This is a genomic window from Nonomuraea sp. NPDC050540 (genome assembly GCF_044457485.1).
Lineage (GTDB): Bacteria > Actinomycetota > Actinomycetes > Streptosporangiales > Streptosporangiaceae > Nonomuraea.
Genome location: NZ_JBITHA010000035.1, coordinates 1 through 45,043 on the forward strand (window position 1 = coordinate 1; position 45,043 = coordinate 45,043).

General features: G+C 65.6%; 36 protein-coding genes and 1 tRNA gene. 18 read left to right on the forward strand and 19 right to left on the reverse strand.

Annotated features, from left to right (window positions below; translation table 11 throughout):
* Positions 1–194: 194 nt before the first annotated feature.
* The 6 genes from ACIBI5_RS52865 (at position 195) to ACIBI5_RS52890 (ending at position 11,067) form a co-directional block, all read left to right on the forward strand.
* A complete protein-coding gene (locus ACIBI5_RS52865) occupies positions 195–2,183 on the forward strand; it encodes an ATP-dependent nuclease (RefSeq protein WP_397259205.1) in 1,989 nt (662 codons plus the stop codon).
* Positions 2,180–4,087, forward strand: coding sequence for a UvrD-helicase domain-containing protein (locus ACIBI5_RS52870; protein ID WP_397259207.1), 1,908 nt, complete (start codon positions 2,180–2,182; stop codon positions 4,085–4,087). Before ACIBI5_RS52865 ends, ACIBI5_RS52870 begins: the two co-directional genes overlap by 4 nt.
* An 870-nt stretch (positions 4,088–4,957) precedes the next feature.
* Positions 4,958–6,568, forward strand: coding sequence for a type I restriction-modification system subunit M (locus tag ACIBI5_RS52875; protein ID WP_397259209.1), 1,611 nt, complete (start codon positions 4,958–4,960; stop codon positions 6,566–6,568).
* On the forward strand, positions 6,555–7,367 hold the full coding sequence (locus tag ACIBI5_RS52880; protein ID WP_397259211.1) for a hypothetical protein: 813 nt from the start codon (positions 6,555–6,557) through the stop codon (positions 7,365–7,367). The genes ACIBI5_RS52875 and ACIBI5_RS52880 overlap by 14 nt, the downstream gene beginning before the upstream one ends.
* Positions 7,364–8,008, forward strand: a complete 645-nt coding sequence (locus tag ACIBI5_RS52885) for a restriction endonuclease subunit S (protein WP_397259213.1) — start codon at positions 7,364–7,366, stop codon at positions 8,006–8,008. Before ACIBI5_RS52880 ends, ACIBI5_RS52885 begins: the two co-directional genes overlap by 4 nt.
* Positions 8,005–11,067 carry a type I restriction endonuclease subunit R gene (locus ACIBI5_RS52890; protein ID WP_397259215.1) on the forward strand — a complete coding sequence of 1,021 codons (3,063 nt, stop codon included), beginning with the start codon at positions 8,005–8,007 and terminating at the stop codon, positions 11,065–11,067. Before ACIBI5_RS52885 ends, ACIBI5_RS52890 begins: the two co-directional genes overlap by 4 nt.
* Positions 11,068–11,224: 157 nt before the next feature.
* Here the strand turns inward: ACIBI5_RS52890 and ACIBI5_RS52895 are convergent, their stop codons facing one another.
* Positions 11,225–11,359 (reverse strand): hypothetical protein, encoded by a 135-nt coding sequence (locus tag ACIBI5_RS52895; protein ID WP_397259217.1) that lies wholly within the window; start codon positions 11,357–11,359, stop codon positions 11,225–11,227.
* Between the two features lie 732 nt (positions 11,360–12,091).
* Here ACIBI5_RS52895 and ACIBI5_RS52900 point away from each other — a divergent pair.
* Positions 12,092–15,325, forward strand: coding sequence for a type ISP restriction/modification enzyme (locus ACIBI5_RS52900; RefSeq protein WP_397259219.1), 3,234 nt, complete (start codon positions 12,092–12,094; stop codon positions 15,323–15,325).
* Between the two features lie 397 nt (positions 15,326–15,722).
* Here ACIBI5_RS52900 and ACIBI5_RS52905 read toward each other — a convergent pair whose 3' ends face one another.
* The 3 genes from ACIBI5_RS52905 to ACIBI5_RS52915 form a co-directional block, all read right to left on the reverse strand.
* Positions 15,723–16,877 carry a hypothetical protein gene (locus ACIBI5_RS52905; protein ID WP_397259222.1) on the reverse strand — a complete coding sequence of 385 codons (1,155 nt, stop codon included), beginning with the start codon at positions 16,875–16,877 and terminating at the stop codon, positions 15,723–15,725.
* Positions 16,874–21,490 (reverse strand): SNF2-related protein, encoded by a 4,617-nt coding sequence (locus ACIBI5_RS52910; RefSeq protein WP_397259224.1) that lies wholly within the window; start codon positions 21,488–21,490, stop codon positions 16,874–16,876. The genes ACIBI5_RS52905 and ACIBI5_RS52910 overlap by 4 nt, the downstream gene beginning before the upstream one ends.
* Before the next feature lie 1,579 nt (positions 21,491–23,069).
* Positions 23,070–23,969: a hypothetical protein gene (locus tag ACIBI5_RS52915; RefSeq protein WP_397259226.1), complete on the reverse strand. Its 900-nt coding sequence runs from the start codon at positions 23,967–23,969 to the stop codon at positions 23,070–23,072.
* A 479-nt stretch (positions 23,970–24,448) separates the two neighbouring features.
* Between ACIBI5_RS52915 and ACIBI5_RS52920 the strand changes: the two genes are divergently transcribed.
* Positions 24,449–25,468 carry a DUF6777 domain-containing protein gene (locus ACIBI5_RS52920; protein ID WP_397259228.1) on the forward strand — a complete coding sequence of 340 codons (1,020 nt, stop codon included), beginning with the start codon at positions 24,449–24,451 and terminating at the stop codon, positions 25,466–25,468.
* A gap of 376 nt (positions 25,469–25,844) precedes the next feature.
* On the opposite strand, the gene ACIBI5_RS52925 is transcribed toward ACIBI5_RS52920, so the two are convergent.
* The gene (locus ACIBI5_RS52925) at positions 25,845–26,696 is read right to left on the reverse strand and encodes an SDR family NAD(P)-dependent oxidoreductase (RefSeq protein WP_397259230.1); all 852 of its coding nucleotides are present in this window, start codon (positions 26,694–26,696) and stop codon (positions 25,845–25,847) included.
* A gap of 82 nt (positions 26,697–26,778) precedes the next feature.
* Between ACIBI5_RS52925 and ACIBI5_RS52930 the strand changes: the two genes are divergently transcribed.
* Positions 26,779–27,336 (forward strand): TetR/AcrR family transcriptional regulator, encoded by a 558-nt coding sequence (locus tag ACIBI5_RS52930; protein WP_397259232.1) that lies wholly within the window; start codon positions 26,779–26,781, stop codon positions 27,334–27,336.
* A 319-nt stretch (positions 27,337–27,655) separates the two neighbouring features.
* Here ACIBI5_RS52930 and ACIBI5_RS52935 read toward each other — a convergent pair whose 3' ends face one another.
* From ACIBI5_RS52935 to ACIBI5_RS52950, 4 genes are read right to left on the reverse strand one after another with little or no spacing between them, the layout of a single operon-like run.
* The gene (locus ACIBI5_RS52935; protein ID WP_397259234.1) at positions 27,656–28,150 is read right to left on the reverse strand and encodes an RICIN domain-containing protein; all 495 of its coding nucleotides are present in this window, start codon (positions 28,148–28,150) and stop codon (positions 27,656–27,658) included.
* Positions 28,151–28,207: 57 nt separating this feature from the next.
* Entirely contained in the window at positions 28,208–29,131 is a 924-nt protein-coding gene (locus ACIBI5_RS52940) for an SDR family NAD(P)-dependent oxidoreductase (RefSeq protein ID WP_397259236.1), read from the reverse strand.
* Position 29,132: 1 nt separating this feature from the next.
* On the reverse strand, positions 29,133–29,864 hold the full coding sequence (locus ACIBI5_RS52945; protein WP_397259238.1) for an SDR family oxidoreductase: 732 nt from the start codon (positions 29,862–29,864) through the stop codon (positions 29,133–29,135).
* Positions 29,865–29,921: 57 nt separating this feature from the next.
* Positions 29,922–30,131 carry a 4-oxalocrotonate tautomerase family protein gene (locus ACIBI5_RS52950; protein WP_397259240.1) on the reverse strand — a complete coding sequence of 70 codons (210 nt, stop codon included), beginning with the start codon at positions 30,129–30,131 and terminating at the stop codon, positions 29,922–29,924.
* A gap of 130 nt (positions 30,132–30,261) precedes the next feature.
* On the opposite strand from ACIBI5_RS52950, the gene ACIBI5_RS52955 reads away from it, so the two are divergent.
* Positions 30,262–31,305 (forward strand): Kelch repeat-containing protein, encoded by a 1,044-nt coding sequence (locus tag ACIBI5_RS52955; protein ID WP_397259242.1) that lies wholly within the window; start codon positions 30,262–30,264, stop codon positions 31,303–31,305.
* 75 nt (positions 31,306–31,380) lie between these two features.
* Positions 31,381–32,217, forward strand: coding sequence for a helix-turn-helix transcriptional regulator (locus tag ACIBI5_RS52960; RefSeq protein WP_397259244.1), 837 nt, complete (start codon positions 31,381–31,383; stop codon positions 32,215–32,217).
* Positions 32,218–32,393: 176 nt separating this feature from the next.
* Here ACIBI5_RS52960 and ACIBI5_RS52965 read toward each other — a convergent pair whose 3' ends face one another.
* Complete coding sequence (locus ACIBI5_RS52965) at positions 32,394–33,494, reverse strand: integrase core domain-containing protein (protein WP_397259246.1); 1,101 nt, start codon at positions 33,492–33,494, stop codon at positions 32,394–32,396.
* 120 nt (positions 33,495–33,614) lie between these two features.
* Between ACIBI5_RS52965 and ACIBI5_RS52970 the strand changes: the two genes are divergently transcribed.
* From ACIBI5_RS52970 to ACIBI5_RS52980, 3 genes are all read left to right on the forward strand, one after another.
* Positions 33,615–34,031 carry a GbsR/MarR family transcriptional regulator gene (locus tag ACIBI5_RS52970; RefSeq protein ID WP_397259247.1) on the forward strand — a complete coding sequence of 139 codons (417 nt, stop codon included), beginning with the start codon at positions 33,615–33,617 and terminating at the stop codon, positions 34,029–34,031.
* Between the two features lie 110 nt (positions 34,032–34,141).
* Complete coding sequence (locus ACIBI5_RS52975; RefSeq protein ID WP_397259249.1) at positions 34,142–34,411, forward strand: hypothetical protein; 270 nt, start codon at positions 34,142–34,144, stop codon at positions 34,409–34,411.
* Positions 34,412–34,877: 466 nt separating this feature from the next.
* Positions 34,878–35,210, forward strand: coding sequence for a hypothetical protein (locus tag ACIBI5_RS52980; RefSeq protein WP_397259251.1), 333 nt, complete (start codon positions 34,878–34,880; stop codon positions 35,208–35,210).
* A gap of 220 nt (positions 35,211–35,430) precedes the next feature.
* On the opposite strand, the gene ACIBI5_RS52985 is transcribed toward ACIBI5_RS52980, so the two are convergent.
* Entirely contained in the window at positions 35,431–35,817 is a 387-nt protein-coding gene (locus ACIBI5_RS52985; RefSeq protein ID WP_397259253.1) for an integrase core domain-containing protein, read from the reverse strand.
* On the opposite strand from ACIBI5_RS52985, the gene ACIBI5_RS52990 reads away from it, so the two are divergent.
* Positions 35,816–36,544 (forward strand): hypothetical protein, encoded by a 729-nt coding sequence (locus ACIBI5_RS52990; protein WP_397259255.1) that lies wholly within the window; start codon positions 35,816–35,818, stop codon positions 36,542–36,544. The genes ACIBI5_RS52985 and ACIBI5_RS52990 overlap by 2 nt on opposite strands.
* A gap of 12 nt (positions 36,545–36,556) precedes the next feature.
* Here ACIBI5_RS52990 and ACIBI5_RS52995 read toward each other — a convergent pair whose 3' ends face one another.
* A complete protein-coding gene (locus ACIBI5_RS52995) occupies positions 36,557–36,934 on the reverse strand; it encodes a transposase (RefSeq protein WP_397259257.1) in 378 nt (125 codons plus the stop codon).
* Between the two features lie 291 nt (positions 36,935–37,225).
* Between ACIBI5_RS52995 and ACIBI5_RS53000 the strand changes: the two genes are divergently transcribed.
* Positions 37,226–37,330: transfer RNA gene (locus ACIBI5_RS53000), tRNA-Lys, on the forward strand.
* Between the two features lie 895 nt (positions 37,331–38,225).
* Here ACIBI5_RS53000 and ACIBI5_RS53005 read toward each other — a convergent pair.
* The 6 genes from ACIBI5_RS53005 to ACIBI5_RS53030 all read right to left on the reverse strand — a co-directional run bounded on the left by ACIBI5_RS53005 (position 38,226) and on the right by ACIBI5_RS53030 (position 41,511).
* Entirely contained in the window at positions 38,226–38,987 is a 762-nt protein-coding gene (locus tag ACIBI5_RS53005; protein WP_397259259.1) for a hypothetical protein, read from the reverse strand.
* A gap of 33 nt (positions 38,988–39,020) precedes the next feature.
* Positions 39,021–39,200, reverse strand: coding sequence for a hypothetical protein (locus ACIBI5_RS53010; protein ID WP_397259260.1), 180 nt, complete (start codon positions 39,198–39,200; stop codon positions 39,021–39,023).
* A gap of 30 nt (positions 39,201–39,230) precedes the next feature.
* A complete protein-coding gene (locus ACIBI5_RS53015) occupies positions 39,231–39,422 on the reverse strand; it encodes a hypothetical protein (RefSeq protein ID WP_397259262.1) in 192 nt (63 codons plus the stop codon).
* Between the two features lie 219 nt (positions 39,423–39,641).
* Positions 39,642–40,424 (reverse strand): sensor histidine kinase, encoded by a 783-nt coding sequence (locus ACIBI5_RS53020; protein WP_397259264.1) that lies wholly within the window; start codon positions 40,422–40,424, stop codon positions 39,642–39,644.
* Positions 40,322–40,858: a HAMP domain-containing protein gene (locus tag ACIBI5_RS53025; protein ID WP_397259266.1), complete on the reverse strand. Its 537-nt coding sequence runs from the start codon at positions 40,856–40,858 to the stop codon at positions 40,322–40,324. Before ACIBI5_RS53025 ends, ACIBI5_RS53020 begins: the two co-directional genes overlap by 103 nt.
* Positions 40,849–41,511, reverse strand: a complete 663-nt coding sequence (locus tag ACIBI5_RS53030) for a response regulator transcription factor (protein WP_397259268.1) — start codon at positions 41,509–41,511, stop codon at positions 40,849–40,851. Before ACIBI5_RS53030 ends, ACIBI5_RS53025 begins: the two co-directional genes overlap by 10 nt.
* A 118-nt stretch (positions 41,512–41,629) precedes the next feature.
* On the opposite strand from ACIBI5_RS53030, the gene ACIBI5_RS53035 reads away from it, so the two are divergent.
* A complete protein-coding gene (locus ACIBI5_RS53035; protein WP_397259270.1) occupies positions 41,630–42,715 on the forward strand; it encodes a serine hydrolase domain-containing protein in 1,086 nt (361 codons plus the stop codon).
* A gap of 74 nt (positions 42,716–42,789) precedes the next feature.
* Complete coding sequence (locus ACIBI5_RS53040; protein WP_397259272.1) at positions 42,790–44,328, forward strand: alpha/beta fold hydrolase; 1,539 nt, start codon at positions 42,790–42,792, stop codon at positions 44,326–44,328.
* Positions 44,329–44,488: 160 nt separating this feature from the next.
* Here the strand turns inward: ACIBI5_RS53040 and ACIBI5_RS53045 are convergent.
* On the reverse strand, positions 44,489–45,043 hold a 555-nt coding region (locus ACIBI5_RS53045; protein ID WP_397259274.1), incomplete at its 5' end, for a tetratricopeptide repeat protein.

A 45,043-nucleotide genomic window follows, 5' to 3' on the forward strand; every position in this document is an offset into this window, starting at 1 on the left:
CGAAGCCGACAGATCCCGTTGAAGACCCGAAGTCAGTCAGTCGGTGGGTCAGACCTCGGCGGGAGGTGCTCACCTACATCATCTCTGTCAGTCGGGGACCGCAGCCCGCACGCCGCCACCTTCTGATCCCAAGCCATCACCGGACGCCACCTTTCTCCACATTGAGCCATTTCTTGCGAATGGTTTCTGCCACGATGGCGTGGAGCACCAGCGCATGCATCGACTTGGCGCTAAATGGTACAGAAAGGGTCATATTGCACATCGAGAGCATCACTTTGCAGAACTTTGAATGCTTCGGCACCGATCCAACGACTATCGCCATTGATGCCGGATTTACAGCTTTCATCGGTGCCAACGGAGCGGGCAAAACGGCCGCTTGCCAAGCTCTGCTTCGACTGTTCGGGATCACCGCTAGCGATCGGTCTATCCGTGCCGACGACTTCCACGTACCCGCGAGAGAAAGCTCTCCGCCTGACTGCCGGAACCTCACGATTGAAGCGGTCCTCGCCTTCCCCGAACTGGAGGAGGAGGGCGATCGGGGCAAGGCAACGGTTCCCGAGTTCTTTCACCGCATGGCCTCTACCGTTGATGGAACGTTCAAATGCCGCGTCGTCCTGAAGGCGCTCTGGGAAGCCGATGGCACCCTCGACGGTTCGGTGACCGAAACGTGCGAGGTCGTGCTTACCCTCGATAAGGAGTACGGCAGCGACACAACGTTCGTGCTGACGCCCGCCGAACGCTCACGTATCCAGGTGATCTACGTTCCGGCAGCGCGTGACGGCGCCCGCCAGCTGGCCGCGTTTCTACGTGGCAGGATCTGGCGGGCCGCACGCTGGTCCCCCGGCATCCGCGACCTGGTAGCCCAGACCACTACGACGATCGCCGACCACTTCCACGCCGAGCCGAGCACCAGCGTCATGGAGGCGGCACTGGCGAACCGCTGGCGGGAATTGCACGACGCCAACACGCACGCCGTCCCCCGGCTGCGCCCGTTGGAGGGTGATCTGGCACAACTGCTGCGTGACACAGAGCTCGTCTTCGAGCCGACCCACACGGGCACGCCTCGCTCGGCTGACATGCTGAGCGACGGGCAACGCTCATTGCTTCACCTGGCACTCACCGCAACCGCTCTGGACATCGAGGGCAGCCTGGCTGAGGGAGCGCATGCCGACAAGTTCGACCTGGGTGCTGTCCGGCTGCCCAGCCTGACGATCGTGATCGTGGAGGAACCGGAGAATAGTCTGGCGCCGTTCTACCTGTCGCGCATCGCCGACCAGCTACGGCAGTTGAGCGATAGCCCCCGTGCCCAAGCGATCATTGCAAGTCATTCCGCCGGGGCCCTGGCCCGTGTCGAGCCCGAGAGCATTCGCTACTTCCGGCTCAAGGCCGACACCGGCACCGCTTCGGTCCGGCCTATTACCCTTCCCGAGGACAGCAGCGAAGCCGGCAAATACGTCCGCGAAGCAGTCCGGGCGCATCCTGAGCTCTACTTCGCCCGGTTCGTCGTCCTGGGTGAGGGCGACTCGGAGCAGATCGTCATCCCCCGCATCGCCGAAGCACAGGGCGTCGCACTCGATCCATCCTTCGTCGCGATGGTCCCGCTCGGCGGTCGCCACACCAACCACTTCTGGAAGCTTCTCAACGACCTCGACATCCCCCATGCCACTCTCCTGGATCTCGATTACGGGCGTTCCGGAGGCGGCCCAGGGCGGCTGCGTGACGCATGCGCCCGGCTGTTGGACCAGGGCGTTGATGCGCTGGAGGGCCTGGACGGATATGCCAGTGTCGATGACATCACCGACTGCCTCGCCTATGAGCAAACCGAAGAGATCGCCGTACGCTTGCGTTCCTTCGGCATCTTCTACAGCAGTCCTCTCGACCTCGACCACAGCATGGTCCGGGCCTACCCGGACGCCTATAGGGTCCGGACCGGCAACGAACGCGGCCCGCAGCCGTCCGACGCACGCCAGAGCGTCTTGGGAGTCGACGGACCCGTCACGGCCTACTGGGACTCCGCGGATCACGATGACGACCTGCGCTGGTACAGATACCTGTTCTTGTCCCGATCCAAGCCCGGTACCCACCTGAGCGCCTTCACGAGACTGGACGATGCCAGGCTGAAGCATGGCCCGGAAGCTCTCAACGAGCTGGTCGCCTACATCCAGCGGAAGCTGTCGCTGTGACCGGCGTCCGGGCTCATGCAGCCGATTCGTGGCGTCCAAACGGCATCGATGATCTGGAGCCCGCAGCGTGGAAAGTTGTGCGGTCGACGGTATCGAGTTCGGTCACGGCCGGGCCCGGCGCGGGAAAGACAGAACTACTCGCACAACGAGCCGCCTATCTTCTCCAGACCGGTGTATGCCCACATCCCCAGCGCATTCTCGCGATCTCCTATAAACGCGATGCCGCGGCCAACCTTGGCAACCGTGTCCGTTCCCGGGTTCCCGAGCACGCGAGGCGTTTCGAGTCGATGACTTTCGACGCCTTCACTAAAGGTCTCCTCGACCGGTTCAGGCTCTCTTTGCCGACCACGTGGGCCATGCCCGGCGGTTACGTAGTTGAGCATGAACTCGCGAAGAATGTCAGGGCGTTTCTAGACGACCTGCGATCGCAGGCTCCTCCGGTCCTGCAGCGGGCAATCCGATCGTTCGACGCCAAGACCTTCCTTCCTCGCGTGGTAGGCAGATGGGATCTGCCCCTCGTGCAACCCGAGCACCTGCCGGTAGATCCCGAGGCCTTCACCGTCCTCGCTTGGTGGCGCCACTCCCTGACTCCGGCGCAGCCCCGGCTCGATTTCGTCATGATCAACAGACTGGCGGAACTCCTGGTCCGGGCCACGCCTCGACTGCGGCGGGCGCTACGCCTGACCTATCCGTTCGTCTTCGTCGATGAATTCCAAGACACCACACCCGCGCAGCTCTCCTTTCTGCGCTCCCTTTTCACTGCCTCTCCTGAAGTTGCCGACAGGCCGGCGATCACCATCGTGGGTGACCTCAAGCAGCGCATCATGGGCTTCGCTGGAGCGCTGCCCAACGCCTTCGGGTCCTTCGCTGCGGACTTCGCGCCCGAAGAACATGAGCTCACTTGGAACTTCCGATCATCAGACAGCCTGGTCGAGTTCCAGCACACTGTCGCCTGCCGCCTGGACGCATCCACGACACGCGCGATCTCCAAGGTCCAGGGCTCGTCCGCGAATGAACCGATCAGCCTATGGATCTTCGACAACCGTCGGAACGAGGCGCGGACCATAGCCAAGTGGATCGCCGACGACATCGCCACGTCGAATCGCATCGGCTCGGACTTCGCCCTCGTAGCGCGGCAGAGGGTAGGCGACCTCGATCCCCTCTTCAATGGTGAACTCGCTCGGTGCGGCATCCGCCTGCGCAACGATGACGCCACCGTCGGAGAAATGAAGTTGCAGAACCTCCTTAAGAACGAGATCGCCCAACTTATCGTTGGACTGCTGCGTCTGGCCGCCACGCCCACAGGTCTCCCGCAGATCTGGATGAACGTGACCGCCGCCATGGGGCATATCCGCGGAACCACAGGTGACGAGGTAGCGACCCGCACGCTCAGCGACGAGCTCACTCACATGGTCAAGGCACTACGCAGCTGGCTCGACGAACACCCTCCTGCCGAGGTGCTTCTCCGCCCTGCCTTGAAGCAAGCAGTTGAAGCGATCGGAGTCAGCGATCTCCGCCGCGTCAGCCGCGACCACGAGCTTCCGGACATCCTCAACAGCATCGATGTGCGGCTCCACCGGATCGCCGATCCAGCGCTCGGCTGGTCGGCCCTTCTTGAAGCCTACGAAGCCGCAGACGCCGTCAGCCTGCTGACCGTCCACCGCAGTAAAGGCCTGGAGTACCATACTGTTTTCTTCCTTGGCCTCGACGATGACCAGTGGTGGGCGCACGACAGGGACGTGCAAGGCTCGACATCGGCGTTCTTCGTCGGCCTGTCCCGTGCGGCCCAGCGCTTGATCTTCACCAGCACCTCCCCGACAGCCCGCACAGGCAAGATTGCTGACCTGTACGAACTGCTAGACCAGGCAGGCGTCAAGGGGCGAGTGGTCACGGCCAAGCCATAGAGGCTCTTGCCCGATTGACGCGATCCTGCATAGGTGGATGAATTCTCGGCACCCGCACAGTGCGCCTGCCGAAAACTACGTCCGTGCAGCTCAAGCGCCCTCACACCCGCCGAGGAGACTCGATCGGCCCGGTTACATCGGCCGCAAGCTCCACAACCTCAAGCACCAGCTCGGGGCGCACGTGGCCGACCGCCGCGTCACCCAATTCAGCGAGCGTATCTCCCAGCTTGCCGATTTTGCCTGATCACTTGAGAGGACGCAGCGTACAGACCGTGACAGAGGAGCAGGGCGAATCTTCCGCGAGGCGTGGATCGCCGGAGTGCGCAAGCACTTCCCAGCGGAGCCGAAGCCCGGCTATCTCACTCCGTGAGAAGACACCCCCGGCTGGGAACGGCAAGCCGCCGCCGCTGTCTACAGCCAGGTACGGAACTTCATCGAGATCAGCGGAGGGATGACTGCCAAACTCACCCACGCCCAGAAGGGCCGGTTCGTTGCCCTGTGCTGGATCACCCAGATCCACAAGCACATCGCCGACATCTTCGAACGTATCGAGCAGGAACGATAAGAAGCGCCGGTACGGAGCATCCCCCGCCGGCGCGGGGAGCACTCGCGGTCATCGGAGTCGAGGTGCACGTTGATGGGACCGTCCCCGCGTCCGGGCGGTCTGCTGGCCGCGCTGCGGCTCTCCGGCCGGTCGCGGCCAGCACCGCCCCCGCGCTAAGGAACGCCCAGGCCGACAGCCATATGCCGAATCAGTGCGTCACCGAGTACAGCGGGGTCTGTAACGACGAGCATTCACGTTGGCGCGGTCTTGGGGATCTTCTGCCATTGGTCGCGAGATGTCGGCGGGCTCTGGTAGGACTTCATCTTGTGACGATCGTGCCAGCCTGGACTATCAATGCTGAGGACCGTAAGAAGGAGCAGGAGCGAGCCGAGCTTCACCGGGTGATCTGGAAGATCGCCAACGATCTACGTGGAAGCGTGGATGGCTGGGACTTCAAGACGTATGTGCTGGGGTTGCTGTTCTACCGGTTCATCTCAGAGAACCTGACGGCCTACCTCAACGAGGCGGAGCGCAGTGCAGGCAACGAGGATTTCGATTATCGCTACCTGTCCAACGCGGATGCCGAGTTCGGGCGTGAGGAGACGGTCAAGGAGAAGGGCTTCTTCATCCTGCCCCAGGACCTCTTCGTGAGCGTGCGCGAGCGGGCAAGCAGGGATGAGAACCTCAACGAGACTCTGGCGCGGGTGTTTACCAACATTGAGGCCAGTGCGGTTGGTACCGCCTCTGAGGATGACATCAAGGGTCTCTTCGCCGACCTCGACGTCAACAGTGGCAAGCTCGGCCCGACCGTCGCGAGGCGCAACGAGAAGCTGGTCAGGCTCCTCGATGCAATCGGGTCGCTGAACTTCGGCAACGGGGAGTTCAACGAGAACACAATCGACCTGTTCGGTGACGCCTATGAGTACTTGATGCAGATGTACGCGTCCTCGGCTGGCAAGTCCGGCGGGGAGTACTACACACCACAGGAGGTCTCCGAGCTGCTCGCCAGGATCACCGTGGTCGGGAAGACCGAGGTGAACAAGGTCTACGACCCTGCCTGTGGCTCGGGTTCGTTGCTGCTGAAGTTCAAGAAGGTGCTGCCCAATGGGGTCCGGCAGGGCTACTTCGGTCAGGAGATCAACCTGACCACCTACAACCTGTGCCGGATCAATATGTTCCTGCACGACATCCCGTACGAGAAGTTCGACATTGCCCACGGCGACACGCTGATCGACCCGTACCACTGGGATGACGAGCCGTTCGAGGCGATCGTCTCCAATCCGCCGTACTCCACGCGCTGGGAGGGTGATTCGAACCCGCTGCTGATCAACGACGAGCGGTATTCCCCGGCCGGTGTGCTGGCGCCCAAATCGAAAGCTGACTTGGCGTTCACGATGCACATGCTGTCGTGGCTAGCGGTAAACGGCACCGCCGCGATCGTCGAGTTCCCCGGCGTGCTCTACCGCGGCGGCGCGGAGCAGAAGATCCGCAAGTACCTGATCGACAACAACTACGTCGACACCGTCATCCAGCTCCCGCCGGACCTCTTCTTCGGGGTGACGATTGCAACCTGCATCATCGTGCTGAAGAAGTCGAAGACCGACAGCGGGGTACTCTTCATTAACGCCTCAGCGGAGTTCACCAGGCAGGGCAACAAAAACAAACTCACCGGGGAGAACCAGGCCAAGATCCTGGAGACGTTTATCCGGCGCGAGGCCCTGACCCACTTCGCGACCCTGGTCGACTATGAGACCATCCGCGACAACAACTACAACATTGCGGTCAGTTCCTACGTCCAAGTCGAGGACACCCGGGAAGCGACCGATATCAAGGTATTGAACGCCGAGATCGCGCGTGTCGTTGCGCGGCAGGCCGAGCTGCGCACTCAGATCGACGCCATTGTTGCGGACCTGGAATCCAACGATGCGCCTCGGTGACCTGCTGTCTAAAGCCCCCGCCAGAGAAGAGGCTCAGGTCGAGGGCTTCCTCAACGGTCGCGGCTTGAGTTGGGGGCAACACAAGACGATTGACGCCGGTCAGGTATTTCTCACCTTCCTGTGCAAGACCTGCGGAGTTGTCCGGACTTTCGCGTCGGGTAAGAAGCTGTCCTGCCTAGGTGTCGGGGACCGTGTGGTGAGCATCGACGCGTGCCTCAAGTGCGCAGCATGCGGAGCGATCGTCGAAGCTTGGTTCCTGGTGGTCTCCAGGGATGAGCTGCACGGGCAAGCTCCGATAGTTCGTTTAGAGCGCTACGTGGACAACCGGCGCGACAGGGCCAGTCGAATCGGGGTAGGAGCCGGCGGCTTCGATGACTTGCTGGAGCGTGCGCAGCTTGCGTACGAAGAAAACCTGGGTGCAGGAGCCATGGTCTATCTTCGGAAGATCTTCGAAGCGATCACCAAGCAGGTCGCAGATATTGCAGGCATACCCACCACCGGAAACAACGGTGGTCGCAAGCCGTTCCGCAACCTCCTGCAAGAGGTTGATGAACAACATCATATTATTCCGACGGCTTTCTCCAGTGACGGATACAAGTTGTTCAGTGAGCTGAGTGAGATCGTACATGGAGATTCAACTGAAGAAATGGCACTTCAGAAGTATCGCCCCTGCCGAAGCTTGGTCATCGGAATCATCCGAAATGTCGCCAGCGATCAGGAGATGAAAAGGGCGATCAAGGATCTTGGCTGGAATGTGACGGGATTGAACATGCCCATAAGTGGGGAGGCGGCTTCATGAGCGAGGTCGACCGGCTGCTCGCTGAGCATTGCCCGAACGGGGTCCCTATCAGGCGACTCGGCGAGGTCGGCACCTTCGTACGGGGACGCCGATTCACCAAGTCCGACATGGTCGACGTTGGCATTCCGTGCATCCATTATGGGGAGATCTACACAGAATACGGCGTGTCCGCGCGCACTACTGTCTCGCATGTGAGGGAGGACCTGCGCAATCAGTTGCGCTACGCCCAGCCGGGGGATGTGATCATTGCTGGCGTCGGGGAGACCGTCGAGGATGTCGGCAAGGCCCTCGCTTGGCTCGGCGAAGGAGAAGTCGCCATCCACGATGACTCGTTTCTGTTCCGGAGCGAGCTCGATCCGACCTACGTCTCCTACTACTTCCAGACCAGCACCTTCCACATTCAGAAGGAGCAGCATGTCGCCCGCGCCAAGGTGAAGAGGCTCTCTAGTAGCGGTCTGAGCAGGATCACCATCCCGGTTCCTGCGCCTGAGGTTCAGAGCGAAATCGTGCGGATCCTCGATAAGACGACTGAGCTGCAAGCTGAGCTGCAAGCTGAGCTGCAAGCTGAGATGGAGGCACGCCGCAAGCAGTATGAGTACTACCGAGACAAGTTGCTGACGTTCGAGGAGCAGGTGGAGTGAGTCAGGGCGGTGCGGAGGCACCGGACTCGGTGCTGCGGTACGAGCCGATCGTGGTGAGCGACGAATCGACCGTCGTGGCGGCGTACGAGCCGGATGACGGCGGCGATCAGGGTTACCAGTCCGAAGCTCAGCTTGAGGCCGCGTTCATCGAGCTGCTGGAGCAGCAGGCGTACGAGTGGCTCCACATCACGTCGGCGGCCGACTTGGAGACGAACCTACGCCGTCAGTTGGAACTCCTGAACGACGTCGGTTTCAGCGACGCCGAGTGGAGATGGTTCTTCACCAAGAAGATCGCTTCGAGGAATGAAGGCATCGTCGAGAAGACGGCACGCATCCAAGAGGACCCGATCCAGGTCCTCGCGCGTGACGACGGCACGAGCAAGAACATCAAGCTGATCGACAAGTCAAACATCCATGCCAACCGACTCCAGGTGATCAACCAGTACGAGGCGGCCGGTGAGGGTGCCGGGGCGGCTCGCCAGCACCGCTATGACGTGACGATCCTGGTCAACGGGTTGCCGCTGGTGCATGTAGAGCTGAAGCGGCGCGGGGTGCCGTTGAAGGAGGCATTCAACCAGATTAATCGCTACCAGCGGGAGTCGTTCTGGGCCGATGCCGGACTGTTCGAGTACGTCCAACTCTTCGTGATCTCCAACGGCACGCACACCAAGTACTACGCGAACACGACTCGTGCCCGAAAGATAGCTGAGTCCGAGGGCGGCAAGCGTAGTCGGAAGCAGACGTCGAACTCGTTCGAGTTCACCTCATGGTGGACCGATGCGGAGAACCGGCGCATCGGCGACCTGACCGCATTCACGCGGACCTTCTTCACCAAGCACGCGCTGCTGAACGTGCTGACGAAATACTGTGTCTTCGACGTCGCTCGTACCCTGCTGGTGATGCGTCCCTACCAGATCGTTGCGGCTGAGCGGATCCTCCGGCGGCTGGTGTCCTCGGCCAACACGAAGGCGAGCGGGCCGCGAGCCGGCGGCTACATCTGGCACACCACCGGGTCGGGAAAGACGCTCACGTCGTTCAAGACCGCGCAGCTCGCGTCGAAAATTGAGGGTGTCGATAAGGTTCTCTTCGTGGTAGACCGCAAGGACCTCGACTACCAGACGATGCTGGAGTACAACCGCTTCGAGAGGGACTCGGTCAACGGGTCACGCTCGACCGCCGAGCTCAAGCAGCGACTCCAGGATCGCAACGCCTCGATCATCGTCACAACGATCCAGAAGCTGTCGCGGTTCATCGAGCAGAACAAGGGCCATGAGATCACCAAAGCTCACACGGTCTTAATCTTCGACGAGTGCCATCGGAGCCAGTTCGGTGACATGGGGACAGCGATACGCAAGGCGTTCCGCCGCTCCCACCTCTTCGGGTTCACTGGAACCCCGATCTTCCCGGAAAACGCTGGCGGGGCGACAAAGGACACTACCGACAAGATCTTCGGCGACCGACTACACAGCTACACGATCGTGGACGCTATCAACGATGGAAACGTGCTGCCCTTCCGCGTCTCCTACCAGAACACCGTGCGGGCAGCAGACGACGTCGAAGACAAGCAGGTCGCCGGGATCGACACCGAAGAAGTGCTGCGCCACCCCGAACGAATTCGGAAGATCGTGCAGTACATCCTCGACCACTTCGATACCAAGACCATGCGCACCCAGGGGTACAGCTTGGGTGCGAAGCGGGTGCGTGGCTTCAACTCGATGTTGGCGACCGTGTCAATCCCCGCGTTGAAGATCTACTACGACGAGTTCGCCCGGCAGCAGACCGAGCGCGCAGCCGTAGACCCGTCCTACCAGCCGCTGAAGATCGCCACAATCTTCAGCTACGCGGTCAATGAGGACGAGGAAGTCGGCGGGATCCTCGATGACGAGGCGATGGACGCGGACCAGCTCGACGCCTCCTCCCGCGACTTCCTCGAACGCGCGATCAGCGACTACAACGTCGTCTTCGGCACGATGTACGACATCTCGGCGGCGAAGTTCGAGAACTACTACAAGGACCTCGCGCGCCGCGTGAAGGATCGTGAGGTCGACCTGGTCATCGTGGTCAATATGTTTCTGACCGGGTTCGACGCAACCACACTGAATACGCTGTGGGTGGACAAGAACCTCAAGTCCCACGGGCTGATCCAAGCGTTCTCCCGCACCAACCGGATCCTCAACTCGGTCAAGGCCTACGGCAACATCGTCTGCTTCCGCAATCTGGAGAAGGCCGTCGACGACGCCCTGGTGCTATTCGGCAGCTCCGAGGCCCGCGGAGTGGTGCTGCTCAAACCGTACACCTACTACCACGCGGCGTTCGTCAGCTTGGTCCAGCAACTCCTGGAGCAGTGCCCACCCGGAACCGAGCCATTTGGGGAGGCCCAGGAGAAGGCGTTCGTCGTGCTCTTCGGTCAAATCCTCAAACTGCGCAACATCCTGACCTCCTTCGACGAGTTCGATCACGACGAGTCGCTGCCACCGAGGCAACTGCAGAACTACACGAGCGTCTACAACGGACTATGGGAGAGGCACCGCAAGCGCGACACCGGCAAGAAGGAGTCGATCCTCGACGATGTCGTCTTCGAGATCGAGCTCATCAAGCAGGTTGAGGTCAACATCGACTACATCCTGATGCTGGTGCAGAGGTGGCGTGACGAGGGCCAAGCCAAGATGGGCGAGGAAGGCAGGACGCCACCACGTGCCATCGAGGACGCCGTCGACGCCAGCCCATCACTGCGGAACAAGAAGGACCTGATCATGGAGTTCGTCGACTCCATATCGGTCACCGGCGAGGTCAGCGACGACTGGCGCATCTTCGTCACCCAACGACAAGAAGCCGAACTCGCCGAGATCATCGATGCCGAGCACCTCCGGCCCGAGCAGACGAAGGCGTTCATCGAAGCGGCCTTCCGCGACGGGGCGATCGCAATCAACGGAACGGCGATCACCCAGATCCTGCCACCGGTCTCCCGCTTCGCGAAGAATAGCAATCTCGGCGCCAAGAAGCAGCGCGTCATCACGAAGCTGAACGCATACTTCGAGCGTTTCTTCGGTCTAGGCTGAAAGACTCGGCTGGAATGGTGCTCAGTTCGGGCAGGGTGTCAATGGCCATTTAGTTCGCCCCGCTGTGCGGTCCGGGGAGATGCTTGACGCGATGATCCTGGGACTTGCTTGACGGTGTCTCGCGTGATGCTTGTCGGTCCCAGGTGTTGGTTGACGGTTAGCGGGAGTCGGCGACGTATCGGCTGACGTGGCCGCCGTTGCGGGCGTGGGTGGAGATCTCGACGTCTCCGTCGAGGACTCGGAAGCAGGTCTCCTCGATGACCACGGTGACGGTCTTGCCGGCGTGGGCCATGCCGGGACGGAGCTTCTGGCGGGCGATCTCGAAGGTGCCATCCGCGCCGATTCGGCGGATCGCCTGCCGTGGCTGGCGAAGCAGATCGAGACCAGCGGACGGGATGAGGGCTCAGCAGGGCGAGACTTGGTGATCTAGTAGCGCGATGTGCCATTTGGATAGAAGTCCGATAGGAATACATCGGTGTGCTCCGGACAGTAGCCATATGACGAGCCCTCTTTGCTCGGCTCGCCACAGCGCTCGACACCGCTTACTCCGAACTCGACGGGCCAGCAGCATTGCCCTCCGTCGTAGAGGGCCTTCTCTTCTTCCGTCCATTTCTCTGGATGAGTGTACGGTGTGATGTTTTGGTACAGATTGTCCATGGAATCCACTTTTGCTGCGCGACGGACCCCCGATGATCCGTCAGTTGCCGAACATATTACCGAGTCTCGGTCAGGGCGGCGCTGAAACCTGCCCGTTCAGCCCTCCTTGGAGATCATTCGTCGGGCATCTCACCGGCTGTCGCGGCAAGACGTTAGATCTGTTACCTGAACAGGTATCCACAGAGCGCTTAGTTCCGCATTAGCTGGGTGCAACGGATGAGGCGGTTGCACCGATATAGGTGATACCTCGGGGTGTGATCCGGCTCGACAGCTCACACGGATTGGTTGCTCTATGCCTGCAATGCACCTCCCTTCCTCGCTACTGGCTGCTTCCGCCAACGCCATCTCGCGGTTCGGAGAGGCAGCCATGCCCAAGCTGCGTGGAGGAGGCGGTGCCGAGGACCAGCTTCGGGCTCCGCTCGAGCGACTCTTCCATGACATGGCTAAGGCTCACGGCCTACCGGTCACCATGATCGGCGAGACGTCTCTCGCGACGCTTGGCGTTAGACCGGACTATGCCGTGGAAGTGGCGGGAGCCCGCATCGGGTACGTGGAGCTCAAAGCGCCTGGCCGGGGAGTTCCCAGCACATGGACGCCGAACAAGCACGAGAGAGAGCAGTGGGCCAAACTCCAGCTCCTACCTAACGTGCTCTATACCGATGGAGTCTTGTGGGCCCTCTATCGCAACGGCGAGCTCATCGGAGAAGTTGCCCGAATAGAGGGAGACCTCAGAACTGCAGGTGCCAGGCTCGCTCCCGCAGATGGCGAATTCGCCAACGTCGTTTCCGAATTTCTCCTATGGCAGCCCGATCCACCGCGCAATGTTCGGCAGCTTGTTCGAGCAGTGGCCGGCCTGTGTCGGCTTCTTCGCACCGAGGTCATCGAGACTGTCGGTCGCGAGCAACGCGGCGAGGAACGTACCAAAATCTTTAGCGATCTGACAGTTGATTGGCGCAAGCTGCTGTTCCCCGGCCTCACACACGACGAGTTCGCCGATGCCTACGCGCAAACAGTGACCTTTGCTCTTCTGCTCGCCCGTGTGGATGGCATTGATTTCGAAGGTCAAGCGCTCTCACAGATTGCCGCCAAGCTCGGCAAGAATCACTCTCTCATGGGCAAGGCGCTAGCAGTTCTCACTCATGAAGCGGTGGAAGGCCGCAGTATCGTCGTTGAAACCCTCAAACGTGTCGTGGGTGTCGTGGACTGGCAGAAGATCACCGATGGGTCTGCGGACTCCTATCTGCATCTCTACGAACGTTTCCTAGAGGTCTACGATGCAGATCTGCGCAGGCAAAGCGGCTCCTACTATACCCCTAATCAAGTGGTTTCGTTCATGGTCCGTTTCACTGAGACCATTTTGCGCACTCGGTTCGGGCGTGAGCATGGTTTCGCCTCCGATGACGTTGTGGTCGTCGACCCTGCTATGGGTACGGGCACTTACCTGCTCAACATAGTTGACACCGTTGCGCGTACAGTCGAAGAGGAAGAAGGCGTTGGTGCGGTGCCGGAGCGCTTGCGCAAGCTATTCGGTCGTCTTATTGGGATGGAGCGCCAGACCGGGCCTTTCGCCGTCGCTGAACTTCGGTTAAATCAAGCATTGAAAACTCAATACAAGGCCGAAATAGCTCAGGAGGACCAGAAGCTCTTCGTTACTGACACTCTCGATAATCCGTTCGACGATACCTATCTTGATTTCGGGAGAATATATGAACCCATTGCCAGATCTCGCCGCGAGGCCAACAAAGTTAAGCGTGAAGCGCGGGTCCAAGTAGTTATTGGCAATCCGCCCTATCGCGAGCGCGCCAAAGGTCTGGGTGGGTGGATTGAGAAGGGGGCCGAAAATTCTGGGCATGGAGTACCGATTCAGGACTTCAGAGCCACAGGGATGGGCAAGTACGAGTTTAACCTAGCCAACCTCTACGTGTATTTTTGGCGTTGGGCAACCTGGAAGGTTTTCGATGCCCATCCCGATCAGCCAGCGGGCATCGTTGCATTCATCACTACTTCTGGATATACACGCGGCCCAGGTTTCGCCGGAATGCGCGAGTACCTTCGGCGCACTGCCGATGAAGGCTGGATTATCGACCTATCACCCGAAGGCCACCAACCCGACGTCTCAACTCGCGTTTTTCCAGGCGTGCAACAACCGCTCTGCATCGGCATCTTCGCCCGCTACGGTGAGGGCGATCGCAACACGCCGGCAAAACTACATCACGTGAGCCTATCTGGCCGCCGGGAGGAGAAGTTTGAAGCCCTTGAACGGTTGACTCCTGATAGCCCTGAGTTGGTCGACGGTGCCGCTGCATGGCAGGACCGGCTACAACCCCCTAGTGGCGATATCTGGCTTAACTGCCCTCTCGTAGGTGATCTACTGCCCTGGGCAACGACAGGAATAAACTCAAATCGGACCTGGGTCTACAATCCCAACCCTGATATTCTGCAGCGTCGTTGGGAACGATTGATAAAGGCTCCACTCGCCGACAAGCGAACTCTGTTCAAAGAGAGTGACTCTCGGAGAATCGATAGCATCGTGCAGCCGATTTCCGGATTCGCCAAGCATTCTGGGTCGATCCAGGAGGAGACGGCCAATTGCCCTGCTCCTATTCGGGTGGCGTACCGTTCTTTCGATCGACAATGGCTCCTTCCTGATACTCGTCTCCACCACCGCCCGAGCTCCGACCTGTGGAGGGTAGCTGGTAAGAAGCAAGTTTTCGTCACCGAATTTCACGCGGAGCCCATAGATTCTGGCCCAGGTCTAATCTTCTCCTCGCTGGTACCCAACGTACATCACTACAAAGGAAATGGGGGAGGTCGAGTTTTACCGCTGTATCGCAATTGCGAAACTGGCGAAGCGAATATCGTGCCACGTTTGGCTCGCCTGCTTGCCCAGCATTTCGGTCGCACTGTCACTGCAGAGGACCTTCTAGCCTATATTGCTGCCGTCACCGCTCACAGTAACTACACGACGCGTTTCCGGGAAAACCTAAAGTCTCCCGGTGTGCGAGTGCCTTTGACAGCCGACGCCGAGATCTGGAGGAGCGCTGTAGAAATAGGTCAACGAGTAGTTTGGCTGCATACATACGGCGAACGATTCGTGGATCCCTCGAAAGGCCGACCACACGGGCCTCCAAAGCCCGGTAACGATAAACGGGCTAAAGTAGTCGTCGCCATCCCCGGAACAGCCGATAGAATGCCAAGCAGCATCTCCTACCAACATGAGACCGCGACTCTAGAAGTCGGAGCTGGACGCATATCTCCCGTCCGTCTCGAGGTATGGAACTACGAGGTTTCCGGCATGAAGGTAATCAAGAAATGGTTCGACTACAGGAAGAGCAAGCCCAGCGGACGGAAATCGTCCCCCCTGGACCACATACAAACGCAGGCGTGGCCTGCGGATTTTACTTCCGAGCTACTCCATCTTCTTCATGTCCTCACGCTCTGCCGGGAATTGGAGCCGACGCAAGCAGATCTTCTCGAACAGATCTATTGCGGCCCTCTTATCACCGTTTCAACCCTACGCCAGGCAAATATCCTCCCCGTTCCTCCGAGTGTCCGCAAAGCCCCCAACCCCTTCAGCTTCGAGGTTCCAACCCTTATGTGATCTTGCTTTGTCCTCAAAGAGGAAGATGTTCTACAACTGGCCAACGCTGTAGAAGCAGCGCTGTGCCGGAGGTCGTGAAGCCGCATTGGAGGCAGCCCGCTGGCCGCCAGCAGGCACGGGTGCGCGCCGACCTGGCTGGCATCCACAGGCGCGGCTACGCCGCGGCCGATGAGGAACTCGCTGTCGGGCGCCGCCATCGGTCCGCCGGCGTCTTCACCGCCACCCTGTCGATCTCCGAGGCGAAGGCGTGGCTCACCGACGATCTCGTTCACCCCTACGGACGGCTGGGCCGCGACGCCGCCACTCGCATCGCCGCCCTGCTCCCCGCGGTAATCGAACACCCGGCCGGTCCCTGCCCGGCGGCAGGGACCGGCCCGAGCTCCGCTGTGCCCGGCGGTCAGGAACCGGGTCGCCCCTCGACGCCAGCGGCAGGGCCGGTGACGCGGCTGTCGCCGGTGGCCGAAGGCACGGTTGGGTCTGGGCTGAGCGGAGTGACGGCGTCGGCGGGGCGCCGGAGGATCTGAGGGTCGTCAGGGTCGCGGTTGCGGGTGGCGTGCACGCCGGGGGCGCCAGCCAGGTCGTAGGCGGTCACGAGACTGCGCAGGGTGTGCGGCTCCAGGCCCAGCCGGTAGGCCACCATGTCATCGCGTTCCGCCGCTGGCAGGGACGCCAGCAGGCGGACGGCGTCCACCACCGGGTCGAGCTCGAGCGGGTAGCCGTCGTCCAGGAGCTGCCGTGCCTGGTGGGCGGCCTGCATGATGAGGTGGCGCAGCAACCGTAGCGGCGGCGCGGATGACGGCGGCTCGGGTAGCTCCACGTCGGAGAACCGAGCCGCCTCCATGACGCTGCCGTCGCCGTCGGTGGCGACGGGTTCGCGCGGGGTCATGGGGCGGGGTCCAGCGGCGGGATCGTAGCTCTGGAACGCCTGGTGTGCGACGATGTGCGGGCCTGCCGGCCGCAGCGGGCGCACAGTGCGCTCCGGGGTGCGTGGCTGATCGTTTTGTGGGGGCAGGGGTAGGGGTGTCGCGGGGGCAGCCGTGGGCTGCGCTTGCAGGAGACCGGTCAGCTGTCGGTGGGACAGACCCCGCAGGCTCATCATCAGCGCAGGGTTGGCCTGCAGCCGCTCGGTGAGGGCGTGGCCAAGCGCCGCGGTGTGCTGGCAGGGTGCCTGCGCGCACTCACACGCGAACGACAAGTCTTTTGCCCGGGGCACGAGGGGGATGCCACCGGTGTGAGCGGGGTCGGCGAGCGCGGCTGGCCGCTGTCCCTTCAGCACCGCGGCCCGGAGCGGGCCGTCGGCCAGGGCGGCGGCGATGATCTGCTGCTCTGCCAGGTTGAGCAGCGTGATGTGTATGGTGGCGCGGGCGGGCGCGGTGTGATGGGGGCTGATCTCGGCGCTGACCCGGCCGGGGCTGGAATTCAAGACTGCGGGGGCGCCGTCGGCAGCGTGGATGGAGTGACCCTGCTGGAGGACGGCGTCGCTGCGGGTGGCCTGCTGGAAGGCTAACACCCAGGCCAGCGCCCACGGCGAGGTGATACCGGTGTCGGTCACGAGCGTGCTCCCAGGGCGATGAGCTCGACGAGCTCGCTGTCGGTCAGGTCGCCTAGCAGCGTCTCCCGGCTGGTCAGGACGGCGTCGGCCAGGGCGCGTTTGCGGGCAAGGAGGGCGTCGATGCGGTCCTCGATCGTCAGCTCGGTCTGCAGCAGGTGCACCTCCAGCGCGCGGCCCTGGCCGATGCGGTGCGCGCGGTCGATGGCCTGGGTCTCCACTGCCGGGTTCCACGGCCGGTCGAACATGATCGCATGCGCGGCCTCAGTCAAGGTGAGGCCGGTGCCGCCCGCACCGAGGGTGAGGATCATGACCGGGTTGCGGCCGGTCTGGAAGGCGTCGACGAGGTCTTGGCGGGCTTGGCCGGGCGGGACCTTGCCGTGCAGAAACAGCGGTTCGATGCCCTGGGCGCGCAGGTGGGTCTCCAGCAGCCTGCCCATGGCGGCGTAGCCGGTGAACACCAGTGCTTGTTCCCCCGCCGCTATGACGTTGGCTAGGACGTCGTCGAGGGCGCCCAGCTTCCCCGAGCGGTGCCGCTCAGCGACCGAGTCGTACCCCTGCAGGGGCGGGGTTTCGCGCAGGTAGTGGGCCGGGGTGTTGCAGATCTGGCGCAGCTGGGTGAGCAGCGTGAGCACCAGGACGGAACGCTCGCCCGTCTGGGCGGCGTGGATCCGCTCCATCGTCTCGCGCGCCACTGCCTCATACAGGCCGACCTGTTCGCGGGTGAGGGGCACACACCGCCGGGTGGTGATCTTGGGGGGCAGTTCGGTGAGGATGTGCGGGTCGCTCTTTCGGCGGCGCAGCAGGAATGGGGCCAGCACCCTGGACAGGCGGCGGGCGTGCTCACTGTCGGGGTCGTGCTCGATCGGGCGGGCGTAGCGTTTGGCGAAGGTGCGCGGGCTGCCGAACAGGCCGGGGTTGGCCCAGTCCAGGATCGACCAGGCCTCCATCACGCTGTTCTCCACGGGGGTGCCGGTCAGTGCGACTCGAGCTTTGCCGTTCAGCCGGCGCAGGGTCCGGGCGGTCAGCGACAGGTGGTGCTTGACCTGCTGGGCCTCGTCGGCGATCAGCAGGCCGAACGGTTGCGCCGTCAGCAGGTCGGCGTCGCGTTGCAGGGTGCCGTAGGTGGTGATGACCACCTCCTGCGCCGACAGGTCCTGCAGGGAGCGGGCTTGGCCGTGGTAGCGGCGCACCCGCACCGACGGGGCGAACGCGGCGAACTCGCGCTCCCACGTGACCAGTAGGGACGCCGGGCAAACGATCAGCGTCGGCGCGGCCCGCTCGACCTGCTCACGGCGGTGCAGGTGCAGGGCGATGGCGGTGATGCTCTTGCCCAGGCCCATGTCGTCGCCCAGACAGGCGCCGAAGCCGGCGCCGGTGAGGTTGGCCAGCCACGCCAGGGCACGCTGCTGGTAGTCGCGCAAGCTGGCCGTCAGCGCGGCGGACGCGGGGACGGGCTGGTGGGTGCCGACGCGCAGGAACTCCACCAGGTCGGCGAGCGCGTCGACCGGCTCGCACGCCACCCGGTCGCCGTCGACGGTGAGGCTGCCGGTGAGCGCTGCGGTCAGCGCCTCAGCCGCGGGCAGCGTGCCGAGGCCGCGCGCAGCGGCGCGGCGGGCGTTCTGCTCCGACAGCAGCAGCCACTGCCCGCGCAGGTGTACCAGGGCACGGCCGTCGGCGGCCAAGGCGTCCATCTCCTCCTCGCTCAGCCCGTTGCCGTCGAGGGTCAGCTGCCAGCGGAAGTCCAGGACGTTGTCTAGGCCGAACGCGGCCTCGCGGGTGGAGCGGACGCCGATCACGGCGCGTATCCCCACGGCGCGGGCCCACTGGCCGGGCCAGACGATCTCGATCCCGGCGCGGGCCAGCTCGTGGCCCCGTTCGCCGAGCAGGAGTGCGGCCTCGGCGGCATGCACGGTGCAGCGCGCTGGATGGTGCTGCTCCAGCAGGCGCGCCAACGGCGGCCACACGCGGGCGGCGCCGCGCAGCGCCCGGCGCACGCGCTCCAGCTCGCCGAGGTCGGCGCGGTTGGGCAGATACTCGGCGGCGTCGACGAGCCGGACCTGGCCGCCTGGGGTGGTGGTCTGGACCCGCAGAACCGCCCACAGCAGCTCGGTGTCGTGCGGGCTCCCGGATGGCGGCGGTTTGATCGTCAGCACAAGGTTGGGCGGTGGGACTGGGTCGAGGATGGTGGTGAGACGGTCGGTCCATGCGACCACGTCTGGGCTGTGGGGGCGGCCGGTTGGGGTGGTGTAGGGGGCGGCTCCGAGCACGGCGGAGGTGCCTGGGCCGCGCACGATGGCGTCAGCCAGGGCGTCCAGCACGTGCCGCACGACGATGCGCGGAGCCCACAGCCGATAGGGGGCGCGGGCGGCCGGAACGCAGTGTGCATACGGTGGCATGACCTCGGACAGACCAGCGGCGACCGCGCGCTGGCCGGCCGTGAGCGGGCCAAGTTGCCAGGCATCGCGCCCGCCCTGGTCGCTGCCCGGATAGACCCGCTGACTGGCGATGGCGTCCAGGCCGAGACGGGTAACGGCCCGCCACGTTGCGGCGCTGGGGTGCAGACCGGTCTCCGGCAGCCGGGCCAGGACCCCGGCCAGCAGCCGCAGCGGCGGCGTCCACGCGGAGATGGGCTGAGCGCGCAAGGCGACGCCCGTTCCGGGCAGCACCAGCTCGACGTTCTCCGCATGGACGGGCAGGGCCGGGTCGAGGTCCGGCAGCGGGCTGCCGTCTGGCCGGTAGATCAGCAGGCGCGCGGCACCCAGGCCAGGGCTCAGGTCCGCGCTGATGGCAGCCCCCGCCCGCAACACCTCCTCCATCAGCCGCACGGCGGCCGCGGTCTGGGCAGGCGATGCGGCGAGCGGCTGGGTGCGGGCGGTGCGCGGGGGCGGCACGAGCAGAGCCTCTGCCGGTGCCGCCTGCGACTCTTGAGCTGTTGGAGCGGCGTCCGGCTCGGGGACGGGGCGGGCGGGGATCAATGCGAGGCAGGCGATCAGCGCCCTGGCAGCCTCCTGGTAGGAGGCGCGTTTGTTCGCCGCGTGGCCGAGCGCGGTGAGGGTCTGGCCCTGATGGAGGCAGGACAGGGTGCAGGTGAACACCTGCCTGTGTGGTAGGCCCGAGGTCTCGTACTGTGGGTCAACGTCGGCGATGGCGCCGGTCTGGCGGAGCGAATTCAGCACCCCGAGCGGGTCCTTGCCCGCAGGCACCGGCTTGACCGTCGACATCTCCCGCGCCGATGTTGCTGACCCCGGTGCGACAGGCACGGGTTCGTCGTCGGCGACGACCAGGGCCAGCAGTGCGCGGGCGGCCTGCTCACGCGCCGCGCTCTTGCTCAGTCCCTCTCCCGCCGCCTGAAGGTCACGGCCCTTGGAACGGCACACGGCCTGGCACGAAAACAGCGACTGGGCCCCGGTGAGCTCGGTCGAGACGTCGAACGCCAGCCCGGAGATCAGCTCGACCTGGGCGAGTTCGTTCAGCGCGCTGACCGGGGGATTGGGCGTCGGCCTCCCCGACGGTGACGCCGCGGCGGGCGGGCCTGGGTGCGGGGCGAGAGGCAGCCCGGTCACCTTGGCCAGCAGCGCGGTCGCGGCCGCGCGCCTGGAGTGCTTCCTCGTCCGCATCGGCCCGCTGCTCACCAGCACACCCCCGGCACCGGTGCCGGGGTCGTAGCTCGCCCGCGTCGCGAACCGGGGCGTCTCCTTGGTGCTGTCCGGGACGGTGACGTCCTCGTAGACCGGGGCGGGCTGGCCGAGCGCGTTGGCATGGATGTTGAGGATCGTGGCCGAGGGCCCGCCCTTGGCGGCGATCGCGTCGATGACAGCCCGGCGGGCCGACTCCCACTGCGGCGCCGTCGCCTGGAAGAGCACTAGGTGCAGGGCCCGCGGGTCCAGCGCGCCCGCGTGGACGCGGGCGGTGACCTCCGCGACCATGGCTGGCGCCACCACCGCTTGCGCGCACACCCGCCGCAGCTCGGCGAGGAAGTCGTCGGCCGGCGCCTCGACCGTCACAGGCACGTAGGCGTCGCTGGCACCGACGGGTGTCCAGTGGGCGCCGTCGCCAGCCTCCTGCGCCACCGGTTGAACTTGGCTCAGGTGCCCGAGCAGGCTGAGCGCGGCCCGATGCTGGGCCGTCTTGCGCTGGTCGGCGTAGACGGCCAGACCGTGAACGAACCGGCCGGGGGTCCGCCACCCGGCCTGCACCCCGAACCGGCCCGTGCCCTCCCCGGCCGGGAGAGCACGCGTCAGGAACACCGCCTCCAGAGTCTGGACCTGCGAGATGAGGACCGCCGTGGCGCGCGCTGGAGTCAAGGCCAGGGCCACCCAGACGGCCTGCTGGATCGGACGCGCGCGCTGCGGCGCGATCGCGCTGTCGAGCAGCAGGGACCGCAGGGCACGCGTTCTCAACTGGCCCGCCCCTGCCCGCCGGACAACCTCGGCAGCGAACGCTTCCGGCAGCAGATCCTCCTCGCACGCCCTAGACAGCAGCCGGGTAAAGCGCCGGTCGTCCAGCCGCTGGAATGCGGCCATGTCATAACAGCGCAGCTCCTGGCGTTCGTGCTCCTGGGAACGCTGCCTGAGCGCATCAGCGATGGTCAGTGGCGTGGGCCGGGTCGTCACGCTAGCCAAACCTCCTGCTGACGGGGGCAACGGCACAGTCCGACACGATCAGGTGAGCTCGAACGTCTCCGCAGCCGGAACTGACGAGAACGGCTGGATCATGCCGAATCTCGCGCGGGTGAAGGCTGGTTCATCTCACGACGGTACCGAGGCGCATCCACCCGTGCAGCCCCTTTCACCCTGCCCCTGGCGAGCCCTTCGACTCCCTTCTGCCCCGGCCTTGCACAGCCGATGCAGCACTGCACCCACCGCTCCATGATCGAGTTCATCCGCGGGCATTCGAACCCCGTGAGCACTGTCGTGATGCCGACCTCGGCGAGGACCTCATCCACGAGGGCAGGGGAACTTTCCCAATTGCGGTGTCCGAGCCACGAGCTAGCAGCGCAGAGCTCCCGCTTCATTTCGGCAGGAACGTATGGGCACAGCGGACTTCAAGATTTTATCACGGAAACTCTGTCCGAGATGGTGTCCCCCGACGGAGCCGACACCTCAAACCATCACGAACCGAACCGTCAACGGGGTGCAATCACCGGGCCGGTTGCTCGGTGGTTGCTCTTCGGCATCGCCACGCACGAACACGGGGCGGCATTTTTGGACATTTCAAAAGCGACAAAAGCTAGCTCGGTGATATTGTCGAATACATTACGGCATTGCCCGGCATAAGAGCTGCGGACTTTTAATCCGTAGGTTCCGGGTTCGAGCCCCGGGCGCCCTACCCTTCGGCACCCCGTCTGACCTGGGCTTTCTCGGTTCTCGTAGCCTTCTGGCAGGGCCGAGACGGGCCGTTGGTTGCTCGCCGGTTGCTCTTCGGCACGGTCCCGGCACGCGGCCGGGCGCTGCGGATCCCGGCTCGCCCCTAATTGTCAGGCCAGACCCATAAGAAGGCCACGAGAGCACCCATCCGGAAGATCTGATCGGCGCCTCGATCTAGGTTGTGCCTGGAACTGCGTCAAGACTTGATCATGCCCGCCATCTGCATGCGGCCGCTCCACGGTGATGTCCTCGAAGGTCCTCTCCTGGAGCGGTACAGGCCGTGGCGGCTGGCTTTTCCTCGACTTGAAGGGGGCTTGATGAAATCGGTGGGCAGCGCGGGCCCGGGAGGAGATCGGGGAGCATCGCGAGCAACCGTGGAGCGGGCATCTCAGGCCGGGTTTGTGTTACTCGCCAGTCAGGTGCAGATCAAGCCCGACCAGGCCGATAAGCGTCACCATGACCGCACCTTCGTTCATCAAATGTGCTGTCGGATGAGATGAACGCGAGCGGAAAATGAACGGCCAGATGAACACGAGAAGCCGGACGTAGCGACGGAATCGATGCTCCCGGGGGCCTCTCCGCCTGCGTTCGTCATTCGGTCGTTAGATGAACGCTGCACCTGACGGTCACGAAGGCGCAGAGCTTGGGAATCGCACCCCACGTTCTCGCAACTGCCAACTCGTCATAACGTCCGGGCATCTCGGAGCTGCAATTGACCGCGACGGCCGATCGCGTGCCGGTGCCATGCGGTCCAGCCCGCACCTGGTAGTGGTCCAGGCCGACCTAGGCCATTGGCCACCTGGAATGACTCCTCCACCGCTCACCTCTACTTCGCCGACCTCGGTTTGAGGAGGCGGCGCACTACACAGGCGAGCACGATCAGCGTCGCCCAGCGCGAGGACGAGGTCCTGGGAAGCGGCGTGGGAGCGTGGGAAGCAAGGCGCGGGACGGCGTAGACCAGCCTGAGCAGCACGGGGGCCGCTGCCGGCATCGCCAGGACGATGACGACGACGGCCAGCCAGGCGGGAGTGGGGTTCCAGTACACGTCGGCGTAGGCCAGGAGCAAGCCGAGGGCAACGGCGATCACGAAGGCGTAGCGGACGGTGCCGAACGTGCCCTTCGACAGCTGGCGGGCGATCTTCTTGGAACTGACGGTGGTACGGCGAAGCCGTCGACGGATCACCGCGATGAGCACCAAAACCGTGGCGAGGTAGGCGTACACCAGGGCGATGAGCCAGGCCGGGGGGTGTGTGTCAAAGGCGACGTAGAGGTAGTCCAGGCTTGTGGTTGACAACAGCAGGACCGCGAGTGTCGCCACGCCGTGCAGGACGGCACGCGCCAGTCGCTCCAGGTCAACCGCGCCCTCGGCGCCGTCGTCCTGTTCGAGGTGGGCGGCGATGAGCCAGGCGACGCCGCTGGTGAGGGCGACGGCGCCGACGCCCAACAGGCCACTGGCGATCATCATCTCGGACCAGATGCGATAGCAGGCGCCGCCCTTTGGCGTCTCCCCGGCGATCACGGCCAGCAGGTAGCTGTTGAGAGCCAGGGCGGCGAACGCGGCGACAAACAGGCTGATGGCCGGGATCCTGTCGCGTCTGGGCCAGGACTGACTGAGCATCACCACGATGCTGGTGAACACGAAGCCGGCCAGAACCCCGGCCAGCTGGGAGAGCACGGGGGCGAGGGTGACCGGGTTCCACCCCGGCTCCGGGCACAGGTCGTTCACGATTGCCAGTGTGAGGGTCCAGCTCGTCGCGGGCTGGATATGGCCGGAATCGGCCGGGGCCGAGCAGCCCAACCAGATCTGACCGGTTGATCAACGCCCAGCTCGACGTGGGTGACTACCCCGTTCGGCAAGCCGGATGATCTGCACGCCCGTCAGCGTGCAGACCACCAGGCCTCGTTCGGGTGCGGGTTTCGAGGTCCGGCAGGGCTGGTGCAGCAAGGCATCGGAGCTACCCGGCGAGCATCTGGCTCGTGTGCGGAGACGGTCGCTGCCATGGCGCTGTTCTAGACGGACCCTCGGGTGTAGCGTACGGTACGCGACGTTTCACCTTAAGTGATCATTGTCGTTGGTCAGGGAACATAAGGAGAAGGGCTCCCGTGAAGCTCTCTCGCGCCACCGCTCCGTCACGCTGCGTCGTCATTGTGTTATCGATTGCCCTCATGCTGGGACTTACCGCGGGCTGTGGTGAGGATCCCAAGGTGACGGCGGTCGCGGTGGGTTCACTCGGGGACGATCCCTTCTTCACCAACCCCTTCGGCGCCGACGTCCCCGGTCTCGTGCCGGCCTTCGACGGAGGCGTCCGGCCAGGCAATCTACCCGGCCTCTACGGTGGTACGCGCAATAAGAAGGCGTGTGACAAGGCGGCGCTGACCGCCTTCCTCACCGACCCTGCCAACACGCAGAAGGCGTCCGCATGGGCAGGAGTCCGCAAGATGCCGATCAAGGGCATCCGCGCCTACATCCAGCGGCTGACCCCGGTGATCCTGCGTTCCGACACCCGCGTCCGCAACCACGGTTTCCGCGAGGGCATCGCCACGGTTCTCGAAGTCCTGCTGGAGGCCGGCATCGCGGTTCTGGTGGACGAGTTCGGTGAGCCGGTGGTCAAGTGCAACTGCGGAAACCCGCTCTCCCCGCCCCTCGAGCGGGTGACGGAGTTCGACGTCGATCTTCCCGACGACCGGTGGGAGCGCAGGTACGACCGGAAGAAGGTCACGACCGTCAAACCGGACCGGCGCCAGCGTATCCGCCGCTTCCACCTGGTCGACCTCATCACGGGCAAAGGCATCGGCCGCCCCGCCGGGACCGACGCGAACCGCGACGCGCACCTACCAACTCCGGCGAACCCGCCACCCCCCGCCAGCGGGCAACCCACCGCCGCGGCTTCGATCATGGGCAACTGGCGGCCCGAGTACGACATCCCGACGGCGGCCGAAGTCAAGGTCACCCGGTCCGGCGACGAGACCTTCTCCGGGACCTTCGCGAAGGACGTCAAGCTCACCGACTCCTGCACCCTCCCAGCCGGAGGCGGCCTCTGGCGGCTCAACGGCTCGGGCGCGCGGTACACCGGAACCATCACCATCTACACGGTGGAGGCCGCTGGCTGCACACCGAGCAAGGAGGTGCAGGCGCGCTGGGACGTCACCGGCTCGGACACCTTGCGGCTATGCCTAGACCTCGGCGACAAGGAACAGTGCGAGACCTGGCGCAGAGCATCGTGACGCTTCCAGTGACGGGCCCGCCCCGATAATCTTCCCGGCCCGGTGCTCGCCGGAGCCGTCTTACTCTGCCTGCCGCTGGACAATTCCTGCCGGCGGCCGTTCCCCGAGCACCTGCTGAGCCCCAATCGCGAGATGACCGCTCCCCAGGATATGGGTGCAGCCCGCGTCACGCCGAGGCGGTCGGGGACCACACGGCGACCCTGCCCAGTTCCATCAGGGTCACCACGGTATGACCAGAACGGACCAGGAACAGGTCGCGGCGAGGGCAGGCAATCCTGCTGGCTGTTGTCCGCGGGTCCCGGGGAGGACGAGAGGCTCAGCCGCCCCTGGGCAATGCCGAGGCACGACACCCATCCGGTCGAGGTCGACGCCGCGGTCAGTGGCTGAGGCCGAGCATGGAGGCGGTTCGTTCGTAGACGAGGCTCGCCAGGTCAAGGTCTTGGGCTTGGCGTGAGGGTGTGCCCGGTCGCGAGGTGGTGTAGAAGCCGCCGCTGGGGTGCGGCGGCTGGGGTGTGGTGGCGAGCCAGGTGATGGTCTGCACGCCTTCGTCCGGGGTGATGGCGAAGGGGCGGAGCAAGGGGGCGGTCAAGCGCATCAGTCCGCCCGCGCCGGCGTTGAAGCCGGTGTCTTTCACCATGCCGGGGTTGGCGTGGTAGACCCGCATGCCCGCAGGCAGCCTCCGGGCGAGTTCCGAGCCTGCCAGCAGGTTGAGCAGTTTGCTGGTCGCGTAGACGTGGATCTGCGAGTAGAGGCGGGTGGCCCAGGAGGTGCCGCTGACGTCCGGGTCCTCGCGATCGAGCTTGCCGCGCTTTTCCACGAAGCTGGAGACGTTGATGATCCGGGCGTCTGCGGTGAGCGCGCCGCTGGCCAGGAGAGTGTGGGTCAGCAGGAACGGCGCGTGGTGATTGACAGCGTAGGTGCGTTCGGCTCCTTCGGGCGTCTGCTCGTAGCGGGAGAAGGCGGCTCCAGCATTGTTGATGAGGACCCCGATGGGCGGACCGTCCTCGGCGAGCCTGGCCGCCAGGCCGCGTACCTCCGCCTGTCGTGTCAGGTCGGCGACGTAGGTGCGCACGTCGGCCGTGGGGCCGCGCAGCGTCCGTGCCGCGGCGGCGGTCCGTGCCGCGTCGCGGCCGATCAGGACAACGTCCCTGCCGGCATGGAGGAGGTGGCGGGCGGTGGTCAGGCCGAGTCCGCCACTCGCGCCGGTGATCACGGTTACGTCTGGCACGGAGGTATCCTCGCAGTAAGTGGATGGCTTATCCGTTTCACCGTACCATCAAATGGATGAGCTATCCGGTTATGCTGGAGGGGTGATACTGCGCAAGGACGCCGCCCGAAACTGGCAGCGCATCGTGGCGGTGGGCCGCGAGCTTGTGGACGACGGCGTCCCGCTACAGCTCAACGAGGTCGCGCGTCTGGCAGGCGTGGGAGTGGCCACCGTCTACCGGCACTTCCCCACCCCTGAGGCGCTGCTGGAGACCATCGCGACCCCCAGTCTGGAATCCCTGGTCGGTCATGGCGAGAAGGCGCTCGCCGACGACGATCCTGGGCGTGGCCTGTCGGACTTCCTGCTGCACACCATCGACGCGCAGGTCAGGGATGCCTCCCTGTCGCCGGTCGCCGCAGCCCCCGTGGATACGCTGCTTCGCACCACCGAGCTCAAGATTGCGCTGCGCACGGCCGGCACCCATCTGCTCGAACGAGCCCGCGCCGCCGGAGGCGTCCACGCCGGCCTGAGCTCGGACGATCTCATCCCGCTCATGTGCGGCATCGCCTTCGCCGCGGCTGCCCATGGCGACGACCGGGCGGAGCGTGCCCGCACTGCCCGCCGCTACCTCACCCTGTTCCTGGCCGGGCTGCGCACCTGACCGGATCTGCGGCTGTCACGCTCGCGGCGGGGAGCCCGCTGCCGCCCGCCCAGCCCTTTCCTCGTCGAAGGGAACGGCCGCGCCTGGACCTGCCCGGCGTGGCCCGAGACGGGCGCGTGGCTCATCATGTCAGGCAGGTGGCTTCCTCGGCCGGAGCCGGATCGTCACGGCTGAGGAGTAGGACGGGGGGTGTCCTCGATATCGGCGGGGACACCCCCCCACTCCGGCTCACGTGAGTGAAGACGGCCAGACCTGGATCAGCGGCCCGTGTTGGGCCGGGATGGCTCGCACGGGTAGTGCGAGGCGGTGCTCGCCGGGGTTAGCCGGTGGGGTAGAAGCCCCACCATTGGTAAGTTCCGGGGTTGCAGGCGTGGATGTAGACGCTGTGCCCGTTGGAGTCCAGGCATCCGCCGGTTTGGCGGTTCCTGAGCTGGTACCACAGCACGTCCTTGCCGACGGCGTGGTGGAACGTCTTCTTCTTGAAGGTCACGTCCCAGCGCTGCCAGGTGCCGCCGTTGCAGGCGTGGCCGTAGGCCTGGGTGTGGTTGCCGTCCAGGCAGCTCCAAACGGCGTTGGCCTGGACGATCTCGAAGCCGTTGCCCTTGTTGATGAACTGGAAGCCCCCGCCGTACATCTGGAGGGTGGCAGGGCCGATGCCGTTGCTTCCGCCCAGCTTCAGATTCCAGTTGTTGGTCTCGTAGTGCATCAGCGCTCCCCAGCCGCCGGGTGCGGCCGATGCGGGCCCGGATGTCGCGACCGTCACGGTCAGTGCGGTGAGGAGGGTGAGTAGGGATGCGATGAATCTTCGTAACATGTGACCTCTCCCTGGGCAGTTGGTTTTGTGCCCGTCTTGTTGCCTGTCTCTTTGCTTTTATGTCTGAATGTGTGGAAGGTCAAGACCTCCAGTAAGGAGGCGATTCCGTTCGCGAGCTTCACTCACCTCAGGGAGAGCAGGTCGGCCAGGCCGATGCGATGCGAGTTCGGCCCTGATCCGGTCGGCGACCGCGGAGACCACCTCGCTGCCGTCGTGGCTGGGGTCCACGTGTGTGTGCAGGGGCCGGGTGCCGGCGGGCAGGTCCACCAGCCGCACGATCGCCTGCGCCACCGCGCGCGGATGCGCCTGCGGCGGGATCAGAGCGGACAGCCGCGGGCCGAGTTCGGCCAGCAGTTCGCCGTAGCGCTCCCGGTACTCATCCGCCCGCGGCTGGTCGTCCGGCGCGCTGGCGTTGGCGAAGTGGCTGGTTCCGGTGGTGAAGGCGCCGGGCAGCACGATCGCGGTGTCGATGCCGAAGCGGATCAGCTCGCCCGCGCAACTGACCGCCAGCGCGTCCATGGCGGCCTTGGCCGCGAAGTACGGTGCGGCGAACGGCGGGCAGCCGCCACGCGTGCTGGTGCTGCCGACCCACACCAGGAGCCCTTCGCCCCGGGCGCGTAGGTACGGCACGGCCGCCCGGTTCACCCGTTGGGTGCCGAGCACGTTGACGTCGTACTGAGCGGCGAGTTGCTCGGGTGTGAAGGCCTCGGCTGGGCCGAGGACCATGTGCCCGGCGTTGTGCACTACGGCGTCGAGCCTGCCCTGCTCGACGATGATCCGGCTGATGGCAAGGTCGGCCGAGCCCTGGTCGGTAACGTCCAACTCAACCGGAATGGCGTACTGCGCGGTCACCCGTGCCGGGTCGGCGTTGCGGGTTTCCACGTGCCGCATTCCGGCGTAGACGGTGTGGCCGGCCTCAGCCAGGGCCTTGACGGTCAGCGCGCCGATGCCGCTGGAGGCGCCGGTCACCACGATGACCATGTCAGATGATCCCGCCGTTGGCGCGCAGCACCTGGCCGTTGACCCAACGCCCTGCCGGACTGGCCAGGAAGGCGACGGTCTCGGCGATGTCGTCCGGGGTGCCCAGTCGCTCCAGCGGCGGTTGCGCGGCCAGGCGGGCGATGGTCTGTTCGTCCTTGCCCCGTAGGAACATGTCGGTGGCGGTGGGGCCGGGTGCCACGGCGTTGACGGTGATGTCGCGGCCGCGCAGCTCGCGGGCGAGGATCAGGCTGAGCGCCTCCACGCCGCCCTTGCTGGCCGCGTAGGCGCCGTAGCCGGGGAAGGCCAGGCCGATGACCGAGGTGGACAGGTTCACGATGGCGCCGCCGTCGCGCAGGCGGCGTACTGCCTGCTGGTTCACCACGAAGGTGCCGCGCAGGTTGGTCCTGAGCACCCGGTCGAGCGCGGCCAGATCCAGCTCGGCCACCGGGGCCAGTTCCACGATGCCCGCGCTGTGCACCACGACGTCCACGCCGCCGTAGTTCTGCTCGGCCAGGTCGAACATGGCCGCCACCGCGGCCTCGTCGGCGACGTCGGCGCGGGCGGTAACGGCGCTGCCGCCTACGCTGTTGATGGCCTTGACCGTCGTTTCGGCCTCGTCGGTGTTGCCGGCGTATCCGACGACGACCGCGAGGCCGTCGGCGGCCAGTTTCCGGGCGATGGCGCGGCCGATGCCGCGCGAGGCGCCGGTGACGATCGCGGCTCTGCTGTTCACGGGGGAATCTCCTCCTTGTCATGGAAGGCCCGGCCCCGGGCGGGGCCGGGGAGTGGGTCAGGCGTGCTGCTGGATTTTGGCGAGTGTCAGGACGTCGCCGCGAATGCCCCAGCCGCCGTCCACGACCTCGTCGATGAGCACCATCGTGTTGTCGCGTACGGCGTCGCCGAAGGTGTCGCAGTACAGGTCGGTGACCTTGACGATCAGGTCTTCCTTCTGCCCGGCGGTGAGCGTGCCGGCGGGGACCTTCAGGTTGGCGAACGGCATGTGTTTCTCCCTTGTCGGTTCGGTGACGCCCACTGTCGTCGTGCCGGGAGGGGGTATCCAGGTGCCCAATTCCCGGGGGTCGGCGGCACCTGGATGCCGTCGGCCGGGGTGCGTCAACGTGGGGAAGGTGATGAAACTATGGACAGGCCTGCTGGCCGCCGCCGTGTTCGCCACCGGCCAGGCGCACCCAGGTCATCAGGAAGTTCCGACGCGGGCCGTGGCCGCCGATCCGTCCTATGGGCAGGGATGGCGCCGGTTGGCGCCGATCGCGGGCGGTCCCCGGCAGGAGCACAGCGTCGCCGCGATCGGCGGCAAGGTGTACGTGCTCGGCGGCGTACTGGATGGCCCCGGCTTCCCCACCACGGACCGGGTCGAGGCCTACGACACCCGGCGCGGCACCTGGGCGGAGGTGGCGCCGCTGCCGATGGCCATGAACCACCCCAACGCGGTGGCCGCCGGTGGCAAGATCTACGTCCTGGGCGGGCTGTCCGGTGGCGCCTCCTGGCAGGCGCTGCCCGACAGCTTCGTCTACGAGCCGCGTACGAACCGCTGGACCCGGCTGCCGTCCGTTCCCGCGAGCCTGGCGCGAGGCAGCGCCGCGATCGGCGTCCGCGGAACGAAGATCTACCTCGCTGGCGGCATGCTGACGCTGCAGCCCGGTCCCGGCGGCCTTCAGGACACCGTGGCCACCGTCTCCTCCTACGACGTCGTGACCGGACGCTGGGAGAAGCTTCCGGATCTGCCGCAGGCGCGCGACCATGTCGGCGGCGCCGTCATCGGCGAGATGTTCTACGTGGTGGGCGGCCGGGACCGGGGGCAGGTGAACGTGCGCGACAGCGTGTACGCCCTCGATCTGCGCACCCGCCGCTGGTCGGAGCGGGCGCCGATGCCGACGGCGCGGGGCGGGATCGCGGCCGCCGCGGTCGGCTCGAAGATCTACACCTTCGGCGGCGAAGGGCGGCACGACGGCTCCGACCCGAACACCGTCTTCCCCGACGTCGAGGTCTACGACACCGTCCGCGACCGCTGGAAGCGGCTCGACCCGATGCCGGTCCCCCGGCACGGCACCGCCGCCGTCACCGTGGCCGGGACGGTCTACATCCCGGGCGGCGGCACCGCGGGAGGCGGCGCCCCGGTGGACGTCAGCGACGCCTTCCGGCCAGGCACCCGCTGACCACCCGAGGCGCACCACGAGCCAGGGGGTGACATCCCCTGGCTCCCGTCACATCCGCCATGTCACGCTAAGCAGGTGAATCTCGCTGAACTCGGTAAATTCCTGCACACCCGGCGTGCGAGGATCACGCCCGCCGAGGTCGGCCTGATCGGCGGGTCGCGCCGCCGGGTGCCGGGGTTGCGCCGCGAGGAGGTCGCGCAGCTCGCGGGTACCTCGGTCGACTACTACATCGAGCTGGAACGCGGTAGTGGCGCGCGGCCCTCGGCCCAGGTCCTGGCCGCGGTCGCCCGCGCGCTGCGCCTGGATGGCGACGAACGCGACCACCTGTTCGTGCTGGCCGGCCGTACGGCTCTCGCCGGGCACGCAACGGCGGCGCACGTGCAGCCGGCCATGCTCGCCCTGCTGGACCGGCTCGACTCGACCCCCGCCCGCATCATCACCGACCTGCACGAAACCCTCGCCCAGAACCGGCTGGCCACCGCGCTGATCGGCCCGCCCACCGGCGGCAGCTACATCGCGCGGTGGTTCGCCGACCCCGCCAGCCGGTCGATCTACCCCGAGCAGGACCACCCGCACCACACGCGCGTGCTCGTCCACGACCTGCGCGCCGCCGTGGCCCGTCGCGGCCACGACGCCGAGGCGATGGAGATGGTCGTACGGCTGCGCCGTACCAGCGAGGAGTTCGCCGCGCTCTGGGACACCGGAGACGTCGCCGTACGCCGTGGCGACCGCAAGCGGATCATCCACCCCGAGCTGGGGATCATCGACATCCACTGCCAGAACCTCTTCAGCGAGGACGGGCGGCAACGCCTGCAGTTCTACACCGCCCCGCCCGGCAGCCCGGCGGTCGAGCAGCTGCGCCTGCTGTCGGCGATCGGCGTCCAGACCCTCACCGAGCCGTCATTCAGGTGAAAGCCGGCGGGATTCTCATCTGCCCACCCGGCCGTTCCGGTTGTCCAGCTCGGCGCCCGGCTCGGCGGCCACGAGCTCCAAGGCACCTTCCGCTGGCGGGAGAGCGGGACTCGGATCAGCCGCTACAGCCTGGCCCTCGCCGACTCTGCGCCTGCCGGAAATTCCGTCCGTGCAGATCAAGCGGCATGTGAGTATTCGTGGAGGATTCCGCCGAGCCGGTCGCGTCGGCGGACGTTCAGGGCGATGACGCGCGCCGGGTCGGTGATCGGGTCGGGGACGGCGCGTAGTGGTGCCGCCTGGCCAAGGGCTTGATGAGCGCGATGCTCGTTGTAGAAGCGTTCGTACTCGGCCAGGGCGTTGCGTAGGTGACGTTCATTCCAGAGCAGGCAGCGGTCCAGGAGTTCGCGGCGGCAGGTCTGCACCCACCGTTCCATGATGGAGTTCATGCGTGGCATCTGGATGCCGGTGCGTACGGTCTGGATTCTGGCTTCGGCGAGGATCTCGTTCACGAGTGCGGGGAACTTGCCGTCTCGGTCGCGGATCAGGAAGCGTGCCTGGCAGCTTGCGTCCTCCAGGTCCATGACGAGGTTCCTCATCGCCTGGGTGACCCAGGCCGCGGTCGGATGGGCGGTGGTGCCGAGCACACGAATACGCCTGGTGGCGTGCTCGATGACGGCCAGGATGTACTGGCGCTGCCCTGTAAGGGTGACGGTCTCGATGAAGTCGCAGGCCAGGAGCGCGTCGGCTTGCGTGCGCAGGAAGTCGGCCCAGGTGGTGGAGGCCCGCTCGGGTGCCGGGTCGATGCCTTCTCGCTGGAGGATCTCCCAGACCGTGGACGGTGCGACCTTGAGGCCGAGTGTGGTGAGCTCGCCGTGCACCCGCCGATATCCCCAGGATGGATTCTCCCGGACCAGGCGCAGGACGAGGGCGCAGATGGAGCGGACCGTGGGCGGGCGCCCACGGCGCTTCGGCCGGCAGGTCCGGGCGTGCCGCTGTTTCACGATCTCGCGGTGCCAGCGCAGGATGGTGTCCGGGCGGACGACAAGCCGGAGCCGACACAAGACTGCGCGGGGAAGTGAGGTCAGAAGTGCCGCCAGGAAGAGGCGGTCTTCGGGGGTGAATCTCACCCGTACATCGGTGCCGAGCTGTCGTTGCAGGACCATGACCTGGTGACGCAGAGCGAGAATCTCGACATCCTTGTCACGATCGCTCATCGGCAGTAACCGCAAGGCGGCGAAGGCGTTCGTGACGGCCAGATAGGCCAGACGAAGAAGCACGAACGATCATCATGCCGCACCGGTGCTCCTCCACGGGCGAGTGAGGAGCGCCTACACACCCCGGGCTTCGCAAGGCCATGACCTGGCCGGACGGGATTTTCGGCAGGCGCACTGCCCAGGATGTCCGCGAGAGTGCTCGCCGCGCTGCTGCTCAGCACCGACGCCACCGGCATGAGCGCCGCAGAGCTGGTCCGGCACCTGCGGGTGAGCCCGGCGTCGGTATCCAAATCCGTCGGGTACCTCGACGGGGAAGGCGTGATCCGCCGCGAGCAGACCACCCGGCGACGCGATCGATACGTCGTCGATCCCGACGCGTGGTTCCAGGCAATCCTCGCCAGCGCCGACCGAAATCAGCGAATCGCCGACACCGCCCGCCGGGGATCCGACCTCCTGGGCCGCACCACACCCGCCGGCGCCCGGCTCCACGCGCTGAGCCGATTCCACCAGCAGCTCACCAACGACATCATCGAACGGGCCCGCCACTGGCGACACGTGCTCACCGAACCGCCCCCGGGGCCATCGTCCTCCCGCTCATGAGGGGCCGCTCCGGCGCTACGTGGCCGTAATGACGACATCTTGATCATCAGAAGTCAGCAGGCAGGCGTCAAGAAACCCGGGACTGAACTCTGTCCGCTGCCGTGTGGCAGGTGAGGTTCTCCGCACCGATCCACTGGCCCGGACCAAGGCGAACAACGAGGTCCGCAGCACGTCTGCGACGTAAAACCGTCCAGGAGGTCGACCGGCTCGGCCGCAACCTGCTGGAAGGACTCATCGTCCTCAACGACCTGTTCCAGCAAGGCATCGGCGTCAAGGTCCTGGAGGGCATCGCGGCGGGCGAACACACCGAACGCTCCTTCATCCTCGACCTGGCCCTCGCCGCCAGGGGCGGCTCCGCCCACCCATCGCCGACCTCCTGAGGAGCCCGACGTGACGCTGCCGAAGATCCCGCTCGACGACCGCGCGTGCTGGCCGTGGCCAAGGCCCGTCAGCAGTTCGCCCACGACTGCGCCTTCCTCCCCGCGTGGGAGGAGCTGACCGGCGAGGAGCGGGAAGGCGCGCTGCCCGCGGGCCCGCAACTATCTGGAGTCGGCGATCAACGCCGGACTCGTCCCCGCGGTAAATTCGCCATAAAACCGTCGGCGTCGATCCTTCTTCTGGTCAAAGGAGTGCCTGCGCATGGCTGTGATGGCCAAGCGGCGATTACTTCTTACTCGAGCCCGTCTGATAGTCATGTCTCTCAGAGCATGATCATAATTCATGTCGGGCAGTAAGCCAGAGAGATCGAACCACTGGTCGCGTGGGCGAGCGGTCCCTTATATCGCCAGTGTGGCGAATCGTCGTTCAGTTGACCCGAAACAAGCATCTCAAGAAGGGATCTCGGTCATGACCCAGCTTAATCTGCACCAACTCGCGTGCTCCCGCACGGAGGACAGCGGTGAAGACGAAGTTTACATCAGGATAAACGGCTGGCGCGCATGGCCGGACTCGGGCGCATCCTCGATTGGACCACATCAGGCGGTTCCCATCAACAGGGGCTTCGCTTTTGATCAGGACCCCATGAGCATCGAATTGGTCGACGAAGATACTGAACCCATTGATCCGGACGATAGTCTCGGAACGCACACAGCCCGAGAATCCCAGAAAGGCCTGGGAGTGATGCAAGCGATTTTCGAAGGCAACGGCTGCCATTACAGACTCACCTATTCGGTCACATAAATGCGACTAATAGCCAAGGCATAATGGCTGCAGAACGCACTGGACCGATAACTGTCGGTGGCGGCTTCTAGGGTGTCTCCGCTCTGCCTCCGCCTCCCGCGCTAGGCCGGGCACCTCGCCTGAACCGCCTCTGCGCGGCCCTGCGAGCGGTCAGGTTTGCCAGGCTCCTTGTCCGGTGCCAAAACTCGCTCATAGCGCTGGCCTGCGGTTTAACGCGGTGTTAAGCGGCTCTGCGATACTCGTGGATCAGGCCGCAGACAGCGCTTCGTCGCTCTATTCGAGCCGTGAGATCGACCACCTCGGCAGGATCGTGAAGGGGCCGGCGTAGCGACAGGGCCTGATGCGGTCGATGCTGGTTGTAGTGGCGCTCGTACTCGGCCAGGACCCGTCGCAAATGCCGCTCACCGTGAACCAGAAGGTGATCGAGGCATTCGCGCCGGAGCGTGCCGACGAACCGCTCGGCGAAGGTATTCGCCCGCGGCGAGCGCGGCGGGATCTTGAGGGCACGCACGTCCGCCCCGGCGAGTACATCGTCAAATCCTCCGCCGAACTTGCCATCCCTGGCTCGGATCAGGAACTGCCCGTGTGCGAGGAGTGCGTCGAACATGTCCCCCCCAGACGGCGATTTCTGGAAGCTTGCTCGAGCTAAGACTGTCAAGCAACGACTGCTGGCCGCCCAGGCGATCGCCGCACCCGAGGATGTCGTCACGTTTCTTGTGAACGACTCATCTCCTGCCGTGCGCCGAGCCTTGGCAGCACGCGCCGATCTCCAGGAGCATCGGGTGTTATATCAACTCGCCCATGATTCAGACCTCAAGACGCGTCAAGCCCTGGTCGCCAACCCGAACTGCCCGCCAGAAATTCTCATCGAGTTGGTCGATGACCCGCATCGGTCCGTACGGTTGGACTTGCCATCGCACCCGAACATCAGCGAACCGGTCCGCAAGGTGATCGCCAGATCACCAGATGGCGACCTGCGACGCTTGATGGCGGAAGACGCAAATCTTGATCCTGAAACAACAAATCTACTGTTGTCTGACCCCGCGGAGACTGTTCGAGCTGCATTGGCAGGCCACACCTCTTATCCGGCCATCCTTGAGAGCCTTTTGAAAGAGGATAGCGATGTTGTCCGCGCTGGTGCCGCACAAAACAGCCTCACCACTATCGAGCAGCGGCGTGCACTCGCTAGGGACCCAGCAGCATTAGTTCGCGCCAACCTATTGAAGTACGTGGAACTTGAGGAAGATGAACTGCTCTTGCTGGCACAAGACCGTTCCATCAATGAACCTTTTTCATCCTCGCGCGACCTCTTAGTTCTGCTCTACACAGATTGAAAGTTCGGGGTGTCATGTCGATCTCAGGTCTGTGGTCAGGCCGGTGTGTGCCAGGAAGGCGTCCAAGAGGGCGGGACGGTACTGCATCTGCTTGAGTCTGCTGCGGATGACCTGGGCGAGGTCGGCGAGCGTGCAGGGGGCCAGGTTGCCCAGGCCGCGTTTGAGGTGGGACCACACGCTCTCGACGGGGTTGAGTTCGGGTGCGTAGGTCGGCAGGCGGAACACCGTCAACCAGGGACGCGTCTCGATCAGGCGGCGCATCCGGGCGCCGACGTGGGTGTTGACGTTGTCCCAGACGAGCACGATCGGCCCGGCGAGCTGCTGGTGGGCGGCATCCAGCAGACGGGCGAAGTCGGCTTCGTTGAACCCGCCCCAGCCCTCCTGGCACACACCGGCCTGGTCACCAAACCGAGATCGACATGACACCCCGAACTTTCAATCTCTGTAGATCGCCGAGCTCTCGCTTCATGTCGGCAGGAACGTACAGGTACAGCGGACTTCAAGGTTCCATCAGCGAGACACTTTCCGAGAGGGTGTCCACCGACAGAACCGACGCCTCAAACCATCACAAACCGAACCGTCAACGCTGTGCAATCACCGCCCCGGTTGCTCGGTGGTTGCTCTTCGGCATCGCAACGCACGAACACGGGGCGGCATTTTTGGACATTTCAAAAGCAGCAAAGGCTAGCTCGGTGATATTATCGAATACATTGAGGCATTGCCCGACATAAGAGCTGCGGACTTTTAATCCGTAGGTTCCGGGTTCGAGCCCCGGGCGCCCTACCACCTCATACTCAATCTGACCTGGGCTTTATCGGTTCTCGTAGCCTTCTGGCAGGGCCGAGAAGGGCCGTCGGTTGCTCGCTGGTTGCTCTTCGGTACGGTCCCGGCACATGGCCGGGCGCTGCGGGTCCCGGTTCGCCCCTGATTGTCGGGCCAGACCCATAAGAAGGCCACGAGAGAACCCATCGGAAGATCTGGTCGGCGCCTCGATCTGGGTTATGCCTGGAGCTGCGTCAAGTTTTGATCATGCCCGCCATCTGCATGCGGCCGCTCCACGGTGATGTCCTCGAAGACTGGCGAGTACCACAAACCCGGCCTGAGATCCCGCCCCACCGTTGCTCCCCGATCTCCTCCCGGGCCCGCTCTGCCCACCGATTTCATCAAGCCCTCTTCAAGTCGAGGAAAACCAGCCGCCACGGCCTATACCGCTCCAGGAGAGGACCAGGTGCAGATCAAGCCCGACCAGGCCGATAGGCGCCATCATGACCGCACCTTCGTTCATCAAATGTGCCGTCGGGTGTAGATGAACACGTCTGGGGGCCGCCAGTGCGGCGGATCAGATCCCGCGGACGCCTGAACCACTGCGTCGCCCGAATCGGCATCGATGCCGAGGTATGCCAGCGATGGGTGATCAGCCCCACGGTCATCGTGGCGGGTACGCACGAGGATCGGCCGCCGCCAGGGCGCCGGGCCGTACCGGCTGCCGCCCCACCCTCGTCAACGCCGGACTCCTCAAAGCCGCCCGAGACCTCCTCCCCGACTCCGAACGCTCCCGTAACCTCCATCGCCGAACTCCTCGGCATCTCCGTCGGAACCCTCGACAACCACATTCCCGGCCTCCAAGAACTCCGCGCAACACGGCAAGGATCTACCACCTGAAGCATCCGGCGGCCCCCGCTCACCCATCACGCAGGCGTACATCCTCAGCCAGGTTGGCCAGGGCGACATCCCGGCTGTAGTCATCACCAAAGGCCTCGAAAATGGTGGCGGCCGTGATCGCCTCCTCAAAGCGCCGCACCTCCTGCAGCGCGAGGCCGAGGTTGTTCCACGCCATGCCTACGCCGCGCCGGTCACCGACCTCCCGCACGCAGGCCAAAGCGATGAAGCCGACAACCAGCTGATCCTCCAGATGCCGCCGCCAATCCAGATAGTCGCCGAGGTAGGCAGCCAGGCCAGCCGCCAGCCCGTAGCAGCCGATCTGCTGGCCGACGCTGACCGCGGCCACGAGGCTGAGCCGCTCGGCGTCGAACCAGGCCGGCGCCGCGCCCCGGTCGGCGAACTCGGCTCCGGTGGCCTGCCCGGTCAGGGCGGTCAGCGCGGTGTCGGCGGCCCGCGCCTGGTGCAGGTAGTGCTCCAGCAGCCGGTCAACCGCCTGCCGCACCTCGTCCGACTCGAGGGTCCGGCCGGCCTGCTCGCCGGCGTACAAGCGCAGCAGGTCGTGCATCCCCCAGCGCTCACCGGGCGCACCGACGATCAGGCGGGCGGCGGCGAGCTCACGCAACTCCCGCCGCACCACCGCCTCCGGTCGGCCGTCCAGCACAGCGGCCGCCGTCATGGAGACTTCCACCCCGGGCGCCGAGGGCAACAGCACGAACAACCGCGCCCGCTCCGGAGACCGGGCGGCCAGCCGCTGGAAGGACAGGTCGAAAGCGGCCCGCACCGCCAGCGCCCCTTCCGCATCCTGGCCCTCGACCTACATCACGTTCAGCCGCTCACCCGCGTCGGCGAGCTCAGCGGCCATCGCCGACAACGGCCGGTCGGGCTCGGCGGCCAGCAACGCGGCGATGATCTGCACCGCCAGCGGCAACCACCCACCCAACCGCACCACCTCGGCGGCGATGTCCGGTTCAGCCTCCACCCGCCGGTCGGCCACCCGATGTACCGTGAGCGCAGTGCGCAGCAGCTAGACCGCCTCACCCTCGGTGAGGACGTCGAGGTCGAACTGGCGGCCCGCCAGCGGCAGCGTGTGGCGGGAGGTGACCAGCAGCCGATGGCAGGAGTGCGCCGTATCCCGGCTGTAGTCATCGCCGAAGTCCTCAGATCCAGCACCATCCCCGCCGGCTGCGTCGTCGCCCAGCATGGGCCTGAACGGCACGTCGGCCAGGGTAGAGCGAGGGCTACGTGGGTGACGTGTCTCAATCAATCATGCCCATGCAGGTCAGGGCCTCGCGTCCGGCCGACTTCGTAGAGACCGGACAGTGAGGGGCCGCCTCAAGGGGAAAGGGGTGGCTTCGTTGGCCGCATCCGGCCATGCTCGTCGCCTTCATCGAACACGATGCGCCGACGGTGCGTAGGGTTCCGCCTGAGTCGCTGCTCAAGCGTGCGCCGACCTGGGCGGTCTCACCGGCTCGATGATGTCGGCAGGGCCCACTGTCGTCACCGGGACACTGGGGAGGTCGACAGTGATGTCGAGGCCGCCACCACTGCGGGCGGTGACCGTGATGCGTCCCTGGTGGGCGAGGGTGACCGCGCGGACGATCGAAAGTCCAAGTCCAAGTCCCAGGCCGTCGGTGCGTACGCGGCTGCCCTGCCCGCGTACAAACGGTTCCAGCAGCGTCTGCACCGCCTCGGGCACGATCTCGCGGCCGGTGTTGCTGATCCGCAGGACAGCGCGTCCGCCCGCTGTGTACGTATCGACGATGAGGTGCCCGCCGGCGTAGTTGTAACGCAGCGCGTTGTCGACCAGGTTGCCGATCATCCGTTTCAGCAGGACGGGCTCGCCGATGACCGGCGCGGGCCGCAGTCTGGAGCGTATGGCTATGTCAGCGGTCGCCGCCCGCCCCTCGACGGCGTCGAGGGCGGTGGCCGTGTTGGCGGCGAGGTCGGCCGCCTCACGCGCGCCGGGCCCAGCCTGGCTGCGGGCCAGCAGCAACAGGCCGTTCAGGACGCTTTGCAGGTGCTCGACGGTGTCGCGGACGTCGCCGGCCATCGCGAGCAGCTCGCCCCGGCTGGGGTGTCCGTCCAGGGTGACGTCGATCGCGGTGCGGGCGGTGGTCAGCGGGGTGCGCAGCTCGTGGGCGGCATTGGCGGTGAACAGCCGCTGGCTGTCCAGGATCCGGTCGCGCTCGGCGACGCCGCGATGGATGCGGTCCAGCATGTCGTTGACCGTTCCCGCCAGCGCCGACAACTCGTCGGTGGGGTGGTGACCGGGACCCGCTCGGTGAGGTTCTCGGCCGACAGCCGCCGGGCGGCCGAGGAGATCAAGCGGATCGGCCGCAGCACCCGGCCGGCTACCAGCCAGGCCAGTAGGGCGGCCAGGACGGTCACCACGACGAACGCCAGACCGGCCTGGGGCAGCAGCGCGGCCAGGGTGTCGGCCTGCACCCGATCGGCAAGATCGTGCAGATCCTGCCTCTGCGGCGGTATCAGTTGCATCGTGCCCTGCGGGCCGGAGCCGGCCGGGTCCAAATGAGTGACGAGCGCGGGGCGCCGCTTCATCAGCAGGTAGGTCAGCCCGGTCAGCGCGGCCCCGGCGGCCAGCACGAGGGTGGTCTGCAGCAGCGCGAGCCGGGCCCGGGCGGTCAGTCGCACGGGCCGATCCGGTAGCCGGCGCCGGTGACGGTCTCGATCAGCGGCGGGTCGCCGAGTTTGCGACGCAGCGTGCCGATGGTGATCCGGACCGCGTTGGTGAACGGGTCGGCGTGCTCGTCCCACACCTTCTCCAGCAGCGTTTCCGCACTGACGACGGTATCGCCGGCGGCGAGCAGTTGATGGAGCACGCCGAACTCCTTGGGGGTCAGGCGCAGCAGCCGGCCGTCCCGCTCGGCGCTGCGCCGGGCCGGGTCCAGCTCCACGTCGGCGGCGCGTAGCACCGGCGGGCGGGCCGGTGCGCTGCGCCGGACCAGGGCGTGCACGCGGGCGATCAGCTCAGCGAAGGCGAACGGCTTGCCCAGGTAGTCGTCGGCCCCCAGCATCAGCCCGCCGACCCGGTCCTCGACGGCGTCGGAAGCGGTCAGCATCAGCACCCGCGACTCGCCGCGCTGGGCGAGCCGGCGGCACACCGTATCGCCGTGCACGACGGGCAGGTCCCGGTCCAGGACCACCACCTCGTAGGGGGTGACCTCGCACTTGTCCAGCGCGCTGCGGCCGTCCATGGCGACGTCGACGGTGAAACCGTGCTTGCGCAGCCCGGCTTCGATATACCCGGCGAGGAGCTGTTCGTCTTCAACCAGGAGCACACGCATCCGGGGAGTATCGCAACACGCGCATATGGACCGCATATGGTCCGGCGATCGCCTGTCGATATGCGCCGGCCGGTAGATGTGATCACCCTCGGAGTTCCCGTAGAGAGGATCACAAGAGATGAGCCGTGCACGAACGGTCGGCATGACCTGGCTGGCCTCCGCCATGCTGGCGTTGGGTCTCCACGCACCCGCAACCGCAGCCGACCAGGCCAGGCTGGGAGACGTCCAGCAGGCGATCAAGAACCTGGCCAAGACCGACGGGGTGGTGGGTGCCATCGGCGAGGTGTACGTCGACGGCAAACGGGTGGCCCAGGGTACGGCGGGTTCGCGCCTGCTCGATGGCAAGGGCGGTCGTATTCCCCCGGGCTCCCGTTACCGCATCGCGTCCCAGACCAAGCTCATGGAGGCCACGGTCATCCTGCAGTTGGTCGGGGAAGGCAAGCTCAAGCTGGACGACAAGCTCAGCGCCGTCCTGCCCGAGATGGCCGAACACGACTATGTGGATCGGGCCGATGAGATCACTGTGCAGCAGCTGATCCGCCACACCTCGGGCATTCCTGACTTCATGGAGAGCGGGAAGTTCGACGTCTTCGACTTCACCACCGCTTACCAGCTGATCGACCTGGTGAAGGCCGCACGGACCGTCCCCCGCAAGGGCGAGCCGGGACAGTACCTCTACTCCACCACCAACTACGTCCTCCTCGGCATGATCATCGAGAAGGTGACCGGCCACGACCGGGCCGGCGAGTTCAAGCGGCGCCTGTTCACCCCGCTCGGCATGAAGCACACCTATCTGGCCACCAAGGTCTCCGACCAGATCAAGGGCCAGCACGGACACGGCTACTACCCCGACGCCAAGGGCAGGCCACGCGACGTCGACCGGCTCAACGCCACCATCGGGGGCCAAGGAGTGATCTCCACCGCGCACGACGTCAGCGCCTACTACCGCGCACTCAACCAGGGCAAGCTGCTGCCGGCGGACCTGCAACGACAGATGCCACGGCCCTTCCCCGAACTGTGCGGCGGAACGGTCTCCGCGGCCTCGGGCAGCATGCCCGGAATCAACTCCACCACCTTCTCCTCGACCGACGGCCGGCTTCAGTTCGCGGTGGCCACCACGCTGAAGATCGACAACGAGCAGGCCATGGCCGTCGGTGACGCCGTCACCCAGGCCGCGAAGGCCGTCCTCTGCCCCGGCCAATAGCCGAAGCCATCTACCACGGCGGCCGTTGATCGGTACCGGCCAGCCGGTAGTGAAATCGCCTGAAAGAGAAAATCATGACAATGAGTATGAGCCTGGCCGGGCTGGCAGGCGCGGTACTGGCGATGAGCCTCCCCGCACCCGCGACGGCCGCCGTACAGGCGGGTGCGTTGTCCGTTCAGTGGAAATCCTGCCCGGACTACTCCGATGAGGTGATCCGGAGCCTGCGCGTGACGCAGGAGCAGGTTCCGGCCTTCCGCACGCTGATGAAGCGCCTGGAGTGCGGGACGGTCGGCGTCCCGCTGAACCACCGCGACCCCGGCGGGCGGAAGATCGACATCGCGGTGACCCGGCTGGCCGCCACCGACAAGACCCACCGGCTCGGCGCCCTCGCCATCCTGCCGGGAGGGCCCGGCCAAAGCGGCTACCTGGACCCGGTGCGGACCGTGCTCAACAAGGAGGCGGCAGCGCTCAACGAGCGATACGACATCATCGGCTTCGACCCACGCGGAGTGGGCTACAGCACCAAGGTCGACTGCCCCCTCTCGCCAGGAGGTCCGCGGGAGCCGGGCGCGCTGACCAAGAAGGCGGCCAGGAAGATGTACGACGCCCAGGTCGCCGCCAACCAGAAGTGCGGACGCTTCGACCGCGCCTTCATCGGACAGCTCACCACCGACAACGCGGCCAAGGACCTGGACCTGGTGCGGACCGCCCTAGGTGAGCGCGAGCTCAACCTGCTCGGCCTGTCCTGGGGCAGCTCTTTGGGCATGGTGTACCGCAGCCTGTTCCCCGTACGCACCGGACGGGCGTTCCTGGACAGCGTCGCGCCGCCGTGGACCAATCTCATGAAGCACACCAAGGGCGCCGCGCAGGCGGCCGAGCGAAACTTCGGGCGCATGGCCACCTGGCTGAGCCACCGCGACGACACCTACGGTCTCGGCGCCACCGCCCGGCAGGTGCGCGAGCAGGTGGCCAAGCTGGTCCGCGACTACGACAAGAGCCCCAAAACCTACCCCGACCTGCCGCGGCCCATCGACGGCTCGGCCGTCGCCGACCTGGCCAAGCGCATCTCGACCGAGTGGGTACGCGCGGGCAAGGCACTGGCCGAACTGCGGACGGCGACGGGCACCACCGCCCCGCCCACCGTCAAGGAGATGCTCAGCGGCGCTCGGATGACGGGCACCCCCCTGCCTGGCGCGCCCGAAATGCTGAACATGACCATGAACTGGGCGGTCAAGTGCAACGAGGACAGCAGCCGGCCCGACTTCGGCACAGCTTGGCGTGCCTACCAGCAGCTCGTGAAGCGCCATCCGGCAACCGGCCGGTCCGGGGGATTCGGAGGTGCCCTGTGCCAGGGGTGGCCGCTACCCGTACAGCGGCCCACGTTGAAGCGGGGGAGCGGGTCATTGGTGCTGGCGGGGCACCTGTACGAGTTCATGTCTGTCTATGACTGGACGTTGCAGACGCGGCGCGCCATCGGTGGCAGCGTCTACACGATCGCCGACGACGTGCACGTCTCGGCTACTCGGGTGCCCGAGTGCGCCGCCGACGTGGTGGAGTACTTCGAGACGGGCCGGATCGACACAGGTTGCAAGGGCAGCGGAGCCCCGAACTGACCACCGAGAAGCGGGAGAGACCTGCGGGCCAGCGGGTCGAGTAGCCCGGAGCTGATATCCACTGGACCCAGCCTCGGGTCCTGCCGCCTTCATGCACCGTTATCCACCGAAATGGCGCTGGTTCTCAGTGGGCAATGTCAGATATCCACTGAGACTTCGTTCACTCTGGTTGCTCCTCCACCCTTGCAAGGAGACTCGAGTAGCGAGCGAGAGCCTCCCGCGTGATCACCGTGTCGGGATGGTCGACCCCACGCACCCGCTCCTCCACTGACAGCAACGCAGCCAACTGGTCGCGGGCTGCACCCGGGTCTCCGGTCTCCCCCGTGCAGTAGGCGAGGTTGTGCCTGGTGGTCAGCGTGTCGGGGTGCTCCGCGCCGAGCACCCGCTCCTGCACCGGCAGCACCTTGGCGAGCTGGTCGCGCGCCCCGGCCATATCCCCGGCCAGTCCCGTCCAGTGGGCGAGGTTGTGCCTGGTGGTCAGCGTGTCGGGGTGCTCCGCGCCGAGCACCCGCTCGCGCACCGGCAGCACTGCAGCGAGCTGGTCGCGCGCCCCGGCCGCATCTCCGGCCTGCCCCGTCCAGTGGGCGAGGTTGTGCCTGGTGGTCAGCGTGTGGGGGTGCTCCGCGCCGAGCACCCGCTCCCGCACCCGCAACACCTCGGCGAAGCGGTCGCGCGCCCCGGCCGCGTCCCCGGCCTGTCCTGTGTAGTGGGCGAG

What these genes read in the sequence shown, in the direction of transcription:
- ACIBI5_RS52970 (WP_397259247.1), top strand. Translation starts at nt 33,615, where the DNA reads ATGTCCGCGAGAGTGCTCGCCGCGCTGCTGCTCAGCACCGACGCCACC.
- ACIBI5_RS52990 (WP_397259255.1), top strand. Translation starts at nt 35,816, where the DNA reads ATGTCCCCCCCAGACGGCGATTTCTGGAAGCTTGCTCGAGCTAAGACT.
- ACIBI5_RS52865 (WP_397259205.1), top strand. Translation starts at nt 195, where the DNA reads ATGGCGTGGAGCACCAGCGCATGCATCGACTTGGCGCTAAATGGTACA.
- ACIBI5_RS53035 (WP_397259270.1), top strand. Translation starts at nt 41,630, where the DNA reads ATGAGCCGTGCACGAACGGTCGGCATGACCTGGCTGGCCTCCGCCATG.
- ACIBI5_RS52985 (WP_397259253.1), bottom strand. Translation starts at nt 35,817, where the DNA reads ATGTTCGACGCACTCCTCGCACACGGGCAGTTCCTGATCCGAGCCAGG.
- ACIBI5_RS53040 (WP_397259272.1), top strand. Translation starts at nt 42,790, where the DNA reads ATGACAATGAGTATGAGCCTGGCCGGGCTGGCAGGCGCGGTACTGGCG.
- ACIBI5_RS52950 (WP_397259240.1), bottom strand. Translation starts at nt 30,131, where the DNA reads ATGCCGTTCGCCAACCTGAAGGTCCCCGCCGGCACGCTCACCGCCGGG.
- ACIBI5_RS52940 (WP_397259236.1), bottom strand. Translation starts at nt 29,131, where the DNA reads ATGGTCATCGTGGTGACCGGCGCCTCCAGCGGCATCGGCGCGCTGACC.
- ACIBI5_RS52935 (WP_397259234.1), bottom strand. Translation starts at nt 28,150, where the DNA reads ATGTTACGAAGATTCATCGCATCCCTACTCACCCTCCTCACCGCACTG.
- ACIBI5_RS52955 (WP_397259242.1), top strand. Translation starts at nt 30,262, where the DNA reads ATGAAACTATGGACAGGCCTGCTGGCCGCCGCCGTGTTCGCCACCGGC.
- ACIBI5_RS53030 (WP_397259268.1), bottom strand. Translation starts at nt 41,511, where the DNA reads ATGCGTGTGCTCCTGGTTGAAGACGAACAGCTCCTCGCCGGGTATATC.
- ACIBI5_RS52900 (WP_397259219.1), top strand. Translation starts at nt 12,092, where the DNA reads ATGCCCAAGCTGCGTGGAGGAGGCGGTGCCGAGGACCAGCTTCGGGCT.
- ACIBI5_RS53020 (WP_397259264.1), bottom strand. Translation starts at nt 40,424, where the DNA reads ATGCTGGACCGCATCCATCGCGGCGTCGCCGAGCGCGACCGGATCCTG.
- ACIBI5_RS52880 (WP_397259211.1), top strand. Translation starts at nt 6,555, where the DNA reads ATGCGCCTCGGTGACCTGCTGTCTAAAGCCCCCGCCAGAGAAGAGGCT.
- ACIBI5_RS52895 (WP_397259217.1), bottom strand. Translation starts at nt 11,359, where the DNA reads ATGGCCCACGCCGGCAAGACCGTCACCGTGGTCATCGAGGAGACCTGC.
- ACIBI5_RS52980 (WP_397259251.1), top strand. Translation starts at nt 34,878, where the DNA reads ATGACCCAGCTTAATCTGCACCAACTCGCGTGCTCCCGCACGGAGGAC.
- ACIBI5_RS52885 (WP_397259213.1), top strand. Translation starts at nt 7,364, where the DNA reads ATGAGCGAGGTCGACCGGCTGCTCGCTGAGCATTGCCCGAACGGGGTC.